The 54354-nt window shown below is 31.6% G+C and carries 69 protein-coding genes and 2 tRNA genes (2 of these 71 running past the window's edge); 18 read left to right on the forward strand and 53 right to left on the reverse strand.

Translation table 11 applies throughout. From position 1 onward, the window contains the following. From secY to rpsJ, 21 genes are all read right to left on the reverse strand, one after another. Positions 1-805, reverse strand: the 5' portion of a protein-coding gene (secY, locus tag CAMP5121_RS04635; RefSeq protein ID WP_039667833.1) for a preprotein translocase subunit SecY. The gene continues 458 nt to the left of window position 1, outside the view; 805 of the gene's 1263 nt are visible here — the first part of the coding sequence; it begins with the start codon at positions 803-805; the stop codon falls past the left edge of the window. After that, positions 805-1197 carry a 50S ribosomal protein L15 gene (gene rplO, locus CAMP5121_RS04640; RefSeq protein ID WP_039617163.1) on the reverse strand — a complete coding sequence of 131 codons (393 nt, stop codon included), beginning with the start codon at positions 1195-1197 and terminating at the stop codon, positions 805-807. Before rplO ends, secY begins: the two co-directional genes overlap by 1 nt. A gap of 3 nt (positions 1198-1200) precedes the next feature. Further along, complete coding sequence (gene rpsE, locus CAMP5121_RS04645) at positions 1201-1644, reverse strand: 30S ribosomal protein S5 (protein ID WP_039617161.1); 444 nt, start codon at positions 1642-1644, stop codon at positions 1201-1203. 16 nt (positions 1645-1660) lie between these two features. Continuing rightward, entirely contained in the window at positions 1661-2017 is a 357-nt protein-coding gene (gene rplR / locus CAMP5121_RS04650) for a 50S ribosomal protein L18 (RefSeq protein ID WP_039617157.1), read from the reverse strand. Between the two features lie 9 nt (positions 2018-2026). Continuing rightward, on the reverse strand, positions 2027-2563 hold the full coding sequence (gene rplF, locus CAMP5121_RS04655) for a 50S ribosomal protein L6 (RefSeq protein WP_039617154.1): 537 nt from the start codon (positions 2561-2563) through the stop codon (positions 2027-2029). A 78-nt stretch (positions 2564-2641) separates the two neighbouring features. Further along, positions 2642-3037, reverse strand: a complete 396-nt coding sequence (gene rpsH, locus CAMP5121_RS04660) for a 30S ribosomal protein S8 (protein ID WP_039617152.1) — start codon at positions 3035-3037, stop codon at positions 2642-2644. 12 nt (positions 3038-3049) lie between these two features. Then, the gene (locus CAMP5121_RS04665; RefSeq protein ID WP_012660824.1) at positions 3050-3235 is read right to left on the reverse strand and encodes a type Z 30S ribosomal protein S14; all 186 of its coding nucleotides are present in this window, start codon (positions 3233-3235) and stop codon (positions 3050-3052) included. 1 nt (position 3236) lies between these two features. Continuing rightward, positions 3237-3782, reverse strand: coding sequence for a 50S ribosomal protein L5 (rplE, locus tag CAMP5121_RS04670; RefSeq protein ID WP_012660823.1), 546 nt, complete (start codon positions 3780-3782; stop codon positions 3237-3239). A 1-nt stretch (position 3783) separates the two neighbouring features. Next, positions 3784-4011 carry a 50S ribosomal protein L24 gene (rplX, locus tag CAMP5121_RS04675; RefSeq protein WP_012660822.1) on the reverse strand — a complete coding sequence of 76 codons (228 nt, stop codon included), beginning with the start codon at positions 4009-4011 and terminating at the stop codon, positions 3784-3786. Continuing rightward, positions 4011-4379 carry a 50S ribosomal protein L14 gene (rplN, locus tag CAMP5121_RS04680; protein WP_012660821.1) on the reverse strand — a complete coding sequence of 123 codons (369 nt, stop codon included), beginning with the start codon at positions 4377-4379 and terminating at the stop codon, positions 4011-4013. The genes rplX and rplN overlap by 1 nt, the downstream gene beginning before the upstream one ends. Then, the gene (gene rpsQ / locus CAMP5121_RS04685; protein WP_039617148.1) at positions 4379-4630 is read right to left on the reverse strand and encodes a 30S ribosomal protein S17; all 252 of its coding nucleotides are present in this window, start codon (positions 4628-4630) and stop codon (positions 4379-4381) included. The genes rplN and rpsQ overlap by 1 nt, the downstream gene beginning before the upstream one ends. 9 nt (positions 4631-4639) lie before the next feature. Continuing rightward, positions 4640-4825 (reverse strand): 50S ribosomal protein L29, encoded by a 186-nt coding sequence (gene rpmC / locus CAMP5121_RS04690; RefSeq protein ID WP_337214926.1) that lies wholly within the window; start codon positions 4823-4825, stop codon positions 4640-4642. Beyond that, positions 4812-5237, reverse strand: coding sequence for a 50S ribosomal protein L16 (gene rplP / locus CAMP5121_RS04695; RefSeq protein ID WP_012660818.1), 426 nt, complete (start codon positions 5235-5237; stop codon positions 4812-4814). Before rplP ends, rpmC begins: the two co-directional genes overlap by 14 nt. Positions 5238-5239: 2 nt before the next feature. Next, on the reverse strand, positions 5240-5941 hold the full coding sequence (rpsC, locus tag CAMP5121_RS04700; RefSeq protein ID WP_039617145.1) for a 30S ribosomal protein S3: 702 nt from the start codon (positions 5939-5941) through the stop codon (positions 5240-5242). Between the two features lies 1 nt (position 5942). Beyond that, positions 5943-6317 carry a 50S ribosomal protein L22 gene (gene rplV / locus CAMP5121_RS04705; protein ID WP_039617143.1) on the reverse strand — a complete coding sequence of 125 codons (375 nt, stop codon included), beginning with the start codon at positions 6315-6317 and terminating at the stop codon, positions 5943-5945. Positions 6318-6326: 9 nt separating this feature from the next. After that, entirely contained in the window at positions 6327-6608 is a 282-nt protein-coding gene (gene rpsS / locus CAMP5121_RS04710; RefSeq protein WP_039617142.1) for a 30S ribosomal protein S19, read from the reverse strand. Between the two features lies 1 nt (position 6609). Further along, entirely contained in the window at positions 6610-7440 is an 831-nt protein-coding gene (rplB, locus tag CAMP5121_RS04715; protein ID WP_039617141.1) for a 50S ribosomal protein L2, read from the reverse strand. 1 nt (position 7441) lies between these two features. After that, entirely contained in the window at positions 7442-7723 is a 282-nt protein-coding gene (locus tag CAMP5121_RS04720; RefSeq protein WP_039617139.1) for a 50S ribosomal protein L23, read from the reverse strand. A 1-nt stretch (position 7724) separates the two neighbouring features. After that, the gene (rplD, locus tag CAMP5121_RS04725; protein ID WP_039617137.1) at positions 7725-8339 is read right to left on the reverse strand and encodes a 50S ribosomal protein L4; all 615 of its coding nucleotides are present in this window, start codon (positions 8337-8339) and stop codon (positions 7725-7727) included. Beyond that, positions 8336-8911: a 50S ribosomal protein L3 gene (gene rplC, locus CAMP5121_RS04730; RefSeq protein ID WP_012660811.1), complete on the reverse strand. Its 576-nt coding sequence runs from the start codon at positions 8909-8911 to the stop codon at positions 8336-8338. Before rplC ends, rplD begins: the two co-directional genes overlap by 4 nt. 9 nt (positions 8912-8920) lie before the next feature. Continuing rightward, positions 8921-9232, reverse strand: a complete 312-nt coding sequence (rpsJ, locus tag CAMP5121_RS04735; protein ID WP_012660810.1) for a 30S ribosomal protein S10 — start codon at positions 9230-9232, stop codon at positions 8921-8923. A gap of 226 nt (positions 9233-9458) precedes the next feature. On the opposite strand from rpsJ, the gene CAMP5121_RS04740 reads away from it, so the two are divergent. After that, positions 9459-9534: transfer RNA gene (locus tag CAMP5121_RS04740), tRNA-Ala, on the forward strand. Between the two features lie 18 nt (positions 9535-9552). Beyond that, a complete protein-coding gene (locus CAMP5121_RS04745) occupies positions 9553-10614 on the forward strand; it encodes an ATP-binding protein (RefSeq protein ID WP_337214927.1) in 1062 nt (353 codons plus the stop codon). Here the strand turns inward: CAMP5121_RS04745 and CAMP5121_RS04750 are convergent. Genes CAMP5121_RS04750 through coaE form a run of 3 tightly spaced genes read right to left on the reverse strand, consistent with a single transcriptional unit; the run spans position 10611 to position 12632 of the window. Then, the gene (locus tag CAMP5121_RS04750) at positions 10611-11318 is read right to left on the reverse strand and encodes a glucosaminidase domain-containing protein (protein ID WP_337214928.1); all 708 of its coding nucleotides are present in this window, start codon (positions 11316-11318) and stop codon (positions 10611-10613) included. The genes CAMP5121_RS04745 and CAMP5121_RS04750 overlap by 4 nt on opposite strands. Beyond that, positions 11293-12042, reverse strand: a complete 750-nt coding sequence (dapF, locus tag CAMP5121_RS04755; protein WP_263663716.1) for a diaminopimelate epimerase — start codon at positions 12040-12042, stop codon at positions 11293-11295. The genes CAMP5121_RS04750 and dapF overlap by 26 nt, the downstream gene beginning before the upstream one ends. Next, positions 12039-12632 carry a dephospho-CoA kinase gene (gene coaE / locus CAMP5121_RS04760; RefSeq protein WP_337214929.1) on the reverse strand — a complete coding sequence of 198 codons (594 nt, stop codon included), beginning with the start codon at positions 12630-12632 and terminating at the stop codon, positions 12039-12041. Before coaE ends, dapF begins: the two co-directional genes overlap by 4 nt. Before the next feature lie 58 nt (positions 12633-12690). Here coaE and purM point away from each other — a divergent pair, with 58 nt between their 5' ends. Further along, positions 12691-13680 carry a phosphoribosylformylglycinamidine cyclo-ligase gene (purM, locus tag CAMP5121_RS04765; protein WP_070255708.1) on the forward strand — a complete coding sequence of 330 codons (990 nt, stop codon included), beginning with the start codon at positions 12691-12693 and terminating at the stop codon, positions 13678-13680. A gap of 25 nt (positions 13681-13705) precedes the next feature. On the opposite strand, the gene dcuC is transcribed toward purM, so the two are convergent. From dcuC to CAMP5121_RS04800, 7 genes are all read right to left on the reverse strand, one after another. After that, positions 13706-15079, reverse strand: a complete 1374-nt coding sequence (dcuC, locus tag CAMP5121_RS04770) for a C4-dicarboxylate transporter DcuC (protein ID WP_263663713.1) — start codon at positions 15077-15079, stop codon at positions 13706-13708. A 59-nt stretch (positions 15080-15138) separates the two neighbouring features. Beyond that, on the reverse strand, positions 15139-15792 hold the full coding sequence (gene sodB, locus CAMP5121_RS04775; protein ID WP_263663712.1) for a superoxide dismutase [Fe]: 654 nt from the start codon (positions 15790-15792) through the stop codon (positions 15139-15141). Between the two features lie 67 nt (positions 15793-15859). Beyond that, a complete protein-coding gene (gene nrdG, locus CAMP5121_RS04780; protein ID WP_337214930.1) occupies positions 15860-16369 on the reverse strand; it encodes an anaerobic ribonucleoside-triphosphate reductase activating protein in 510 nt (169 codons plus the stop codon). After that, positions 16341-18620: an anaerobic ribonucleoside triphosphate reductase gene (locus CAMP5121_RS04785; protein ID WP_337214931.1), complete on the reverse strand. Its 2280-nt coding sequence runs from the start codon at positions 18618-18620 to the stop codon at positions 16341-16343. The genes nrdG and CAMP5121_RS04785 overlap by 29 nt, the downstream gene beginning before the upstream one ends. Before the next feature lie 131 nt (positions 18621-18751). After that, entirely contained in the window at positions 18752-19366 is a 615-nt protein-coding gene (locus CAMP5121_RS04790) for a BspA family leucine-rich repeat surface protein (RefSeq protein WP_337214932.1), read from the reverse strand. A 210-nt stretch (positions 19367-19576) separates the two neighbouring features. Next, positions 19577-19651: transfer RNA gene (locus CAMP5121_RS04795), tRNA-Glu, on the reverse strand. A gap of 69 nt (positions 19652-19720) precedes the next feature. Beyond that, complete coding sequence (locus CAMP5121_RS04800) at positions 19721-20479, reverse strand: exodeoxyribonuclease III (RefSeq protein WP_337214933.1); 759 nt, start codon at positions 20477-20479, stop codon at positions 19721-19723. A 98-nt stretch (positions 20480-20577) separates the two neighbouring features. Between CAMP5121_RS04800 and CAMP5121_RS04805 the strand changes: the two genes are divergently transcribed. The 4 genes from CAMP5121_RS04805 to pyrC are packed head-to-tail and all read left to right on the forward strand — an operon-like array spanning position 20578 to position 23697. Then, the gene (locus CAMP5121_RS04805; protein WP_337214934.1) at positions 20578-22110 is read left to right on the forward strand and encodes a phosphoethanolamine transferase; all 1533 of its coding nucleotides are present in this window, start codon (positions 20578-20580) and stop codon (positions 22108-22110) included. After that, positions 22110-22481, forward strand: a complete 372-nt coding sequence (locus CAMP5121_RS04810) for a diacylglycerol kinase (RefSeq protein WP_337214935.1) — start codon at positions 22110-22112, stop codon at positions 22479-22481. Before CAMP5121_RS04805 ends, CAMP5121_RS04810 begins: the two co-directional genes overlap by 1 nt. Further along, positions 22466-22696 carry a helix-turn-helix domain-containing protein gene (locus CAMP5121_RS04815; RefSeq protein ID WP_337214936.1) on the forward strand — a complete coding sequence of 77 codons (231 nt, stop codon included), beginning with the start codon at positions 22466-22468 and terminating at the stop codon, positions 22694-22696. Before CAMP5121_RS04810 ends, CAMP5121_RS04815 begins: the two co-directional genes overlap by 16 nt. 8 nt (positions 22697-22704) lie before the next feature. Then, entirely contained in the window at positions 22705-23697 is a 993-nt protein-coding gene (pyrC, locus tag CAMP5121_RS04820) for a dihydroorotase (RefSeq protein WP_337214937.1), read from the forward strand. Positions 23698-23706: 9 nt separating this feature from the next. Here the strand turns inward: pyrC and CAMP5121_RS04825 are convergent, their stop codons facing one another. Continuing rightward, a complete protein-coding gene (locus tag CAMP5121_RS04825; protein ID WP_337214938.1) occupies positions 23707-24405 on the reverse strand; it encodes a class I SAM-dependent methyltransferase in 699 nt (232 codons plus the stop codon). 60 nt (positions 24406-24465) lie between these two features. Here CAMP5121_RS04825 and CAMP5121_RS04830 point away from each other — a divergent pair, with 60 nt between their 5' ends. Genes CAMP5121_RS04830 through CAMP5121_RS04840 form a run of 3 tightly spaced genes read left to right on the forward strand, consistent with a single transcriptional unit; the run spans position 24466 to position 26850 of the window. Next, positions 24466-25302, forward strand: coding sequence for a metal ABC transporter solute-binding protein, Zn/Mn family (locus CAMP5121_RS04830; RefSeq protein WP_337214939.1), 837 nt, complete (start codon positions 24466-24468; stop codon positions 25300-25302). Further along, the gene (locus CAMP5121_RS04835) at positions 25299-26048 is read left to right on the forward strand and encodes a metal ABC transporter ATP-binding protein (protein WP_039625060.1); all 750 of its coding nucleotides are present in this window, start codon (positions 25299-25301) and stop codon (positions 26046-26048) included. Before CAMP5121_RS04830 ends, CAMP5121_RS04835 begins: the two co-directional genes overlap by 4 nt. Next, entirely contained in the window at positions 26041-26850 is an 810-nt protein-coding gene (locus CAMP5121_RS04840) for a metal ABC transporter permease (protein ID WP_337214940.1), read from the forward strand. The genes CAMP5121_RS04835 and CAMP5121_RS04840 overlap by 8 nt, the downstream gene beginning before the upstream one ends. Before the next feature lie 9 nt (positions 26851-26859). Here CAMP5121_RS04840 and CAMP5121_RS04845 read toward each other — a convergent pair whose 3' ends face one another. From CAMP5121_RS04845 to purB, 10 genes are all read right to left on the reverse strand, one after another. Next, complete coding sequence (locus CAMP5121_RS04845) at positions 26860-27768, reverse strand: DNA ligase (protein WP_337214941.1); 909 nt, start codon at positions 27766-27768, stop codon at positions 26860-26862. Further along, positions 27746-28099 (reverse strand): 50S ribosomal protein L20, encoded by a 354-nt coding sequence (gene rplT, locus CAMP5121_RS04850; RefSeq protein WP_039617097.1) that lies wholly within the window; start codon positions 28097-28099, stop codon positions 27746-27748. Before rplT ends, CAMP5121_RS04845 begins: the two co-directional genes overlap by 23 nt. Before the next feature lie 98 nt (positions 28100-28197). Beyond that, a complete protein-coding gene (rpmI, locus tag CAMP5121_RS04855; RefSeq protein WP_039617094.1) occupies positions 28198-28389 on the reverse strand; it encodes a 50S ribosomal protein L35 in 192 nt (63 codons plus the stop codon). Positions 28390-28465: 76 nt separating this feature from the next. Further along, positions 28466-29560 carry a DNA adenine methylase gene (locus CAMP5121_RS04860; protein WP_337214942.1) on the reverse strand — a complete coding sequence of 365 codons (1095 nt, stop codon included), beginning with the start codon at positions 29558-29560 and terminating at the stop codon, positions 28466-28468. Positions 29561-29594: 34 nt separating this feature from the next. Then, entirely contained in the window at positions 29595-30116 is a 522-nt protein-coding gene (gene infC / locus CAMP5121_RS04865; RefSeq protein WP_039617082.1) for a translation initiation factor IF-3, read from the reverse strand. Next, on the reverse strand, positions 30113-31924 hold the full coding sequence (gene thrS / locus CAMP5121_RS04870) for a threonine--tRNA ligase (RefSeq protein ID WP_263679283.1): 1812 nt from the start codon (positions 31922-31924) through the stop codon (positions 30113-30115). The genes infC and thrS overlap by 4 nt, the downstream gene beginning before the upstream one ends. A gap of 106 nt (positions 31925-32030) precedes the next feature. Then, positions 32031-32837 carry an undecaprenyl-diphosphate phosphatase gene (locus tag CAMP5121_RS04875; RefSeq protein ID WP_263708654.1) on the reverse strand — a complete coding sequence of 269 codons (807 nt, stop codon included), beginning with the start codon at positions 32835-32837 and terminating at the stop codon, positions 32031-32033. Further along, a complete protein-coding gene (locus CAMP5121_RS04880; RefSeq protein WP_337214943.1) occupies positions 32834-34819 on the reverse strand; it encodes an OPT family oligopeptide transporter in 1986 nt (661 codons plus the stop codon). The genes CAMP5121_RS04875 and CAMP5121_RS04880 overlap by 4 nt, the downstream gene beginning before the upstream one ends. 15 nt (positions 34820-34834) lie before the next feature. After that, the gene (locus tag CAMP5121_RS04885; protein ID WP_337214944.1) at positions 34835-37210 is read right to left on the reverse strand and encodes a ribonucleoside-diphosphate reductase subunit alpha; all 2376 of its coding nucleotides are present in this window, start codon (positions 37208-37210) and stop codon (positions 34835-34837) included. Between the two features lie 17 nt (positions 37211-37227). Then, on the reverse strand, positions 37228-38556 hold the full coding sequence (purB, locus tag CAMP5121_RS04890; protein ID WP_337214945.1) for an adenylosuccinate lyase: 1329 nt from the start codon (positions 38554-38556) through the stop codon (positions 37228-37230). A gap of 79 nt (positions 38557-38635) precedes the next feature. Here purB and CAMP5121_RS04895 point away from each other — a divergent pair, with 79 nt between their 5' ends. After that, the gene (locus CAMP5121_RS04895) at positions 38636-39538 is read left to right on the forward strand and encodes an RluA family pseudouridine synthase (RefSeq protein WP_337214946.1); all 903 of its coding nucleotides are present in this window, start codon (positions 38636-38638) and stop codon (positions 39536-39538) included. Here the strand turns inward: CAMP5121_RS04895 and CAMP5121_RS04900 are convergent. The 4 genes from CAMP5121_RS04900 to CAMP5121_RS04915 are packed head-to-tail and all read right to left on the reverse strand — an operon-like array spanning position 39535 to position 42263. Then, positions 39535-40554, reverse strand: coding sequence for a radical SAM protein (locus CAMP5121_RS04900; protein ID WP_337214947.1), 1020 nt, complete (start codon positions 40552-40554; stop codon positions 39535-39537). The genes CAMP5121_RS04895 and CAMP5121_RS04900 overlap by 4 nt on opposite strands. Beyond that, positions 40544-40654: a hypothetical protein gene (locus CAMP5121_RS04905; RefSeq protein ID WP_257396463.1), complete on the reverse strand. Its 111-nt coding sequence runs from the start codon at positions 40652-40654 to the stop codon at positions 40544-40546. Before CAMP5121_RS04905 ends, CAMP5121_RS04900 begins: the two co-directional genes overlap by 11 nt. After that, positions 40651-41721, reverse strand: coding sequence for a 23S rRNA (adenine(2503)-C(2))-methyltransferase RlmN (gene rlmN / locus CAMP5121_RS04910; RefSeq protein ID WP_337214948.1), 1071 nt, complete (start codon positions 41719-41721; stop codon positions 40651-40653). The genes CAMP5121_RS04905 and rlmN overlap by 4 nt, the downstream gene beginning before the upstream one ends. 8 nt (positions 41722-41729) lie before the next feature. Then, positions 41730-42263, reverse strand: coding sequence for a purine-nucleoside phosphorylase (locus tag CAMP5121_RS04915; RefSeq protein ID WP_337214949.1), 534 nt, complete (start codon positions 42261-42263; stop codon positions 41730-41732). A 90-nt stretch (positions 42264-42353) separates the two neighbouring features. On the opposite strand from CAMP5121_RS04915, the gene rsmA reads away from it, so the two are divergent. The 6 genes from rsmA to prfA all read left to right on the forward strand — a co-directional run bounded on the left by rsmA (position 42354) and on the right by prfA (position 47495). Then, positions 42354-43181: a 16S rRNA (adenine(1518)-N(6)/adenine(1519)-N(6))-dimethyltransferase RsmA gene (rsmA, locus tag CAMP5121_RS04920; protein WP_337214950.1), complete on the forward strand. Its 828-nt coding sequence runs from the start codon at positions 42354-42356 to the stop codon at positions 43179-43181. Continuing rightward, on the forward strand, positions 43141-45099 hold the full coding sequence (locus tag CAMP5121_RS04925; RefSeq protein ID WP_442863284.1) for a ribonuclease J: 1959 nt from the start codon (positions 43141-43143) through the stop codon (positions 45097-45099). Before rsmA ends, CAMP5121_RS04925 begins: the two co-directional genes overlap by 41 nt. Before the next feature lie 9 nt (positions 45100-45108). Then, positions 45109-45870: a pseudouridine synthase gene (locus CAMP5121_RS04930; protein WP_263679295.1), complete on the forward strand. Its 762-nt coding sequence runs from the start codon at positions 45109-45111 to the stop codon at positions 45868-45870. A 63-nt stretch (positions 45871-45933) separates the two neighbouring features. Continuing rightward, entirely contained in the window at positions 45934-46074 is a 141-nt protein-coding gene (locus CAMP5121_RS04935; RefSeq protein WP_257396458.1) for a hypothetical protein, read from the forward strand. Between the two features lie 83 nt (positions 46075-46157). Further along, complete coding sequence (gene rpsT, locus CAMP5121_RS04940; protein WP_039617063.1) at positions 46158-46421, forward strand: 30S ribosomal protein S20; 264 nt, start codon at positions 46158-46160, stop codon at positions 46419-46421. Positions 46422-46427: 6 nt separating this feature from the next. Next, the gene (prfA, locus tag CAMP5121_RS04945; protein ID WP_263663683.1) at positions 46428-47495 is read left to right on the forward strand and encodes a peptide chain release factor 1; all 1068 of its coding nucleotides are present in this window, start codon (positions 46428-46430) and stop codon (positions 47493-47495) included. A gap of 9 nt (positions 47496-47504) precedes the next feature. On the opposite strand, the gene CAMP5121_RS04950 is transcribed toward prfA, so the two are convergent. The 3 genes from CAMP5121_RS04950 to CAMP5121_RS04960 form a co-directional block, all read right to left on the reverse strand. Further along, positions 47505-48083 (reverse strand): lytic transglycosylase domain-containing protein, encoded by a 579-nt coding sequence (locus CAMP5121_RS04950; protein WP_263679297.1) that lies wholly within the window; start codon positions 48081-48083, stop codon positions 47505-47507. Positions 48084-48151: 68 nt separating this feature from the next. Next, a complete protein-coding gene (recJ, locus tag CAMP5121_RS04955) occupies positions 48152-49723 on the reverse strand; it encodes a single-stranded-DNA-specific exonuclease RecJ (RefSeq protein ID WP_337214952.1) in 1572 nt (523 codons plus the stop codon). Continuing rightward, positions 49713-51350 (reverse strand): CTP synthase, encoded by a 1638-nt coding sequence (locus CAMP5121_RS04960; protein ID WP_087699096.1) that lies wholly within the window; start codon positions 51348-51350, stop codon positions 49713-49715. The genes recJ and CAMP5121_RS04960 overlap by 11 nt, the downstream gene beginning before the upstream one ends. A gap of 100 nt (positions 51351-51450) precedes the next feature. Here CAMP5121_RS04960 and thyX point away from each other — a divergent pair, with 100 nt between their 5' ends. Next, positions 51451-52083, forward strand: coding sequence for an FAD-dependent thymidylate synthase (gene thyX, locus CAMP5121_RS04965; RefSeq protein ID WP_039617054.1), 633 nt, complete (start codon positions 51451-51453; stop codon positions 52081-52083). 13 nt (positions 52084-52096) lie between these two features. On the opposite strand, the gene CAMP5121_RS04970 is transcribed toward thyX, so the two are convergent. The 4 genes in view from CAMP5121_RS04970 to CAMP5121_RS04985 are tightly spaced (at most 53 nt apart) and all read right to left on the reverse strand, a layout consistent with a single transcriptional unit that may run on beyond the window. Then, positions 52097-52306 carry an alkylphosphonate utilization protein gene (locus CAMP5121_RS04970; protein ID WP_039617052.1) on the reverse strand — a complete coding sequence of 70 codons (210 nt, stop codon included), beginning with the start codon at positions 52304-52306 and terminating at the stop codon, positions 52097-52099. Positions 52307-52315: 9 nt separating this feature from the next. Beyond that, complete coding sequence (locus CAMP5121_RS04975) at positions 52316-52960, reverse strand: outer membrane beta-barrel protein (RefSeq protein ID WP_337214953.1); 645 nt, start codon at positions 52958-52960, stop codon at positions 52316-52318. Positions 52961-53013: 53 nt separating this feature from the next. Next, positions 53014-53400, reverse strand: a complete 387-nt coding sequence (gene queF, locus CAMP5121_RS04980) for a preQ(1) synthase (protein WP_263702389.1) — start codon at positions 53398-53400, stop codon at positions 53014-53016. A 16-nt stretch (positions 53401-53416) separates the two neighbouring features. Further along, positions 53417-54354, reverse strand: partial view of an adenosine deaminase gene (locus CAMP5121_RS04985; RefSeq protein ID WP_263724985.1) — the 3' portion only. Its footprint extends 55 nt past the window's final position; the window shows 938 of its 993 coding nt (coding positions 56-993); its start codon lies off the right edge, out of view; its stop codon occupies positions 53417-53419.

The following is a 54354-nucleotide window of genomic DNA, read 5'->3' on the forward strand; positions in this document are numbered from 1 at the left end:
CACTTGCAAAAATAGGAGGAATAACACCACTTAAGTTGATCTTAATAGGTATATAGTTCATAATGCGTTTGTTTTGATTTTGCATGATTACTTTTCTTGAGTAAGAAATAGGAATTCTTCTTTCTCCAAGTTCTACTACTATAATAGCCCAAATAGTAAGTAAAATTACAACTAAAATGGCAATGATAGTCAAGAAATTCATCTCACCTGTATTTACCAAATTTACTGTTCCACTAATTGCACCTGGAATTGTAGAAACAATACCACCAAAGATAATTAAAGAAATACCATTTCCTATACCGCGTTGAGTGATTTGCTCACCTATCCACATCAAAAGCATGGTACCTGCAAGCATAGAAACAGCAGAAAGTGCGATAAAAGTATTCATATCAATCATAATGGCTGATTGACCTGCTTTTCCATGAAGACTTTGTAAGCCTATAGAAACGCCTATACTTTGTATCAAAGTGATAGCTATAGTAGCATAACGGATAATTTGCATATATTTTTGCATACCATCGCGTTCTTTTTTCATTTTTCCTATATTAGGAAAAGTTGCCGCTAAAAGCTCCATAATAATCGAAGCAGTAATATAAGGCATAATGCCTAGAGAGATGATGCTAAGTCTTTCAGCAGCACCCCCACTAAACATATTAAACAAGCCTAATGCATTAGATGCATTAGAATCAAAAAATTCCTTGATAACACTGACATTAACCCCCGGAACTGGAACATAAGCTAATATTCTATAAGCGAATAAAAAAGCCAATGTTATGAGAATTTTATTTGTCAATGTTTTATTCATTATTTTTGTCCGCTAAAAGTAATCTTCTCGTCTTTAATTTTACTAGCAAGATCTTTAGCGCTTGCTCCAATAAGCTTAACTTTATTTACATTTTTTGAAAGCTTATGAATGCTATTGATTGTTTCAAATGTAATTTCGCTAAGCTCTTTGATTGCTGTGATTTTTTCAACATTAATCACATAAGGTTTTTCAAATTTAGAAGTAAAGCCTACCTTTGGTAAACGTCTTTGAAGTGGTTGTTGACCCCCTTCAAAACCTCTTTTTTCATTATAACCTTTTCTAGCAGTTTGGCCTTTTCCACCTTTAGTAGAAGTTTTACCCATACCACTACCTTGACCACGGCCTATTCTTTTGGTTTTATGTGTTGAACCTGGTGCTTTTGTTAAATTCATTGATTATCCTTTAAGCATTGTAAGTGCTTTGATAGTAGCACGCACAACATTTGCTGAATTATTTGAACCTAAAGACTTAGTTAAAATGTCTTTAATACCTGCAAGTTCCACGATAGGACGTGTTGAACCACCTGCAATAACCCCTGTACCTTCGCTTGCTGGTTTAAGTAAAATTCTACTTGCGTTGTATTTTACTTCTACATCATGAGGGATAGTTGAACCTTTTGTTTTAACTTCAACAATGTTTTTAAAAGCATCATCAACTGCTTTTCTTATAGCATCTGGAACTTCTTTAGCTTTTCCATAGCCCACACCAACTAAACCTTTTCTATTTCCAACGATAACTAAAGCAGTAAATCTAAATCTTCTACCACCTTTAACAACCTTAGTAACCCTGCCGATATCGACGATTACTTCTTCAAATTCTTCTCTATTATATTTTTCCATCGATCTTCCTTTTGGGTTATAGTTTGATTCCGTTTTCTCTTAGTGCTTCAGCTAAAGCTGCAATCACACCATGGTATAAATAACCATTTCTATCAAACACTGCTTCTTCTATGTTTTTAGCTTTTAAAACTTTTGCAAATTCAGCTGCTATTTTTTTAGCGCCTTCTTTATTTGCTTTAACACCAATTTTTCTTCCATCTACTGCTGCTAAAGTTACTGCTTTAACATCATCGATAGCTTGGATATATAAAGTTCTGTTTGATTTGAAAACAGAAACTCTTGGAAGAGCTTGTGTTCCTGAAATTTTTGCTCTAATTCTTTTTTTTCTTTTAATTCTTAAAGATATTTTTCTTTTTAATACATTTGCTCTCATATTCTATCCTTACTTCTTAGATGTCTTACCAGCTTTGCGGATAATACGCTCATCTGAATATTTAACACCTTTTCCTTTGTAAGGCTCAGGTGGTCTAAATTCACGAATTTGAGCAGCAACTTGACCTACCACTTGTTTATCACTACCTTTGATAATAACATTGTTTTTATCAACAGTAATTTCTATGCCTTCTGGAATAGCATAGTTGATAGGATGAGAAAAACCTAAAGCAAGTTCAAGAACTTTACCTTTTAATGCAGCTTTATAACCAACACCGTTGATTTCTAAAGTTTTGCTAAAACCATCAGTTAAGCCGATGATGATGTTTTGAGCTAAAGCTCTATAAGTTCCCCAATAAGCTCTACTTTGTCTATCTTCACCTTTAGGAGAGAAAAGAATTTGTCCTTCTTTAATCTCAACATTAACATTTGCTTTTGTATCAAGCTCTTTTGCTAAATTTCCTTTTTTGAATTTTAGCAAGTTACCTTCTAATTTTACTTCTACTCCACTTGGAATAGCAACTGGTTGTTTACCTATACGAGACATTCATTTTTCCTTTTTACTTGTCTACGATATGACTACTTTATAAGAATGGATACCGAATACCATAAAAAGTAGAAACTCTTACCAAATAGTACATAAAACTTCGCCGCCAACGCCTGCTTTGTAAGCTTCGTCGTTAGCTAAAACACCTTTTGAAGTGCTTACTACGATAGTACCATAACCGTTTTTAAATCTTTTGATCTCATCTTTGCCTTTATAAACACGACGACCAGGTTTAGAAATACGCTTAACTTCGTTAATTACACTTTTACCTTTTTCATCGTATTTTAAAACTACATTGATGAATTTCTTTTTATCCTCTTCAATAACATTAAAGCTTTCAATATAGCCTTTAGCTTGGAAAATTCCAAGTAAAGCTTCGATAACTTTAGAATGCAAAAGTTGAGTAGTTTCTAATCTTCTCATCCCTGCATTTCTAATTCTTGTTAGTGAATCTGAAATTAAATCATTTATCATGGTTCTTTCCTCTTACCAACTTGCTTTTTTAAGACCAGGAATTAAACCTTCATTTGCCATTTTTCTTAAGCAAACTCTACAAATTCCAAAATCTCTATAAACTGAATGTGGTCTTCCACAAATTTGGCATCTAGTATACCCTCTAACGCTAAATTTAGGTTTGCGGGCAGCTTTTGCAATCATTGATTTTTTAGCCATATTACTTTCCTTTTGCAAATGGCACGCCAAATAATTCTAATAATTTTTGTGCCTCTTTATCTGATTTTGCTGTTGTAACGATAGAAATGTTCATACCATGAGTTCTTAAGATTTTATCATATTCAACTTCTGGGAACATTAACTGCTCATCTAAACCAAAGTTATAGTTTCCTCTTCCATCAAAACCATCTCTTGGAAGACCTCTAAAGTCTTTAACACGAGGAAGAGCTATAGTAATAAGCTTATCTAAGAAAGCATACATATTGTCTTTTCTTAATGTTACCATTACACCTACTGGGAAGCCTTCTCTCACTTTAAAACCAGCAACTGATTTTTTAGCTTTTGTGATAACTGCTTTTTGTCCAGCGATCAATGAAATAGTATCTGCAACATTTTGTAATACTTTTTGATCTTTTGCTAATTCCCCAGCACCTACGCTGATTACAACTTTTTCAATAAAAGGAATAAGCATAGGATTTTTGATATCAAATTCTTTTACTAAAGCAGGTTTGATATTTTGAGTATATTTTTCTTTTAATCTCATCATCTTATTCTCCTGCCTTTGCTACATTTGAAATATCCATTGGCATTTCTTTATTGATAAAACCGCCGTTTGGATTTTTATCACTTGGCTTAACAGCTTTTTTAGCGATTTTGCAACCCTCAACAATTACTTTATTTGTTTTAGGAAATACTGCTAAAACTTTACCTGTTTTGCCTTTGTCATCGCCTGCGATAACTTTTACCATATCATTCTTTTTAATTTTTAATTTCATTACAACACCTCCGGTGCTAGTGAAACAATTTTCATAAAGCCACCATATCTTACTTCACGACCTACTGGTCCAAAAATACGCGTTCCGATAGGCTCTCTTTTAGCATCAAGAATAACTGCCGCATTTTCATCAAAACGAATTAAAGAACCATTATCTCTATGAATTTCTTTTTTAGTTCTAACGATAACTGCTTTTACTACTTGACCTTTTTTAACTTTACCATTTGGTAGAGCTTTTTTTACAGATGCAACGATTACATCACCAACAGTAGCGTATCTTCTTTTACTACCACCTAAAACCTTAATACACATTAATTCTTTTGCACCGCTATTATCAGCAACTGCAAGCCTAGTAAAACTTTGAATCATTACTCAACTCCTGCTGATACTATAGTTTTTAAGCGAAATGATTTTCTCTTAGAAAGTGGTCTACATTCAATAGCAACTACAGTATTTCCCACTTTAAGTTCATTTCTTTCATCATGAATTAAATATTTTTTAAAGCGTTTTACGATTTTTCTGTATTTTGGGTGAACCACTTTTCTTTCAACCAAAATTGTTGCTGTTTTATCTCCAGCAATTTGAACAACAACGCCTTGAATTTCTCTTTTAAATGCCATTTTCTATCCTTATTTTAAAGCGCTAATTGCAGTATTGATTCTAGCGATGTCTTTTTTAACTTCGCTAATCTCTTTAGGATTAGTTAGCTGCATTGTTTTTAGCTTTTGTCTTAAAGTAAATAAAAGCACCTTTTTTTCTTTTAGCATTGTTGCAAGCTCACCTGCTGTTTTATCTTTAATCTCAATATATTTCATTTTGGCTCTCTCTTGTAACAAACTTAGTTTTAAATGGCAACTTGTGCATCGCTAAAGTTAAAGCTTGTCTTGCCATTTCTTCATTAACCCCTGCCATTTCATAAATGATACGACCTGGTTTAATGTTCATTACCCATTCCTCAACTGCACCTTTACCTTTACCCATACGAGTTTCTAAAGGTTTTTTAGTTAGAGGTTTATCTGGGAAAACTCTAATCCAAGTTTTACCTTGTCTTTTTACAAAACGAGTTAAAGCAATACGAGCTGCTTCGATTTGACGTGAATTAATACGGCCAGCTTCAGTTGCTTTTAGGGCAAAATCACCAAAAGTAAATTCAGTCCCTCTGTTGGCATAACCTCTGTTACGCCCTTTCATCATTTTACGATATTTTGTTCTTTTTGGCATTAACATGATTATTTACCTCTTCTTGCTCTTCTAGTTTTTTTAGCTGGAGCGTTTTCTTCGGTTTTTTCAGGTTGAACACCCTTTTGTAAAACTTCACCTTTGAAGATCCATACTTTAATACCTATGTTTCCATAAGTAGTATGTGCTTCTGCAAAACCATAATCGATTTTTGCTCTTAAAGTGTGAAGTGGAACACGACCTTCTAAGTACCATTCAGTTCTTGCCATTTCAGCACCACCTAAACGGCCTGAAACTGAAACTTTAATCCCTTTAGCACCTGCTTTTTGCGCTCCTTGAATTACTTTTTTCATTGCTCTTCTAAAAGCAATTCTTTTTTCAAGTTGAGTAGCAACACTTTCAGCTGCAAGCTGAGCTGAAGCACCTGCTTTTCTTTCTTCTTTGATATTGATATTAACTTCTTTTTTGATTAAATCTTGAAGTTCTTTTCTTAAAATATCAACATCACTACCTTTTTTACCAATAATAATCCCTGGTCTTGCAGCTACAACAGTTACTCTTAATTTTTTCGCTGTTCTTTCTACAAGAATTTGGCTAATTCCTGCATAATAAAGTTTTCTTTTTAAGAAAGTTCTGATTTTATAATCTTCACCAATATTTTCTGCTAAATTAGCTTTTGTAGGAAACCATCTTGATTCCCAATTTCTATTAATTCCTAGTCTTAAACCAATCGGATTTACTTTTTGTCCCATATTAGCTTTCCTTTTTCACTGATGCTTTTTTAGCTTTTGTAGTTTTTTCAGCACTTGCTTCTACTTTACTAACTTCTACCAAAATGTGTGAAGTTGGCTTTCTAATACGACTAGCACTTCCTCTAGCTCTTGGTCTAAATCTTTTTAAAACCGCACCAGCATCAACACGACAACTTGAAACAACAACTTCATTTGCTTCAAATCCGCCATTTGCTACAGCACTTGAAATAGCATTTGCTATAAATTTAGCACCTTTGTTTGGCATAAATTTCAAACTAGCTAATGCAAGCTCTGCATTCATACCTTGAACTTCTCTAGCAATCAATCTCGCTTTAGTTGGAGATAATCTTATGAATTTAATTAACGCTCTACTCATAAATCTCCCTTACTTACCTATTTTTTTCTGAACAGAGCCTTTGTGACCCTTGAATGTTCTAGTAGGTGCAAATTCACCTAATTTGTAACCGATATGATTTTCAGTAACATATACTGGGATAAAGCTTTTTCCATTATGAACATTAAAAGTTAAACCTATCATATCAGGTATAATAGTGCTGCGTCTAGACCAAGTTTTAATTGGCTTACCATCGTTAGCTTTTTTAGCAGCGATGACTTTTTTCATTACATGGTCATCAACAAAAGGACCTTTTTTTAGTGACCTAGCCATCTTACTTTCCTTTTCTTCTTGAAATTATTAGCTTATCGCTAGCTTTTTTACGGCGAGTTTTAGCACCTTTAGTTGGTTTACCCCATGGAGTAACTGGATGACGGCCTGAATTTTTCTTACCTTCACCCCCACCGTGCGGGTGATCAACTGGGTTCATCGCAGAACCTCTTGTTTGAGGACGAATACCTCTATGGCGATTTCTACCAGCTTTACCGATAGTCACATTTGACCATTCTTCATTACCAACTTCACCGATACTTGCCATACATTCAGCTAAAACTTGTCTCATTTCACCACTTGCAAGTCTTAAGATAACGTATTTTTCTTCTTTACCCATTAATTGAGCATAAGCACCTGCTGAACGGATCATTTGACCGCCTTTGCCTGGTTTTAACTCGATATTGTGTACGATAGTACCCACTGGGATATTTCTTAATTTCATTGCATTACCTGGTTTAATGTCAAGTCCGCTTTCAGCAGCACAAACAACATCGCCAACACTTAAACCTTTTGGTTGTAAGATGTATCTTTTTTCACCATCTCTATAAGAGATTAATGCAATACGACAATTTCTGTATGGATCGTACTCGATTGCTTCAACTTTACCTTCAATACCAAATTTTCTTCTTTTAAAATCTATAATTCTGTAAAGTTTTTTAGCACCTGCTTCTTTATGACGGCTTGTGATTCTACCATTATTGTTACGACCTGCATGAGCTGGAAGTTTTACAAGTAATGAACGCACACTAGCTTTTGCTGTGATATCATCAGAGCTTACACCTGTGATGTATCTTCTACTTGGAGTATATGGTTTATAAGTTTTAATTGCCATCTTATGCCTCCGAACTTTCTAAGCTCACACCCTCTGGTAGCTTAACATAGAATTTTTTAAAGCTATTTCTTTGACCTTCACGACCTCTAAAACGCTTTACTTTTCCATCCATTTTTAAAGAATTAATTCTTACTGGAGTTACACCAAAATATTCTCTTAAAACTTCTTTTAGACCATTTTTAGTCATTTTTGGAGAAGTTTGAATAACTACAACACCTTGCTCTTGAAGGTTTAAGCTTTTTTCAGTGTAAAGTATTGTTTTTATATCAGTAATATCTGCCATTTTAACCCTCTTTTACGATAGATTCAAGCGCTGCTTTTTCAATGATAACAGCATTAAATACAGATACTAAATAAGCATTTACTTCGCTAATATCAACTACATAGCAATTTGCTAAGTTTCTAAAAGCAAGAAGTGTTTTTTCATCTAGTAAATCTTTTACAATTAAAGCATCTTTTAAACCAAGCTTTTTAATAACTGCATTTGCATCTTTTGTTTTACCGCTTTCAATGCTTAAACTATCTACTGAGAATAATGCATTGTTTTGTGCTTTATCAGCCAATGCTCTTTCAAGCGCTAAGCGTTTTTGTTTTTTATTAACTTTTTGGAAATAGTTACGATTGTTTGTAGGACCAAATGCTACAGCACCACCAACCCAAACATTCGTTCTTGTTGAACCTGCTCTTGCACCACCACGACCTTTTTGTCTCCATGGTTTTTTACCACCACCGCTTACATCGCTTCTACCTTTAGTATGAGCTGTGTTTGCTCTAAGGCTAGCAAGATAAGATTTTACATATAAATAAAGGTTGTGAGGATTAACTTCTGCATATTTTGCTGGAAGATCGAGTTCACTAGCTTTTTCAAATTTATCATTTAAAACAGTTACTTTACTCATTTTGCAATCCTTATTTTACCCATAGCACCATTAAATCCTGGTACCGCACCTTTTACTACTAAGATGCCATTTTCTTCATCAAATGAAACTACTTCATTTTTAACAGTAACTTTTACATTACCATAATGACCTGCCATTTTCATACCTGGTTGAACACGACCTGGCCATTCGCGGTTACCGATTGATCCGTGACGTCTGTGGAATCTTGAACCGTGACTTGCAGGACCTCCGGCAAATCCGTGTCTTTTAACAACCCCACTATAACCTCTACCTTTAGAATTAAAGCTTACTTTTAAGATAGAAGCTTCTTTTAAAGGATTAAGATCAATATCGCCTGCTTCTGTGTTTGCTACTTCTAAAGAAGCAAATCTATTATATTCAGCTGAAAGATTGTATTTTTTTTGCTGACCTGCAATGCATTTATTATTTGCTTTGCCTTTTACATAAGCAACCAAAGCTTTTCCATTTTCTACTTCACATACTTTAGTTTGAACAAGTTTAAGTAAGGTTACAGGAATGCTTGGTGTGCTGATTGTTCTACTCATACCAATTTTTTCTACAATGTATTCCATATTCTATCCTTATTTACCCATAGCTCTTACTTCAACATTGACTTCTGGAGCCAAGTCAAGCTTAGTGAGTGAATCTACTGTATCTGGAGTAGCTGCTACAATATCAAGCATACGAGCATGAATTCTCATCTCAAATTGTTCGCGTGAATCTTTATTGATGTGTGGAGATTTCAAAACTGTGTATCTTTTGATTTTTGTAGGCATTGGCACTGGACCTCTGATGTCAGCACCTGTTCTTTTAACAGCTTCTACAATTGCTGCAACTGTGCGATCTAGAACTCTGTGGTCATAAGCTTTTAGCTTAAGCCTGATTCTTTCCATATTTTTTCCTTTGTAAAGAACTCGTTAGACCCATAAGAATCTAACCACCATATAAAATGATGTTGAGATTATATAAAAACATACTTTGCTATGTCAAGAAATTTATATATTTTTTTTAATTATTTTCCTTTTCAAAAGGATAAAAATTAAATTTTATAAAATTTATCAGATTTTTTATGCATTAAGAAAATCTAAGAAAAGATATAGTATGATTTCAAAATCTAAAGGGGCATTAGCTCAGCTGGGAGAGCACAACGCTGGCAGCGTTGGGGTCAGCGGTTCGAACCCGCTATGCTCCACCATTTAGTATAAAGAAATTTATGAAATCACTACAATTTTTTTACGATAATTACCCAAAATTTCAAAAATTTGATGAAAGAAAAATTCAAATCCAAACCCATAAAAACATCATTATAAAAGGTGGTTTTGCAAGTGGTAAGAAAAATTTGATCTTAAATTTTTTATCTTTGTATAAAGCAGAAAATATACTTTTTATTGATTGTGATGATTTAAAATTTCAAGCAAGTGCTTTAATAAATTTAAATTCATTTTTAACTTATAATCCGCAAATTAAATTTTTAGCACTTTGTAACTTTACTCATGATTTTGACTTTGCTAGTTTAAAACATCTTAATTTGCAAATCATAATAAGCGTTTGTGATAGTAATTTTTGCTTAGATCAGTTTGAAGAACTTCATTTAGATTATTTAGACTTTGAAGAATTTTTAAGCTTAAATAAAAAATATGCTGATACCAAAACCATGGTAAGTTATTTTTTACACACAGGGCGCAATGTGATTTTAAATCACAATTTTAACACAAACTCATCATACTTAAAAAGCTTTTATACCCCATTAGAACTTACTATACTCAAACAAATTGCCTTAGAACTTGGGAGTGAATTTAGCGTTAATGAGTTATTAAAAACTCTAAAAAACAGTATAAAAATTTCCAAAGATACCTTATATAAAAGCATAGAAAAACTAGAATCAAACTACACTTTGTATTTTGTAAAAAATCTTGAAAAGAATTTAAAAAAAGTATATTTTTGGGACTTTTCACTAAAAAATTCTCTAAGCATACAAAAAGACTTTAGTACTTTGTTTGAAAATTTAATTTTAAGTGAGTTGTTTAAATTTAAACAAGAAATTTTTTATACTAAGCATTTTGATTTTTACTTACCAAGTCTTAAAAATGCATTTTTATGCTCACCCTTTAAAGATAAAGATTTACTTAGCTTAAAAGTCAAAAAAATCCTTAGTAAAAATCAACTTGCACTTTCGACTATTTATATCATCACGCTTTCACAAAGAGATGAGTTTTTCGTTGAGGGGGTGCGCGTGATGATTTTACCTTTTGATGAGTGGGCCTTGGGTAATTAATCTAACTCATCAAGCTTATATTGCTCGATGATAGATAAAATAAGCTTAGTGTAATTACTTTTAATCTCTGAATATTTTTCTAAATGACTTGCCGCTTCTTTACCATCAAGTTTTTCATTTTGATTTATAGCATCCCACCGCCAAGCTCTAAATTCCTTATAAGCATCGTGGCGATTTAAATTAAGCAAGTACGAATCCACACTTTCTTGCAAGCTATCAAATATACGAATTTTGTGAGTTTTACCCTCGCCTCTTTCCTTTGGCACTAAACCTTTTTCACCCCAAGTCCATTCTCCAAATAAATTATTTGCCTCTTTAGCAAAACGACTTGTACCAGTTGCACTTTCAATAATAGCTTGAGCTATAGCTAAAGACTTTGGAACCTTTTGGACACGCATTTGGTATTCTTTGTGATCATATAAATTTTTAACACGGTATTTTTCCTTCAAAGACCATAGTTTTTGCACAGAATTAGTATTTAGCTTTCTAAAATTATTCTTTATAGCTTCTTTAAAGAAAAATTCTATAAATTCTTTTTCCTTTTCTATCTCTTTAAAAGAAATATCCAATAAAGCATTGATTTTTTTGATAAAAACCTCACGCTTTTCTTTTATACTTAAAGCATAATATTGCTCATCAAAACCTGCTATAAATTCAGCTTTTAAAAATAAAACACTACTAAGCAAAATTATAATCAGCTTCAAAACAGCACTTTACCTTTCCTCTAAAAAATATTTGATCTTCTTCTAATCTAAAATACAAACTTTCATTACTTTTTGGCTTTACCAAAATATCATCTTTTACCTCTTGATTTAAATACGCTAGATAAAAACAAGCCCCCATACCCGTACCACAAGCTAAAGTCTCATCTTCTACCCCGCGTTCATAAGTTCTAACTCTTATAAATTCATCATCTTCTACTTTAGCAAAGTTAACATTTGCATTGTATCTTTTACGCACTTCTTTGCATAAATTTACATCAAATTCGTTTAAATCATCAACAAAGGTTACTATATGCGGAACACCAGTATTACAGCCTTGCCAAATTCTACCTTTATACTCGAAAGCTTCTTTAATATCCTTTACCCCGCTAAGTTTGATTTCAACTATATCATCATCAACAAAAGATTTTATAAGTCCTGCACCGGTTAAGAAATTTAAATATTGAGATTTTTTCAAATAATGATGAGCAAAATGAGCTGCTGCGCGTGAGCCATTACCACACATACTTGCCTTGCTCCCATCACAATTATAAAATTCCCATTCAAAATCATATCTATCATGAGGCACAACTACTATAAGCCCATCAGCGCCTATGCCTTCATAACGATTACAAAGAATTTTAGCTAATTCGCTACGATCTTTTTTTTCACTATCTGCAAACACCACAAAATCATTCCCGCTAGCACAGTACTTGTAAAATTTCATTTTTCAACCTTTAAAGTGTGTTTTAAAAAATTTAGCACATTTTTCTCAAAATTTTCATAACTTGAGGTATTTTTTATCACAAAATCTGCTTTTTTTAGTTTTTCTTCTATATCAAGTTGTAAATTAATTCTTTTTAAGGCTTCGTTTTTATCTAAATTATCTCTTTGTATTAGTCTTTGAAGTAGAAGTTCTTTTGGCGTATAAATTAATATACTTTTTCCTAAATTTTGATAGTGATTATTTTCAAAAAATAAAGGCAGTTCTATAAAAAAAGCCTTGTTTTTTTTATCTAAAATTTGAGCTTTTTGTAAAATAACTTCTTTGATTTTAGGATGTAAAAAATCTTCTAGCTTTTTTTTAGCATTTAAGTCATTAAATACAATAGTTCCGAGTTTTTTTCTATCTATTTTTCCTGCTATGATTAAATCATCATTATCAAAAAGCTTAGCTATGGAATTTGCATTTTCATTTAAAAGCTCATGAGCTATCACATCTGCGCTTAAAGTATCAAAACCCAAATTTTGAACTATTTTTATAAAGCTTGACTTTCCACCTGCTATACTTGAAGTTACAAAATAAGCATTTTGCATAATTTAGCCTTAAAACATTTTTAGTTAAAATACCTTTTAAATTCTTAAAGGAAGATAAATGAATATAAGCTATGAAGATGCGGGCGTAAGTATAGACAATGGCAATGCTTTTGTAGAAGCAATCAAGCCTTTAGTAAAAGAAACTTTTAATGAAAATGTTTTAGGTGGCATAGGCTCTTTTTCGGGTGCTTTTGCTATGCCAAGTGGTTTTAAAAATCCTGTTATGTTAGCAGCAACTGATGGAGTGGGTACGAAGTTGCGCCTTGCTATTGATAGTCAAAAATTTGACACCATAGGTGAGGACTTAGTAGCAATGTGTGTGAATGATTTAATTTGCAATTTTGCTACACCTTTGTTTTTTTTAGACTATTATGCAACTGCAAAATTAGATGTAGAAGTAGCTAAAAAAGTCGTAGCAGGGATTGCTAATGGTTGTAAAAAAGCAAATTGTGCCTTAATAGGCGGAGAAACCGCTGAAATGCCTGGAATGTATCATAGCAATGATTTTGACTTAGCAGGTTTTTCAGTGGGTATGGCCGAAAAAGATGAAATCGATAGAAGAAATTTTGTAAAAAATGGAGATATTTTACTAGCCCTACCTAGTAGCGGGCTTCATTCTAATGGATATTCTTTAGCTAGAAAAGTACTATTTGAAGCACAAAAGCTTAAGTTTGATGATAAAATAGAGGGTAAAAATTTAATCGATATTTTACTTGAACCTACAAGAATTTATGTAAAAGACTTTTTAAAATTAAAACCTTTCATTAATGCACTAGCTCATATAACAGGTGGTGGATTGGTGGAAAATTTACCTAGAGTTTTCCCAAGAGGAATAGGTGCTATCATTAGAAAACATCATCTAAAAACTCCTGAAATTTTTTACCAAATAGGCCAAAGTGTAGAAGAGGCTGAAATGTATAGAAGCTTTAATATGGGTGTGGGTTTAGTTATGGTGGTAGATCCATCTAATGTAGGAAAAGTTTTAGAAAGCTCAGATGCTTATGTAATAGGCGAAGTTGTATTAAATGAAGGGGTTGTTTTAGAGTGATAGCTTAAAAGCCATCACTCTAAATTTATGCAAAATACCAAGCTATTAGGATATTTAAAGCCATTCCTACAAGCAACATAGGAGTAGATCTTTTAACAATGGCTATAGGATCTAATTTTGCAAAGCCTGCTAAGGCTAAAATTCCACCCGATATTGGCGAGGCAGCACGCCCCAAACAAGAAGCAATCTCAAGTGGCAAAGCTAGTGAGATAGGATTAATCCCTAGTTTTTGAGCAATATCTGGAGCAAGTCTTCCAAAAGCATTAAAAGCAGCAATCCCACTACCCATAATCACACTTGCAAAATACACAATAAAGCTTAAAACTATAATAGTAAGCAACACAGCAGAAGCTCCCATAGAAGAAACTGCTAAGGCTAAATGTTCTATACCTTTTAACGCTTTAATACCTTCTGCAAAAATAGAAGCTGCAATGATAATACAAACAACACTTACAAAAATTTCTGCCATAGCTTTTAGTATCACCATCAAATCATCTGCAAGTTTTTTTGCATCTTTATGTCTAACATACTCTAAAATAAAAACCAAACTTATACTTAAAAAATTGGCGCTCACCACATCTAGCTTCACTTTATATCCATATAAATTTGCAAAATAAGCACCAAATAAAAACACTATAGGAAGCCAAGGTAAGAAAATATAAAATAAAGGACAATTTGGGTTTTTTATTTCCATGTGTTCGATATTATCCACAACGCCTTTTGCTAAGTCTTTTTTATCCATATAACTATAATAAAACGGAATAAGCAAAGCTATCACAACAACATAAGCTATAACAGGATAAATTTGGTATTCAAAAAACATAGCAACAACATTTTCAATGCCTACCATATCTGCTAAATTTATAGAATTGCCATCTTTAGGACCATAATCAAGTGCAATTAATGATAAAACTGATACAGCAGTGATAGGACGAATTCCTATGGCGATTAAAACAGGATAAATCGAAGCAAGCAACAAAAGTAACAATCCTGTGTAACTTGAAATAACTATTTTTAAAGCCATACCCACTACAAAAGTTCCACTTAAAACTAGGTATTTATTTTTAATCTTGCCTAGTGGTTTATTTGCTACAAAAGCTAACTTTGCCGAAGCATTAATGTGCTTCATATAAGCTGCAAAACCTGCAACAGACATTATAATAAGCCCCACACCAGCTAAATTTGTCTTAAAAGTTTGAGTTACAAAACCAAAGACATCAAAAACAGGATTTCCCAAACTTTGTTTTAGCACAGACTCACCAGTTGCTAAAGAAATGATGATTAAGATAATAATACCCGAGAGAAAAAAAGTAAAGATAGGATTGTATTTTTTAAGAATAAAATAGGCTACTAAAAATACACAAAATAAAGTAGCCACGACAGAAAGAAAAACCTCCATAAAACCTCCTAATTTTTGTATTTAGTCTATTTTACGGGGTTTTTCTTAAAAAAACTTGATTATTTTACAGGGTGAAGTTCGTTTGCATAGAAGCTTACTGAGTTCATACCTTCTTTAATAGCCCATTCATAAGCTTTTGCTACAAATTCCCAGTTAATGTGCGCGTAGAATTTTTCTAAATACGCAGGGCGTGCATTGCGGTGATCTACATAGTAAGCATGCTCCCATACATCAACTACTAAAAGCGGAACTTTACCTTCAGTGATAGGTGTAGCAGCATTGCTTGTAGCTACTAGTTCTAATTTTTGATTTTGAGTGTTATAAACTAACCAAAACCAACCAGAACCAAATACCCCTGTAGCTCCTTTGATAAATTCTTCTTTTAAATTTTCCATAGAGCCAAAGTCTTTTTCAACTGCTGCTTTAAACTCATCACTCAAAGAACAGCCACAGCCGCAGCATGTTTTTGGCTTAATGCAATCAAAATAAAAGTCATGATTATACACTTGAGCAGCGTTGTTAAAAACTCCACCATTTGAGTTTTGTATGATATAAACTAAATCTTTTCCTGCAAATTCAGTATCTTTGATAAGATTGTTTAGGTTATTTACATAAGTTTGGTGGTGTTTGCCATGATGAAATGCAAAAGTTTCTGCACTTAAAAAGTCTCCAAAAGCGTCTGCTTCATAAGGTAGTTTTCTTAATTCAAACATATTGTTCTCCTTTTTTAAATTTATGGATATTCTAACATAGTTAAATTAAAAAAGACTAAATGAGTCTTTATTTTTCAAAAAGTATTACTTTGCCTTGCTCTAAGCTTTTTGCTACATCGATAATGCGTTGATTTTTACTACCTTTAAATTTTAAAGATAAGTCTTTTTGCTCTAAAATAAACTTCCCATCTACCAAAATATCAGCTAAGATAAGTAATTCTTTTTTTGATTTTTCTTGCAACAACTCTTCATAAGTAAAGCCTGTATATATAATAAGATCAAGCCCTAAAGCCTTAATGTGTTTTGCTAGAATGCTTAAATTTTTTGCTTGCATAAAAGGCTCTCCACCACTAAAAGTAACACCTTGAAGCAAAGGATTTTTACAAATCTCATTATACAAACTCGCTAAATCTTGCAAATATCCTTTGTTAAAATCGTGCGTTTGTGGGTTATGACAACCTTTGCAATGATGAGGGCAACCTTGAGTAAAAATCACATAACGCAAACCATAGCCATCGACTATGGATTCTTTTATAACACCAGCTAATCTAAGAAAAATCGTGTTTAATTCTTGCATGAACTTCAGCTTTTTTAGCGTCATTAAAACGATCAAGCGTTCCTACTAAATAGCCTGTGATTCTTCTTATGCGTTCAAATTTAATATCATCTTCTTTTCTATGGCACTTTGGACAAAACTCATCTATCACACCACTATAACCACACACTGGATCCCTATCTAGCGGGAAATTAATCGAGCCATAGCCTATATTGCTTTCTTTCATACATTTTATAATGCGTTCAAAACTTTCTAAATTCTTACTCACATCGCCATTTAATTCTACATAAGTAATATGCCCGCCATTATTTAGCTCATGATATGGGGCTTCTATTTGAATTTTTTCATATATGCTAATAGGAAAATCTACAGGAACATGAAAAGAATTGGTATAAAAATCTTTATCGGTTATGCCTTTTAAAATGCCGTATTTTTTTTGATCTAGTTTTAAAAATCTTCCACTTAAGCCTTCAGCCGGGGTAGCTATGAGTGAAAAATTAAGCTTATCTTTGAGTGCTTTTTCATCGACAAATTCACGCATAAAACGCACGATTTGTAAGCCAAGCTCCCTTGCTTCTTGGCTTTGTCCATGATGAGAACCTATCAAAGCTATTAAACTCTCACAAAGTCCTATATAACCTATAGCCAAAGTCCCATGTGCGATAACTTTTTCTACGCTATCATTTTCTTTTAAAGTATCTGAATCTATCCAAATTCCCTCGCCCATTAAAAATGGGAAATTTTTAACCTTTTTTAGACTTTGAATTTTATATCTATGAAGTAATTGCTCATACACAAGTTCTAATTTTTCTTTTAAAAGTGAATAAAAAAGCTCTAAATTTCCTTTGGCTTCTATGGCTAAACGCACAAGATTTATACTGGTAAAGCTTAAATTTCCCCTGCCACTTGTGATTTCTTTGCTCTCATCATAAACATTTGCCATAACCCTAGTTCTACAACCCATATAAGCTACTTCACTATTATAATCGCCCTTTTTATAGTATTTTGCGTTAAAACTTGCATCTAAAAAGCTAAAATTTGGAAAAAGTCTTTTAGAAGCACATTCTATAGCAAGTTTAAAAAGCTTGTAGTTTGGGTCTTTTTCATTATAATTAATTCCTTCTTTTACTTTAAAAATTTGCACAGGGAAAATTGGTGTTTCGCCATTTCCTAAGCCTTTCATCGTGGCTTTTAGTAAATTTTCTATTGCCATTTGCCCTTCAAAAGATGTATCGGTACCATAATTTAGCGTGCTAAAAGGTACTTGGGCTCCTGCTCTTGAGTTCATAGTATTAAGATTATGCACTAAAGCCTCCATAGCTTGAAAAGTCGCATCTTGGGTTTGCTTTAATGCTCTTTTATAAGCATAAGCATTTGCTTGTTTTAAAAAATTCTCATCACTATTTAAATCAAGCCTTAAAAGCTCTTTGAAGCATTCTTTTTCGCTAAAAGCTTGAAAATTAGCATTTTTAAAGCATTGCTCATCTAAACTTTGTTCTAGTTTTATTTCAAAAAAAGCAATTAGGAACTTTTTATACTCTTTTTGAAAAGTCTTTGCCACACCTTTTGCCATAGCAAAATCAAAATTGGGTATAGACTGGCCTCCATGCATTTCATTTTGATTAGCCTGCAAGGCAATGCAAGCTAAAGAAGCGTAAGATCTGATATCATTTGGCTCACGCAAGCTTCCATGTCCTGTGCTAAAGCCATTTTCAAAAAGCTTTAATAAGTCTATTTGACAGCAAGTTTGTGTTAGCATATAAAAGTCTTTATCGTGTATGTGTATATCGCCGTTTTTGTGTGCATTTGCGATATGTTTTGGCAAAATACACTCATCTACATAGTATTTTGCACCTTCTGAGCCATATTTTAACATCATACCCATAGCGCTATCTGAATTAATATTTGCATTTTCTCTTTTTAAGTCAGCTTCTTTAGAATCTTTAAAAGTTAAATCATCATATAAACTTAGCAAATCATAGCTACCATTGCGAATTTGTGCTCTTTTTTGGCGATATAAAATATAAGATTTTGCGGTATTGACTAAGGCATTTTTGATTAAAACTTCTTCAACTTTATCTTGAATTTGTTCTACTTGTATGTGTTTTTCATCCAGTAAAGCTACAACCTCATCGCAAAGTTTATCTAAAAAATCATTATTTAATTTTTCATCTGTGGAATTTATATTGGCTTTGAAAATAGCATTTTTGATTTTAAAAATATCAAATGCAACTTGGCTTTTATCTCTTTTTATAATAAATTTTATTCTCATGGAAATTTTCCTAAAAAATAATCTCTAAGCACTATAAAATAGCACTTTTAAAAGATAAGTTTAGTACAAAAACTTGATGAAAAACTTAAAGAAATAAAAGAAAAATTCACACAAAAAATGTGTGAATTTGATTATTTTAACTCCACACCTTTTACAGCATAAAGTTTATCAATACCACGATTTCCAAACATTTTATCAGTATTACAATCTCTTTGGATATTCCACTCATCTAGCTCGTGGTGAAAATTTTTACAATTATGGAAAAGATAGGCCATGGTAATTACATTTTGTACATCCCAGCTTGCCACATTATGCTCATACGCATGGCAGTTTTCAAAACAATGTGCCATTCTGATTACATTAGAGGTTTTCCAGTGCAATAAAGAATGATTAAATTTAACACAATTAAAAAACATATAAGACATATCTTTTAAATTTTGTGTATTCCACTTTGATAAGTCTTTGTTGAAATTTTTGCAGTTAAAAAACATACTTGCCATATTTTTGACATTTGAAACATCCCAGCGTGATAAGTCTGCATTAAAACTTTCACAACAATAAAACATATAAGACATATCTTTGGCCTTAGATACATCCCAACGCTCAATACCCAAAAAATCTTTTCTAGTAGAACAATAAAAAACGAATGAAAAATCTTCTATCAAAGAAACATCAATATCTCTTAGAGAAATTCTTTCATTGTGCACCAAATTCATCAACTCGTTTTTGTTTTTAACTTTATACATTTTGCCCCTCCTTTTTGTATATTTTAAAAAACAAGTGTGAAGTCAATATAAATTTAATGAAATTAAACAAAAGGTTTAGAATATTAATAATTATTAATTTAAAATTAACTTAATATAAATATATATTTACAAAATAATAAATAATTATAAATAAATAGATGAATTTTGATAAAAAATGAAAAAAATAATACTGTGGAGAAAAATATAGAGTGGTGACCCATACGAGACTCGAACTCGTGTTACCGCCGTGAAAGGGCGATGTCCTAACCGCTAGACGAATGGGCCAATTTGCAGTTTGAAGACAAAATTATAGCAATTTTTACTTAATAATTATTTAAGACATCAAAAAATGCCTTAAATATCTATTTCTATCCCTACAGGAGCATGGTCTGAACCAAAAATATCATCTCTTATAAAGGAATTTTTAAGCTTATCCTTTAAGCCATTAGAAATGAAAAAATAATCAATCCTCCAGCCTACATTTCTTTCTCTTGCTTTCATTCTATAACTCCACCACGAATACTTTTCTTTAATATCACCATTTATATGCCTAAAAGTATCTATAAAGCCTAATTTTAATAAATCATCTATCCAAGCACGCTCAATCGGTAAAAAGCCTGAAGTTTTTTCATTAGCTTTTGGATGAGTTAAATCTATCTCACGGTGAGCAGTATTTACATCTCCACATATTATGATTTCTTTACCTTCTTTTAAAAGCTTATCTAAATACACTAAAAAATCATTATAAAATTTCATTTTAAAGTTTAAACGCTCTTCATCTTTTTGACCATTTGGAAAGTAAATATTAAACAAAACTACATTTTTGAAACTATGTTCTAAAACCCTACCCTCATCATCATCAAAAAATTCACATTTTTTGACTTCACTATCAAAATTACACAAACTCATTACACCTGAATACCCTGCTCTTTTAGCACTATTTGAATACATATGTTTAAAAGGATACTCATAAATTCTTTTTGGAAATTTATCCTCGTGTGCTTTGATTTCTTGAAAACCTATAAAATCGATTTCTTCTTTTTCAATCCAATCAAGTGCGTTTTTATCACAAATTGCCCTTAGGCCATTTACATTCCATGATAATAATTTCATAAAATACCTTTACCAATCTTCTTTTGTTGCTATTTTATATGTGATTTATTAATTTTATTCAAATAGACTAAGTTTTTATTTTATTCCAAAGGAAAAAAATGCACCTAAAACTTTCATGGACAAAATTTACCCTGCTTAATACGATTTTTATCATGGCGTTTAATTTCCCGTTGTTTGAGTTTGTATATGAAAAGATAGATCAAAACACTATGCTTTTTAGTGTGTTTTTTGGAATTTATTTTTTCTTGGTTTTGGGCGTTTTATCTTTGGTATATTTTCCCTATATCACCAAAATTTTAAGCATATTTTTACTTAGTACTTGTGCTATTTGTAGTTATTTTGTTAGCAATTATGGGGTTTTAATCGATGATCATATGATACAAAATGTCGTTGAAACAGACAATAGGGAATTTTTTTCTTATTTTAATTTTTCCTTTGCTTTGTATATTTTAGTCTTTGTGATTTTTCCTAGTTTGCTTGTGATTTTTACTAAGATTGATTATCAAAGATATTTTTTCAAAAAAAGTGTATTATTTTTGACTTCTTTGGTATTTTGCTTTGCTTTAGTAGCTCTTAGTTCAAAAACACTTTTGCCTTTTTTAAGATCACACAATATCGTTAGAATGTACAATCTACCTTTTTATCCAATATACTCAAGCATAGAATTTACAAAGAAAAAACTAGCAGGTAAAAAAGAACTAACTATCATTTCAAATGATGCAAGTTTAAAAGATACCAATACAACTAAGCTTATGATTTTAGTCATAGGTGAAACTGCTAGAGCGAGTAATTATTCTTTAGGTGGATACAGCACAAATGATACTAATTTTTATACCAAAAATGAACCAAATTTAGTATATTTTAGCGATGTAAGCTCATGTGGAACGGCTACTGCAAGAAGTTTACCTTGTATGTTTTCAAGACACAAAAGAGTAAATTTTGAAGATGGATTATACGAAGAAAATGTTTTAGATATCTTGCAAAAGGTTGGAGTACAAAGTGTTTGGTTTGGTAATAACTCAGGGGGCTGTAAAGGAAATTGCGATCGTATAAAACACAAACTCATTGCAAAAGATTATGATGAGAGCTTACTTGAACTTGTAAAGCAAGAACTTGAAAATATAAATTCAAATAAAATCATCGTTGTACATTTACAAGGCTCACATGGGCCAACTTATTATAAACGCTATCCAAATGCATTTAAAAAATTTATGCCAACATGTGATACAAACGAGCTAAATACCTGCTCACACGAACAAATCATCAACACCTATGATAATACTTTACTTTATACAGACTTTATTATAAAAAGCCTTATAGATATGCTTAAGCAAAATCCTACCAAAGAAGCTTCTTTGCTTTATTTATCAGATCATGGGGAGAGTTTGGGTGAAAATGGAATTTATCTTCATGGTATGCCTTATTTAATAGCACCAAAAGATCAAAAGCATATACCGATGATATTTTGGAGTAAAGATAGGAAATTAAGCCAAGATTTACAAAGCAAAAAAGACTATAAACTTTCTCAAGATAATCTTTTTTCAAGTTTGCTAGGGTATTTTGGTGTAAATAGCAAAGAATATGAGGCAAATTATGATATATTTAGCAAAAATTTAAAGGAAAATCCTTAATGAAGCCAAAATATTCTTTATTTAAAAATGCAAGCTATGCCTTTAGCGGAATTAAATTTTTACTCCAAGATGAAATGGCTTTTAGGATAGAATTTGCCATTATTTTACCTTTGATTTTTGCAAGCTTATTTTTGCCTGTGAGTTTTTTAGAGCATTTTGTGCTTGTATTTGTTTTGGTACTAATTTTAATCATAGAAGCGCTAAATTCTGCTATAGAAGCTTGCGTGGATCTTTGTACGAGCGAATTTCACAACTTAGCTAAAAAAGCAAAAGATTGTGCGAGCGCTGGTGTGTTTTTTAGCGTGGTTTTAGCTATAATTACCTGGAGTTTTATTCTTTTTGATTTGGTTAGAGAATGGATGATAAAGTAAAAATACTATGTGCAAAAATATTTGGTAAAAAACGCTTTGAAATTTTAGAATTTTTAGCCCTTCATGCTGATGATGATGGTTTTGTCTTTGCAAGCATAGAAGAGCTTTCTAAACAACTAAACATCAGCAAACCTACCATCATTTCTACTTTTAAATTTTTAGAAGAAAAAGCTTTGCTTGAAAAGCTCAAAAACGGCTTATATAAACTCAAATAGGAGATAAAATGACACTTAAAAACCCTTTGGATATGCATTTACATTTACGCGATGAAAGCATGCTTGAACTTGTAGCTCCATTTAGCGCAAAAGACTTTAAAGCAGGGGTTATCATGCCAAATTTAATCACCCCGCTTACCGAAACAAATGCATTAAAATCTTATAAAGAACGCATTTTAAAAGCGTGTAAAAATGAAGATTTTACGCCTTTGATGACTTTATTTTTTAAAGACTATGATGAGAAATTTTTAGAAAAAGCTAAAGATGAGCTTTTTGCTATCAAGCTTTATCCTGCAGGTATCACTACCAACTCAGATAATGGAATTTCAAGCTTTGATATAGAAAAGTTAAAACCTACACTAAATGCTATGAGTGAGCTTGGACTGCCTTTGCTAGTGCATGGAGAAACAAATGATTTTGTAATGGATAGAGAAGCAAATTTTGCTAAAATCTATGAAAAATTAGCTAAAAACTTTCCAAAATTAAAAATTGTAATGGAGCATATCACCACTAAGGTTTTGTGTGATTTGTTAAAAGATTATGAAAATTTATACGCAACTATCACTTTACACCATTTGATAATAACGCTTGATGATGTAGTGGGTGGTAAGATGGATCCACATTTATTTTGCAAACCTATTGCAAAACGCTATGAAGACAAAGACGCTTTATGTGAGCTTGCTTTTAGTGGTTATGAAAAGGCTATGTTTGGAAGCGATAGCGCACCTCATCCATTACACACTAAAGAATGCTGTGGGTGCGCAGCTGGAGTATTTAGTGCGCCAGTGATTTTACCTGTATTGGTTGAACTTTTTGAAAAACACTCAAATGAAGCAAATTTACAAAAATTTATTTCAGATAATGCTTGTAAAATTCATAATCTTAAATTTGAAAAAGATAAAATCATCACTTTAGAAAAACAAGAATGGCAAGTAGCGCAAAAATACGGCGATGTAGTGCCATTTATGGCAGGAAAAACTTTAAATTTCAAGGTTATTTAGTCTTGAAATTTAATTAATAATCAGAAGTTTTATCTTAGCTTCTATAAGCTCTTCTACCTCATCTTTTACAAAGCTTTCTAACTCTTGTTTGTTTGCATTAACACCATTCATACTCAAATGCCACAAAGCATTTTCTATCGCACTTTCTTTATCTCTTTTTACCACTCTAGTTTCGTTAAAAATTTCAACCTCGTAAGGGATATTTTGCGCATTTAAAAAACTTTGTAAGTCGCTTTCATAAAAACCTTTAAAATGCGTGTTAAAACGCTCAAATATAGGATCTAAAAAGCTACTTTTACGCCTACTTGCCCAGCCTAAATACACCTTTTTAGAAGCTAAGTTTAAAAAAGCTTTATAGTCTTTTTCATTTTGCAAAGCAGGAGACATACTTAAAAAGGCTAAATCAAAATTTGTGTTATTGTTTTTATAAAAGTTTTCAAAGTCTAAATTTAAAGTTTTTATATTTGATATGGCATGAGTTTTTGCATCTTCTTGTAAAATTTCAAGCATAGCACTAGAGCTGTCTATACCTAAAACACTTTTTGCTTTTTGTGCTAAATGCAAAGTCCAAACACCGCTCCCACAGCCTATATCTACCACGCTTTTATCTTGTAAAGATCCAAGTTTTGCAAAAGTAGCTTTTTGAATTTCGTTTAAACTAGGATTATACCTTGCATAGCTTTTTGCTTTTTTATTCCATAAATTCATCTTCACTCCTTATTTTTTCTAATATAGTATAATATTTTTTTGTTTTTAGAAAGGAAAATTATGCGTGTATTGTTTTTGTGTTTGATTTCATTTTTAAGTATATATGCCAAAGATTTGGTAAGTGTTAGTATAGCCCCACAAGCTTACTTTGTAAAGCAAATTGCCAAAGATACTTTGGATATTAATATAGTCATACCACCTAATGCAAATGAGCATACTTTCGAATTTAAACCAAGTGGTATTTTAAAACTTGAAAAAAGCGATATTTACTTTACAGCCAATTTAGAATTTGAAAAAATTTGGATTTTAAAACTTAAAGATAATCTCAAAAATACCAAAATCATCTCTACTCAAAATGGCATTGATTTTATACCTTTGCAAGAGCATGCACATAAAGGACACCATCATCATGGAGATGACCCTCACACATGGCTTGATCCACTTTTAGCAAAAACTCATGCTAAAAATATCACCTTAGCACTTATAGAACAATACCCACAAAATAAAGCATTTTATGAGCAAAATTTAGAAAATTTCTTAAAAGAAATGGATACATTAAATTTACAAATACAAGCTTTATTTAAAAATGTAAAAAACAAGCATTTTCTAGTCTATCATCCATCTTGGGGGTATTTTGCAAAAAGATATCATCTAAGCCAAATTCCTGTAGAAATAGAAGGCAAAGAACCTAAGCCAAAAGACTTGGCCAAGCTTGCAAAACTCATACAAAAAGAGCAAATAAAAGCCATTTTTGTACCAAAAGGAGCTAATAACAATACCATTAAAGCTATGGCGAGTAATTATAATCTTAAAATCATAGAACTTGATCATTTGCCAAGTGATTATAAAAATGAACTTTTAAAAGATGCAAAAAATATAGCAAGCGTTTTACAATGATAAAAATCAATATTAAAAATTTAAACTTTTCATATAATCAAGATGAGGTTTTAAAAAATATCAACCTAAACTATGAAAGCAAAGACTTTTTAGCCATAGTAGGACCAAATGGTGGGGGTAAATCTACACTTTTAAAACTCATACTAGGCTTGCTAAATAGTCATAAAAACATAAACTTTGAGGGATTGAGCTTAAAAGATATAGGTTATGTCCCACAAAATACTTTAGCTAATCCAAACTTTCCAGTGCGCGTGCTAGAAGTGGTGATGATGGGAAGGGTGGATAAAAAATTCTTTGGTTTTTATACCAAAAAAGATCAAGAACAAGCCTTGCTAGCTTTAGAAAAAGTAGGTATGAGAAATTTTTGGGATAAAAAAATCAACGAACTAAGCGGAGGTCAAAGACAAAGAGTTTATATAGCAAGAGCCCTAGCAAGCGAATGCAAACTTTTAATCCTTGATGAACCCACTGCAAGCATAGATACCAAAGGCTCGGTGCAGATTTTTGAGCTTTTGAAAAAATTACACGAAAGTGGGGTTGGTGTGATAGTAATATGCCATGATTTAAATGTAAGCTTAGCTTATGCAAATAAAATCGCATATTTAAACAAAGAATTATTCTTACATGAAAACACCCCTGAAAAAAAGGCACATTTACTAGCGCATTTAAGCCAAAATCACACGCATTTTTGTGATGTGGAGCTTAGCTTGGAGCAGTGTTGCTGTGAAGGAAAAAACCATGCTTGAACTTTTATCTAGCTCTTTTATACAAAATGCTTTTTTGGCTGCATTTTTAACTAGCATTGCTTGTGGAATTATGGGGACTTTGATCATGATCAACCGCTTAAGTTCTATGGCAGGAGGTATTACGCATGGGGCTTTTGGGGGTATAGGTATAGCATTTTATTTTGGTTTGCCAGTATTAGTTAGCACGAGTTTATTTACTCTTTTTTTAGCCTTGCTTGTAGCATTTTTAGTGCAAAAATATCCTTTTAGAAGTGACAATATAGTCGGGGTTATATGGGCTTTTGGAATGGCTGTTGGTATCATACTCATAGACTTAACTCCTGGGTATAATGGTGATTTAATGGGGTATTTGTTTGGTAGTATTTTGTCTGTACCTACACAAGATATAGTTTTATTTGCAGTGATTGATGTGATTTTTATCATTTTAGTATTGCTTTTTTATCGTCAATTTGAAATTCTAAGCTTTGATAAAGAATTTGCAAGCTTAAGAGGGGTTAAAACCAATCTTTTTCATTATCTTTTAATCGCAATGATGGCTTTTTGTATCGTTATAAGTATCAAAGTAGTAGGACTTATACTTGTGATAGCTTTGCTTAGCATACCTGCATTTATCGCCGAGAGCTTTTCTAAAAAGCTTGGGCAAATGATGATTATCTCTGCGCTTTTGAGTATAAGTTTTTGCGTGACAGGGCTTTTTGTGAGTTTTTATTATAATCTTGCAAGTGGAGCTTGTATTATAGCAAGTGCTTGTGTGATTTTTGTGCTTTATCTTTGTTTTAGAGTTTTTGCAAAGAAAAATTGAAATTTACTTTTACTTTAAAACGCTATTTTCATGCACTCTTAAAAAACTAGCAAATTTTGGCTTACCATTTTTGGTTAAGCCATTATATTTAAAAGTGATGATAGCACCAACTGGCGGAGGGTTTAAGCGATCGCTTTCTTTAAAACCTGAGCCTATTTTAAAACTTACTTTTTTACTCTCAATCACTGCTTCACAAAGCAAAGATCCCATTTTACCTTCAAATTTTCCTTTGCCTTCAAAATGCTTTTTTACAACGCATTCTGTATCATCAAAAGGTTTTAGTTTAAAAGCATTGCTTGATCTTTTCTTTTCATAAGGTGCGTTGTTTAATCTTATGATCACGCCCTCGCCTTTATGCGAAATGATATCTTGGTAAAATTGCTTTAAATGATTTTTATCTTTAATGCGAATTTGTGGGATGATTTTTATAAAATCATTTGGATTTTTAGCTAAATACTTTTTTAAAACTTCTAATCTTGCTTCTAAAGTACAAGGATCAAGTTTAAATTCCTCGCAAGCATTTGGCACATCAAAGACATTATAACTTACTTTTTGCCAAAGTTTTTCATCAGGATTTTCTTGGCGTATTAAAGATGAAATTTCTTCAAAAGAAGCTCTTTTTATCCAAAGTTCTCCATCTAACTCAAATTTAGGAAAGTTTTTTGTGAAAAATAAAGGAAGTTTTATAGCATTTCCTGCTCTTGTTTGCATAGACTTACCACTCCAAAGTCCTCTTACGCCATCGAGTTTTTCGCTCATGAGATAATGGCTTAAATTTATATCTTTAAATGCTTTTTCATCATAAACTTTAAAAAGTAAAATATCTTTTGCAAAAAGAGGATTTAAAAAGAGAGTAAAGAGAAAAACAAGGCTTATAAAAAGCCTTGCAGTAAGATTAAAGTGCTTTTTTAGCAGCATCTGCTATTTTAGCAAAAGCAGCTGCGTCATTCATCGCTAAATCAGCTAAGATTTTTCTATCAAGCTCAATGCCTGCTTTTTTAAGACCATTTATAAATCTTGAATAACTAATATCATTTAGTCTGCAAGCTGCATTGATACGTACTATCCAAAGACGACGGAAATCACGTTTTTTGCGGCGTCTATCACGATACGCATAAACCAAACTTCTTTCTAATTGTTCTTTAGCTTTTCTAAAGTGTTTGCGGCGACCACTATAAAAACCACGCGCAAGTTTTAAAACTTTTTTATGTCTGCGGCGTCTTACAACACCTGTTTTTACTCTTGCCATATTTATCCTTTCACAAATTGGCGTTCGTTAAACGAATCTTGCCCTTTAAAATAAGGGGAGTTTGAATGACTTTCGTCAAAAACTAAATTTAAGCGAGCTTAAATTCCTAACATTTTTTCAACCGCTTTAACATTGGTTGAGTGAACATACTTAGAAGTGCGAAGATCGCGCATTCTTTTAGCAGGTTTTTTAGTCAAAATGTGGCTTCTATAAGCAGCGCCTCTTTTGATTTTATTTTTACCTACTTTGAAGCGTTTAACAGCACTTTTAACGCTTTTCATTTTTGGCATGTGTATCCTTTGGATCAATTTTTTCATAAAAGAAAGCTATCATTTTACTACAACTATGCTTTAGAAAAATTAAATTCTAATTCTTCTTTTTTAATACATAAAGTTGTTCTTGTATATGCATAGAGCGCTTAGAAAGGTTTCTACTAGCTCTAAAGGCATTATATTTTTGCTCAAGCACAAAGCATTCTCCAAGACTTTGAAGTCTTTTTGTGAAATTTTCTTTTTTTACAAAACCCTCACAATTATAAGAAAGCAATACAATCTTGGCTTTTAAATCATTTATCAAATCAAACAAAGCATCTTCGGCTTTTTTTTCTTTGTTAAAAGCACTGCGGTTCCAGTCTTTTGGTATGCCAGAAACCTTTGAAATTTCCTTTGGCTTTTTATAATTAGCGATTAAATTTAACATAAAATAATTTGATCCATAAGGATGCTGATTATAAGGTGGATCTAAATACGCCACATCAAAGCTATCAAGCTCTTTAACTAAAATATTTGCATCTTTTTGAAAAACCTCATATTCACAAGTAAAATTTGAAAAAATAGGCATTTTTAAAGCTATATCGCCTTTTATACGACTAAGCGCATTTGCCCCATTTCCTCCAAATTTACCAATGCCATTTTTATCTTTATAAAAACCTTTAAAAACCCCACTTGTGTTTGCATGCACACTTGCTTCATAAATAAGTGGTGCGATGAAGTATTTTTGTATATTACTTGGCAGGCTTGAAATTTTTTCTCGCATAGAGTCTAAATACATCGCATTTTTAAGCGTGTAAAAAACTCTTTCATTCTTTTGGATATACTCATCATCATTTGGTGCATAAAGCTTGCTTATAAAGCCTTTTTTGAGTTTTAAATCAGAAGTTAAAAAAGCGTAATATTTTTGTAATTCTTGTAAAAATTGTGCATTTTGATTGCTTAAATAACACTCATTGATGATTTTAGAATAATCTTCCAAATCATTTGCCATAATAAAACTCGCATAAGGCCTCACAAAACGTGAAACTACCCCAGAGCCACTGAATACATCACAAAAACTAAATTTGTCTTTTTTAAGCTCATTTTGTGCGAATTTAAAGCCTTGATTTAAAAACTCAAGCAAGGATCTTTTATTGCCAAGATAAGTTATGATTTGTTCTTTTAAAAATTGTGGATTTTCTTCTAGCATAAGTTTAAAATACAAGCCTTAGAAAGGCTTGTGATTATTTTTTCTTTTTAGGAGTTACTAGCATATTTACATAGCGTCCTTCGAGTAAAGGCTCTTTGTCTCTATCTGCTATATCTTCAACCATTTGCCAAATTTTTTCAAGCAACGCCACCCCTGCTTCAGGAGAGCCCATCTCACGACCTTTTAAAAACACTCTAAATTTAACATGCTTGCCTTGCTCTAAAAACTCACTTGCATGTTTGACCTTATAATTAATGTCATTTTGAGCGATTTTCACAGAAAGTTTGATTTCTTTTATATCAATAACTTTTTGTTTTTTCTTTGCTTCTTTTTGTTTCTTTTCTTGTTGATAACGGAATTTTCCATAATCCATTATCTTACATACAGGTGGTTTGGCTTCGGGGGCTATCATCACCAAATCAAGCCCTAGTCTATTTGCTATATCTAGCGCTTCATCACTACTAATAATGCCATAAACCTTGCCATCATCACCTATACATCTGATCTCATCTGCTTGAATTTCTTCATTTAGCAATACTTCTTTTTCTTTACTCAAAAGCGTACCTCACTTAATTTCTCCTTTGTTAGGGTTATAAATTCATCTAAAGTCATTGTTTTTTGTTCTTTTGCTCTTCTATCTCTTAAAGCCACACTTTTGTTTGCTACTTCTTCATCACCTAAAACAAGTATCATAGGCACATGTGCTTTTTCAGCGGTGCGGATTTTTTTATTTAAGCTTTCATTTTTATTATACACTTCACTATCAATGCCAAGTTCTAAAAGTTTTCTTGCTATTTCTTTTGCATAATCATGATGATTTTGTGAAATAGGCACTATAGCTACTTGAGTTGGTGCTATAAAAAATGGCAACTCACCCGCACAATGCTCTACTAAAATTCCTATAAATCTTTCAAAAGAACCCAAAATAGCACGGTGAAGCATTACAGGTTGTTTTTTCTCATTATCTGCATCTGTGTATTCGAGTTTAAAACGGCTTGGTAAGTTAAAATCTACTTGTATAGTTCCACACTGCCATTTTCTTTTTAGCGCATCGGTAATTTTAATATCGATTTTTGGACCATAGAAAGCTCCACCACCCTCATCAATGCCATATTTTAAACCTTGTTCATCTAAAGCTTCTTTTAAAGCCTTTGTAGCTATGTCCCAAATTTCATCATCGCCTATTGCTTTTGCTGGGCGTGTTGAAATTTCCATTTCATAATCAAATTCAAAAGCCTTCATCAAAGTATCAACAAAGCTTAGAATTTCTAAAACTTGTTCTTTTATCTGACTTGGCATACAAAAAATATGCGCATCATCTTGAGTGAATTCTCTTACCCTAAAAAGCCCGTGTAAAACTCCACTTTTTTCATGGCGGTGCACCACACCGTATTCAAAAAATTTCAAAGGTAAATCGCGATAACTTCTAACATCACTTTGATAAATTTTAATATGTCCTACACAATTCATCGGCTTAATGCCATATTCTTGCTCATCAATTTGCGTAAAATACATATTTTCTTTATAGTTTGCATAATGCCCACTAATTTTCCACGCATCAGCTTTTAAAAGTTCAGGCCCACGCACAGGCTCATAGCCTCTTAATCTATGTGCTTTATATAGCAAATGCTCTAATTTACTTCTTAATTTTGCACCATTACTAAGCCATATAGGAAGCCCACCGCCTATTTCATCATCAAAGGCAAAAAGCTTCATTTCATTACCAAGTTTTCTATGATCTCTTTTTTTAGCTTCTTCAATGATTTTTAAGTATTCATTTAAACTTTCTTTATCTGCAAAAGCAGTACCATAAATTCTTGTGAGCATTTCTCTTTTTTCATCGCCACCCAAATACGCTCCCGCTACACGAGTAAGCTTGAAAAATCTTAAATATCTAGTATTTGGCACATGAGGTCCACGGCATAAATCTTCAAATTCGCCTTGCTTATAAATACTTACTTTTCCATCAGGAATTCTTAGTAAAACTTCTTGTTTTAAATCATCATTAGCAAATTTTTCTTTAACCTCGGTCTTTGAAAGTTCGTATTTTATGATGTCTAGCTTTGCTTCTGCTAGTTCTTTCATTTTCTTTTCGATTTTACTTAAGTCTTCTTCTGAAATCTTGCTATCAACTCTAAAATCATAATAAAACCCATCTTCTATCACAGGTCCTACGAAAAATTTAGCCTCTGGATATAAACTTTTAATCGCTTGAGCCATTAAATGCGCACAAGAGTGACGGATAACTTCTAAACTTTCTTTAGAATTATCAAAATAAATCGGAGTTAAATTTGTATCATTGTTAAAACTTTGAGTATCTACCAAAGTTTCATTATTTGCATATGCAATTATATCTTTTGTCATTTCTACCCTTAACACTCACTAACCTTGTGAGCTTAAATTAAAATATAAGACTAATTTTAGCTATGAAAAACTTAAACTTTTTTTAAATAAAGGATATTTTTATATTTCAAACACCCGTTCTTGATATATCTAAAGCACCACTCATAAAAAGGTATAAAAATACAAAACCCAAAACTATCCTATAAATTCCAAAAGGTATAAAGTTTATCTTGCTAATTAATTTTAAAAATATTTTAATTACCACAAAAGCCACTATAAAAGCTGTTACAAAACCTATAGCTAAAGGAATGAAATTATTCATATTACTTAAAACCTGTGGTTCTTTATAAATGCTATAAGCTGTTGCAATAATCATGGTAGGAATTGCAAGTAAAAATGAAAATTCAGAAGCCACTTTACGATCAAGCCCAAGCAATAAGCCACCTATAATACTTGCTCCACTTCTTGAAGTACCTGGTATGATAGCAAGAGCTTGGGTTAAACCTATCAAAAAAGCTTGTTTATAACTTACCTCATCTAAAGAGTGGATTGTATAGTCTTTTTTTCTATGTTTAAGCTCTATGATGATAAAAACAATCCCACCAATGATTAACATAGTAGCCACGGTATAGCCATTAAATATCTCTTTTAAAAACTTATATGCTATAAAACCCACTCCACCTGCAGGCAAAAAGCCCACAGCAAGTTTTAACCAAATATCAAGTTTTTGAGTTAGTTTATCTTTGAAAATAAAAATCACCGCTAGTATAGAACCAAGCTGAATAATGATGAAAAAACTTCTCCAGAAATCATCTATATTTAAACCCAAAATTTCAGCACCCAAGATCATATGCCCTGTAGATGAAACAGGTAAGAATTCTGTCAAACCTTCGATAATCCCTAAAATCAAAGCATAATAATAATCTAAATTCATTTTTTAAGTACTCTTCTTGCAAAAATTAGCATAATCGCTACAAAAACTATAAAACCTATAATCCCATCGTCTTTAAATGAAGTTGCAATAGCAAGTGGATCTTCAGCCCCACCTCTACTAATAGAAAGCACAGTTAAACCAGCTATTAGCACTCCAAATAAACTCTCACCTACTATCAAACCAGAGGCAAATAAGGTTCCTTTTTGCTCATGCTCTTGAATGAGTTCTTTTTTATGTGCATTTTTAGCATATCTTTGCTCTAAACGCTTTTTGATTAAATACGCTAATAATCCACCTATAAACAAAGGCATATTAACAGCAGGTGGTAAATATATACCTATACCCACAGCTAAAGGTGGCAAAGACATATTTTTCTTTCTTAATAAACGATCAATGATGATTATACCAACGCCCACAAAAACACCTGCTATAATATAACTCCAATCGATATTAGCGTTAAAAATGCCTTGTGCTATAGTACTCATCAAATTTGCTTGTGGTGCAGCAAGTGCATTTGCCTCATCCATTCCTTCTCTTGGCATTGCACCCACAAAACCATAAGCTTGATATAATAAATTTAACACAGGAGCGATAGCCAAAGCTCCAAACACACAACCTATAATCAAAGAAACTTGCTGTTTCCAAGGAGTTGCACCCACTAAATAGCCAGTTTTTAAATCTTGTAAATTATCGTTAGAAATAGCAGCAGTTGATAAAATAACACTAGTAGTAAATATAGCAAAAGCAATAGCAAATTTAGACATCAAAGGATCACTAAATAAATCTACTTGATAACCCAAAAGTAAAATAATCAAAGAAGAAATCATAATCCCAATAAGCCCTATACCCGAAATAGGAGAAGATGATGAACCCACTAAACCTGCCATATATCCACAAGCAGAAGCTACAAAAAAGCCTATAAAAATAGCCACTAAAGTTCCTACTAAGGCAAAAAGAATTTGATAGCCACTTGCTAAATTTGAATCAGCCACAAAAGCGTAAAATGAGACAAACAAACCTATACACATAAGTACAAATAAACCTAGCATAGCTTTTAAAGATAAATCCATATCTTTAGGATCTTGTGAAAGATTTAACGAGGTTTTTTTAAGCATATTTTTCATGCCATCATATACAGGTTTTGCAAGTTCTATTAAAGTCCATAATGCTGCTATGGCAATAGCTCCTGTGCCTATTAAACGTACTTTTTGAGCCCAAATTTGATTAGCTATATCAAGTGCACTTAAACTCGCGTCAAAACTTTCTTTAGCAGAAAAATATGGCACAAAAACCATCCAAGCAAGCACCATACCCGCAAGCAATGCAACACCTCCAGCTATACCTACTAAGTATCCAGCACCCAAAAGTGCCACTGAATAACCCATAGAAAAGCCAAAAGTCATTTTTTGCCAAATAAATGCAAAACTACTTCCACTTGAAAGTAGTTTAAAACCACTTGAAAAAAGACTTATCACAGAAGCAAAAGCCACGCCAAGTGTGATTTCTTTTAAGCCTACTTTTCCTTTTTTATCGGCTTGATCTTTATTAGCTACTTTTAAAATTTCAGCAGCAGCTCTTCCTTCAGGATAAGCTAATTTACTCTCTACCACCATAGCTCTACGCAAAGGTATGGTAAAAAGCACGCCCAATCCACCCCCACAAAGACAGAGCATAAAAGTAAGCCAAAGTGGAAATTCAAACCAATATCCACACATAAAAAGACCTGGTATAACAAAAATCACAGCCGAAAGCGTACCTGCGGCTGAAACTTGAGTTTGAACCATATTATTTTCTAAAATATTAGAGTCTTTAAAGATTTTTAAAACGGCCATTGCAATCACAACAGCAGGAATAGAAGTAGAAAAAGTAAGACCAACTTTAAGCCCCAAATATACATTTGAGGCAGTAAAAATAATCGTTAAAATACTTCCTAGTATTATACCCCTAAGCGTAAGCTCCGGTAGTGAGTTTTTTGTATGCATTTTGTTTCTCCATTTTTATTGACAACCTTCACATTCTATAGTTCTATCAACCACATCATCATTTACTTTTTGACTATCAGGGCTTTCGCTTCTTAGATAATAAGTTGATTTAACACCTAATTCCCAAGCAAGTTGATAAATTTCATTTAAATATCCACCGCTTGCCTTATCTAAAGAAACAAAGATATTTAATGATTGACCTTGATCAATCCATTTACCACGAATCGCTGCTGCTTTTACTAAGATTTTTTGATCAAGCTCATAAGCAGGAGTATAATACTGCCAAGTATTAGCACTTAGATTTGGCACCACGGTTGGTATCATACCGCTTAAGTTTTGCTCAAACCATTTTCTTTTATATACAGGCTCGATTGTTTGAGTAGTACCCACTAAAATAGAAATAGAAGAAGTTGGCGCTATAGCCATTAAATAACCATTTCTTATACCATCTCTTTTTAGTTTTTCTCTTAATTTTTCCCAATCACACTCACTTTGATCAAATAAACCTTCGCTTGCAGTAAGCTTTTTGGCATTTTCGTTTGCTACATCAATTGGTACTATACCTTTACTCCAGTTTGATCCTTCAAAGTCAGGGTAGCTTCCTTTTTCTAAGGCTAAATTTGAGCTAGCTAAAATAGCCTCATAGCTAATCATTTCCATAATGCGATCAATTTTTTCAAAATGTTCATTAGAACCCCAATAAATTTGAGCTTCAGCCACCATTTGCGCTTCACCCATCACACCAAGTCCTATAGCGCGTGATTTTAGGTTGGTATTTTTAACCTTTACATGGGGATAAAAATTTAAATCAATCACATTATCAAGCATTCTTATTGCCGTTGGCACTACTCTTTGGATGTCTTCTTTGGTATTGATTTTACTTAAATTTATACTTGCAAGATTACAAACTGCGGTTTTTCCTTCGTTTTTATATTTTTCTACTATATAGACTTTTTTACCATTAATACTATCTAAAGTAGAAACTTTTTTAGCAAGCTTTTTATATCCTCCATCTATTGTAAGCTCTTCATCCTCATCTAAATGAAGTTCTGTTTTATCATCAAATACGATTTTGATTTGATAATAATTTGGTTCTGTATTTTGAAAAATTTCTGTACATAAATTTGAACTTCTTATCATTCCTGCATGGGAATTTGGATTTGTTCTATTTGCACTATCTTTAAAACATAAAAACGGCAAGCCACTTTCAAAATAAGATAAAAGAATTTTTTTCCAAAGCTCTTTAGCATCAACAATTTCTTTGACTATGCTTTCATCTTTTTCAAATTCTTCATATTTTTTCTCAAATTCTTCACCGTATAAATCACACAAACTTGCTGTATCAGCAGGATCAAAAAGCGTCCATTTGTCATTTGCTCTTACTCTTTTCATGAACAAATCATTAATCCACAAAGCAGGGAAAAGCTCATGCGCTCTTCTTCTTTCTTCACCTGAGTTTTTACGCAAATCTAAAAAGTCATTAATATCCATATGCCAAGGTTCAATATATACAGCAATTGCGCCTTTTCTAGTACCAAGTTGATCAACAGCTACTGCTATATCATTGGTGATTTTTAAAAATGGTATGATCCCACCTGCTGCATTTTTATGCCCATCTATGCTTCCACCCATAGCACGCACCTTAGACCAATCCCAGCCTATACCACCACCAAATTTAGATAAAAGTGCCATTTCTTGATAAGAATCAAAAATCCCTTCTATATTATCAGGTGTGCTTCCTATATAACATGAACTTAATTGATGTCTTGTGGTTCTTGCATTTGAAAGGGTTGGGGTTGCAAGCATTACTTCAAAAGTTGAGATTAAATCATAAAATTTCTTAGCCCAAGTTTGAGAATCTAACTCATTTTGCGCTAAAAACATCGCAATAGCCATAAACATTTGCTGTGGTAACTCTATAGGCATGCCTTTAGAATCTTTAATCAAATATCTATCATACAAAGTTTTTATACCAAGATAAGTAAATTGCAAATCGCGTTCTGGCTTGATATAAGCATTAAGATCATCTAAATCATATTTTTCTTTTAAGCCGATTAAAATCCTACCTTCTTTTTCACCTTTTTCAAGGTATTCTCTTAAATGTTTATATCCATTATAACCACTTACTTTTTTATATAAATCATATAAAAACAATCTTGCAGCAACAAAGGTCCAATTAGGTCTATCAATATCTATTTTATCTACTGCTGTTTTTATAAGAGTTTGTTGGATTTCTTCTGTTGTTATACCATCACGAAATTGAATTTTTGCATCTACTTCAAGCTCACTTTGGCTAACATTTTCTAAATTTGCCACCGCGTCAGTGGTATATTTTTTAATCTTAGAAACATCTAACTCTTCAGTTCTTCCATTTCTTTTTAATACTTTCACTCACAACCCCTAGTTTATTATTTAAAAGTTCTTGCAAAAATTTTATCTACATTCTTTGTATAGTAGTTATAATCAAAGCAATTTCTAATATCTGCTTCACTTAAAGACTTTTTCAAATCCTCATCAGCTAATAAAGCTAGCAAAAACAAACTCTCGCCTTTTTCATTTAACGCAGGCTTGCCATTTTGTAAATCAGCCCAAACTTTCATAGCATTTCTTTGAACGATCTTGTAAGCTTCTTCTCTGCTTATACCTTTAAATGGAAGTTCAAGTAACACTCTTTGAGAGAATACAAGCCCTCCAGTTAAATTTAAATTTTTCATCATATTTTCTGGATACACCAAAAGCTTTTCTATCACACCGCATAATCTTGAAAGCATAAAATCAGTCGTGATAAAAGCATCAGGTAATACAAATCTTTCTACACTAGAATGCGATATATCTCTTTCATGCCACAATGCTACATTTTCTAAAGCAGGTGTTACATAAGCTCTTATCATCCTGCAAAGACCGGTAATATTTTCACTCAAGACAGGATTTCTTTTATGAGGCATAGCTGAGCTTCCTTTTTGTCCTTGAGAAAAATATTCTTCAGCTTCATATACTTCTGTTCTTTGAAAATGGCGGATAGCAACAGCGATTTGCTCACAACTTGAAGCTAAAATAGCTAAAGCCGAGATAACTTGTGCGTAACGATCTCTTTGTATAACTTGGTTTGAAACTGGTGCTGGCTTAAGATCCAAATTTTTACAAACTTCTTCTTCAAATTCAAGCGGAGCATGAGCAAAATTTCCCATAGCACCGCTGATTTTTCCATAGCTAATCACTTCTTTTGCATGAATAATTAAATCTTTTACATGAACTAGCGAATCATACCAAATAGCTAAAACCAAACCAAAAGTTATAGGCTCTCCATGAATTCCATGACTTCTTCCTACCATTAAGGTATTTTTATGCTCATATGCTCTTGTTTTAATCGCTGCCAAAACTTGATCTAAATCTTGCAAGATTAGTTCCAAACTATCTTTAATCTGCAAAGCAACTGCAGTATCAATACAATCTGAACTTGTCATTGCATAATGTACAAAACGACTTTCCTCGCCTAAGCTTTCACTTACACTAGTTAAAAAAGCGATAACATCATGTTTGGTAGTTTTTTCTATCTCATCTATTCTTGCTATATCAAATTTTGCATTTTTTATAATTTTTTCACAATCATCGTCTTTAATAAGACCAAGTTTATTCCATGCTTTCACAGCAGCTAATTCTACTTTTAACCATGCATCATATTTTGCTTGCATGTCCCATTTTTTAGCCATGATTTCTCTGCTATATCTTTCAACCATTTTCAAGACCTTTTTTTATATAATTTTTTATGAAAAAATAGCTTGAATTTTATTATAAATTACCTAAGAAAGTTATTAAATGGCATATATAAAAAAGAAACTAGCAAATAATGGAAAAAAGGCATTTAGACTACTTATGGATGAGTTAAAAATCTCTATGCATGAAGCACAAAAACTCATTGATAAAAAAAGACTATTTTGTAATGGAAATTTGGTAGAAGAAAAAAACAAATTGTTAGATGGTTTAGTAGAATTAATCGTATATGAAAATAACCCCAAAGGATTAGAAATAGTTTTTGAAAATGAAGATTTTGCCATCGTAGAAAAACCAAGCGGAGTGCTAACTCATCCTAATGGACGCAATTGCACTTATAGTCTTTGTGATGAAATTTGGCATTTATGGGGTGAAAAAGCTTGCGTGGTTCATAGACTAGATAAAGAAACAAGCGGACTTTTACTCATAGCAAAGCATAAAAATGCACAAATTGAGTTAAAAACCATGTTTGAAAAAAGATTAGTTCAAAAAAGCTATCTTGCACTAGCAAAAGGAAAAACTGAAAAAGAATTTATAGTAGATAAAAGCATGAATTTAGCTAAAGACTATGATGCAGTCAAAACTAGGATGCAAATTTGTGAAAATGGCAAAGAAGCTTTAACGCAATTTTACACTTTAGAATATTTTGAAAATTTAGATGTCAGTTTAATTTTAGCTAAACCTCTAACAGGTAGACAACACCAAATAAGACTACATTTGTTTCATGTGAAACATAAAATTTTAGGTGAACCTTTATATGGTTTAGAAAAAACACAAATAGAGCAAATATTAGATGGAAAAATGAGCGATATCGAAAGAGCTCAAATTACAGGTGCTAAAAGATTGCTTTTGCATTCTTTTAGCTTAGAATTTACATATAAAAATCAAAAATTTTTGATACAATCTCAAAAAGATATAAAAGATGAGTTTTTGAAAAATTTATCTTAATCTTTTTCTAATTTTAAAACCTTATCAGTTTGGATTGCAACTGCAATTTGCTTAGCTGGCTTACCATAATCCCTACAATAATCACAAGATTTATAAAAATCTTGAGAATAAAATTCAAAAAATCTTTCTTTAGAACCCTCTAAATTTAAAAAATCACCATTAAATTCTTCAAGTCCTTTTAGGCGAGATAAGGAACTTGATATAGGGCAAACAAAAATAGCTCCTTTAGGTGCTAATTGTTTATTTTCTAAGCCCTCAGATGTCATCAAACTTACACATGGCATTTGACAATTACGATAATTTTTGATTATATCTTCTTTACTTCTACCGCGTTTATAAATTTTTTCAGGATCACTCCAAGTAGAATTTTCGCCACTAGAGTCCATAGAAAATGGAATTTTATTTTCTTTTAATTTTCTTAAAATGTTTTCTTGCTTTAGTGGAATTTTTAAATTTGGTGATCTTTTATAATCTGAAATCGTAATTTTTCTAACCTTATTAGATTTTTTTAACTTTTTCATCAATTCATCTTTAAAATCAATGGTTGCATTAGTAACTAAAGAAAAAGTTAGTATTTTCTTTTGAGCATCTAAATAATCAATCAATTGTGGTAAATCCTTAAATAACAATGGTTCTCCACCTATGATTCTAACCCTTGCAATAGAATCTACCTTAGATAAAAGTAGTTCTAATGACTCTATAATACCCTCTAAAGTACAGGTATATTGATTTGATGGTGAAAAATACTGCATTAAATTATTACATGATTCACAACGCAAAGTACATCTTGTAGTTAAAACTAATTCCAAATAAGGAATATCCACCTTACCTTCTAAAACTCTCTTTTCAAAGTATTTTTTTAAATAAAATTTTTTCATCAAAGCAGCATAAGGAACTTTAAAAATTCTAGCAAATCCTCTTTTACCATTTAAATGAGAAAAATACCAAGAAATATTTGGCTTTATATATCTATTTTGAAATAATTGATTTTCCAACAATTGTTTTTTATCTATCATTATTTTTCCCTTCATTTTTTAATACATAAATAATTCCACCAAGTCCTATGATCACTACTATACTTATAAAAATAATCTGAGCTATATCTAAAAAAGTCATTGTTTACTCTGCCTTTCTTTAAGCTGTCCGCATGCAGCTGAAATATCAAGTCCTTTACTTTCCCTTATCGTACAAGTAACACCTTTTGCACTTAAATAATCTTGAAATTTAACCGCATTTTCAACACTTGGTCTTTTATATAAACTTCCTTCGTGTGGATTAAAAAGTATTAAATTTACTTTGGCTTTTATACCATTTAAGAGCTTGACTAATTCTTTTGCATGTTCTATTTTATCATTTATCCCATCAATTAAAAGGTATTCAAACATTACTCTTTTACGCTGATCTATAGGAAATTTTCTCACCGCTTCCATAATACTTGCTATATTATAAGCTTTATTAATAGGCATTAATTCACTTCTAAGTTCATCATTTACAGCATGAAGTGAAATAGCCAAAAGCACGCCTAAATTCATTTCTCCAAGCTCTTTGATCTGCTTTGCTAAACCACTTGTGCTTATAGTTTGTCTTCTAGGACTTATCGCTAAGGTATCATTATCGGCTAAAATTTTAACTGCCTTAGAAACATTTTTAAGATTATCCAAAGGCTCTCCCATGCCCATATAGACTATGTTAACCCTTCTTTCATAAGGTATATTATTATGTTTTTTAATCCATAAAATTTGTCCTACTATTTCTCCTGCGCTTAAATTTCTTTTCAAACCACCTTTAGCAGTAAGACAAAAACTACATCCACTTTTGCACCCTACTTGAGAGGAAACGCAAATGGTATATCTTGCATGTTTGATGATTTTTCCACTTTCATCTACAAGTTCTTCTTTCATAGGTAACAAAACAGCTTCGATTTTTTTACCGTCTAAAAGTTCAAAAAGATATTTTATACTCCCGTCTTTGCTTTTTTCATCTTTTACACATTTTAAAGGTGAAAAATGAAAATTTTCTTGTAAATACACCCTAAAGTCTTTTGGCAAAGATGACATTTGTAAAAAATCGTCTGCATATTTTTTATATACCCATTCAAAAATTTGCTTTGCTCTAAATTTTGGCTGGACTAAATTTTCTAATTCTTCTTTAGTAAAATCTAATATATTTTTTAATTCACTCAATTTTTTTCCTATATAAATTTTTTATCTAACAAAAAATCTTTTAATAATTCTTTTGCTTTTTGATGGTTTTTTAAAAAATCTTCATGTGCAAATTCATTACAAAAATTTGTCGCACATAAATAACAAATTCCTTCTATCCCTTGCATTTTTGCACAAGAAAGCACAGCGTATGCTTCCATATTTTCTATATGTACGCCTTTTTTAAAAAATTCTTGGGCGATATTTTCATCTTTGCAAATATAATTTGAAGAATTAATCATAGTTTCATGTGAAACATTTAATCTAATCTCATTTGCTATAGGTGTATAGAAACTATCAAATAAATCTGCGTATTCTAAATTTGCAGCATTAGAACTTTCATAAATGTCTAAAATTTTTCCTTCTTGGTAAATTCCACATGTGCCTATAAAAATTACCCTATCTACTTTTACTTGACTTAAAATTTTACCTAGAGAAAAAGCAGAATTAACCAAACCTATGCCTATACTTTGTGCAAATTTAAAATCCTCGTTTCCTCCTGCACACACTATAAGATTTTTCAAAAATTAACCTTTATAAAAAATAATTCAAATTTTATCTAATTAGCGCTTAAAATAATGCTATAATTAATATTTTTTAGATAGAATAAATTTATGATAAAAGCAAAAAAACATTTTGGGCAAAATTTTTTATGTGATAAAAGCGTGGTAGATAAAATCATCCAAGCCATACCCAAAGATACTAAAAATATAGTTGAGATTGGGCCTGGCTTAGGTGATTTAACGCAAGAACTTTTGAAAATCCCACAAACTCATATTAGAGCTTATGAGATTGATAAAGATTTGATTCCTATTTTAAATAAAAAATTTCAAAATGAGATTGAAGGTGGAAATTTTGAGCTTATTCATCAAAATGCAAGTGATGCTTTTGATCAAGGAAGTTTAAGCGATAAAGAGTACTTTTTGGTAGCAAATTTACCATATTATATTGCTACAAATTTGATTTTAAAAGCCCTAGAAGATCAAAATTGTCTTGGGCTTATAGTAATGGTGCAAAAAGAAGTAGCACAGAAATTTTGTGCAAATGAAAAAGAAAGTAATTTTTCGGCTTTAGGGGTGCTTTGTGCATTGATATGCCAAAGACAAATGCTTTTTGATATACAACCACAAAGCTTTAATCCTCCACCAAAAGTTACTTCAGCTGTAATGAAGTTAATAAAAACTACTCATTATCAGCAAAAATGTGAAAATATAGAAGCTTTTAAAGAATTTCTTAGAGCTTGTTTTCAAAATCCTAGAAAACAACTCTTATCTAATTTTAAAAATAAAAAAGAAAAAATTCTAAAAGCATTTGAAGCACTAAATCTCTCTTCTACCTCAAGAGCTCATGAAATTAGCGTTGATTCATACCTTAAAATTTATGACTATTTAAAGGATGACTATGAGCGAAGAAAACAAAACTCAAGAGCAAAACAAAACTAAAAGATTTAATAAATTTAGAAACAAAAGAAAAAAAGATTCACAAAATCAAGATCAAAATAGCGAAACTAAAAACGGAACAAAAATAGAAAATACTCAAACTGAAGCTAGCGAAGAAAAAAAGAAAAAGAAAAAAAATAGAAATTTACCTTCTAAATTAAGTGGTAATGAAGAATGGCAAATAGAACTTGCTAAAAGCATAGAAGCTAATAAAATCATGCACGAGCTAAGACTTCACCCTTTAAAACACAACAACTCAAGCGAACATAAAATTCGTATTACACCTTTGGGTGGACTTGGAGAAATCGGTGGAAATATCACTGTCTTTGAAACCAACAACGATGCGATTATCGTTGATATAGGTATGAGTTTTCCAGATGGAACCATGCATGGAGTAGATATTATCATACCTGATTTTGACTATGTAAGAAAAATTAAAAATAAAATTCGCGCTATCATCATCACTCATGCCCATGAAGATCACATTGGTGCTGTGCCGTATTTTTTCAAAGAATTTCAATTTCCTATCTACGCAACACCTTTAGCACTAGGTATGATTTCAAATAAATTTGAAGAACATGGTTTAAAAGCTGAACGTAAATGGTTTAGACCTATAACAAAAAGACAAATTTATGAAATAGGTGAATTTAACTTAGAATGGATTCACATAACCCACTCTATCATCGACGCTTGTGCTTTGGCTATTAAAACTAAAGCAGGAACCATCATACACACTGGTGATTTTAAAATAGATCAAACACCAATTGATGGCTATCCAACGGATTTAAGTCGTTTAGCTCAATATGGCGAAGAAGGCGTGCTTTGTCTTTTAAGTGATAGCACAAATTCATATAAAGAGGGTTATACAAAAAGTGAAAGCTCCGTAGGACCTACTTTTGATCAAATTTTTGCCAAAACTAAAGGCAGAGTAATCATGAGCACCTTTAGCTCTAATATCCACCGTGTATATCAAGCTATTAGTTATGGTTTAAAATACGGTAGAAAAGTGTGCGTTATAGGGCGTTCTATGGAAAGAAATCTCTATACCACTATGGAACTTGGCTATATCAAACTTGATAGAAAAATTTTCATTGACGCTGATGAAGTAAGCAAATACAAAGACAACGAAGTGCTAATTGTTACCACAGGAAGTCAAGGTGAGACCATGAGTGCTTTATATAGAATGGCTACAGATGAGCATAAATTTATCAAAATCAAACCTAGCGATCAAGTTATCATTTCAGCTAAAGCAATACCAGGCAATGAAGCAAATGTTTCTGCTGTGCTTGATTTTCTTTTAAAAGCAGGGGCCAAAGTAGCCTATCAAGAATTTAGCGAAATCCATGTAAGCGGACATGCTAGTATAGAAGAGCAAAAACTCATGCTAACTTTGGTAAAACCTAAATTTTTCTTACCAGTGCATGGAGAGTATAATCATATCAATAAACACAAAGAAACTGCTCTAAAATGTGGTATACCTGAAAGAAACATCTACTTAATGAGCGATGGAGATCAAGTAGAGCTTTGTCAAAAATACATCAAACGCGTTAAAACAGTTAAAACAGGAAAAGTCTTTGTAGATAATCAAATCAACAAACAAATCGCAGATGATGTGGTAATTGATAGACAAAAACTAGCAGATAGCGGTATAGTTGTCATCATCGCCCAGCTTGATAAAGCAAGTAAAACACTGATTAATAAACCAAGAGTATTTAGTTATGGCTTGGTAGCTGATAAACAAGACGGAGCATTCTCAAAAGAAATGAGTGATATTTTAAGTCAATTTTTCCCAAATGTAAAAGATGAAATTTTAGATAATCCAAAAGTTTTAGAAGCTCAAATTAGACAAGTACTAAGAAAACATATTTTTAGAAAAATCAAAAAATATCCAACCATAGTACCAACTATTTTTGTGATGTAAAGAAAAATTATGAGAATTAATAAATTCATCTCACATAATAGCAAATACTCTCGCCGTGAGGCTGATGAGCTAATCAAGCAAGGCTTAGTAAAAATCAATAAAAAAACAGCCTTACTAAGTGATAGTGTAAATGCTGAAGATAAAGTTTTTATCAATGGTAAAAAACTCCATAAAAAAACACAATTTTCAGTCATCATTTATCATAAACAAAAAGGTGAAATAGTTAGTAAAAAAGATGATAGAGGTAGAAAAACCATCTATCATACCCTGCCAAAACAATTTAGCACTTGGCTTAGCGTGGGAAGGCTTGACTTTGCAAGCGAGGGATTGCTTTTGTTAACTGATTCACCTGTGATAGCAGATGCGCTTATGCATAGTGATTTAGAAAGAGAATATTACCTAAAAGTAAAAGGTAATATAGATAAAAATGTCATCGAAGCAATGCAAAATGGCTTAGAAATTCAAAATGAAAAAAAAGGAGCTCATGCTAAAACCAAAATAACCTCAATGAGTTTTGCTCCATTTTTAGGCTTTGAAATTTTTGGCTCAAGTGGTGGCTATACAAAGCTAAAAGTAATCATTAATGAAGGTAAAAATAGAGAACTAAGACGCTTTTTTGGGCATTTTGATTTAGAAGTGATGGATCTTAAAAGAGTAGCTTTTGGAGCATTAGATCTTGGTATGTTAAAAGCAGGAAAATATCGTTATTTGGAAAATGGCGAGTACGAAAAACTGCGCGATTTTTTAAAGACAAATAATATAAAATATTAAATTCACATTATTTCCACAAAGAATTTTTATAATTTTTCAAAATATTTAAAAAAGGAAAAATTAATGAAAATTCTAACTACTCTTTTTAGTGTAATTATGGTTTTTATTGCAGTCACACATGAAGAAACTCTTGCGGAAAAATTAGAAAATCAATGTCAAGATCAAAAATCTTGCATAGTAAAAGCCATGAATATGATTAATTGATACTTTAAAATTACTTAAATTAATTAAATTTTAATTTTAATCTTGTATAATTAGCAATTTAATTTATATAAAAAAGGAAAATTATGGCAAACCATAAATCTGCTGAAAAAAGAGCAAGACAAACTATCAAAAGAACTGAAAGAAATAGATTTTATAGAACAAGATTAAAAAACATTACAAAAGCGGTTCGCGAAGCAGCAGCAAACAATGACAAAGAAGCTGCACAAAATGCACTAAAAGTAGCTAATAAAAGCATTCACGCTATGGTAAGCCGTGGATTTTTGAAAAAACAAACTGCATCACGCCGTGTGAGTAGATTAGCATTATTGGTAAATAAATTAGCATAATTTTTAATGTTAGCTGATAAACTCAAACCTTTTTTAACACGCTTTGATGAGCTAAATACTCTTCTTAGCGATGTTAATATCTCTAATGATATTTCTAAAATGACAGCTCTATCTAAAGAGCAAAAGAATTTAGAACCCATAGTAGAAAAAGCAAAAGAATACCTTAAAACTTTAGATGAAATCGAAGAAAATAAAATTCTTTTATCTGATGCAGAACTAGGGGAGCTTGCAAAAGAAGAGCTTAAAAACCTCGAAGTCTTAAAGCCACAACTTGAAGAAGAATTAAAAATTCTTTTATTGCCTAAAGATCCAAACGATGATAAAAATATATTTTTAGAAATTCGTGCTGGAACAGGAGGAGATGAAGCTTCTTTATTTGTTGGAGACTTAGTAAAAGCCTACATACGCTATGCTGAAAATCGTGATTACAAATACGAAATCGTAAGTTCTAGCGAGGGTAGTGTAGGGGGATTTAAAGAAATTATCATTCTCATCAAAGGAAATGGAGCTTATTCAAGGCTAAAATACGAAGGTGGAACGCACAGAGTTCAAAGAGTACCTGAAACAGAATCTCAAGGTAGAGTTCATACTTCAGCTATTACAGTGGCTATTATGCCAGAAGTTGATGATGTTGAAATTCAAATCAATCCAAATGATTTAAAAATCGATGTAATGCGTAGTAGCGGTCATGGTGGACAAAGTGTTAATACCACAGATAGTGCTGTAAGAATTACTCATATTCCAACAGGTATAGTTGTGGTAAATCAAGATGGCAAAAGCCAGCATAAAAACAAAGAAAGTGCTATGAAAGTCTTAAAAGCAAGACTTTTTGAAATGCAAGAACAAGAACGCTTAGCAAAAGAAAGCCAGGCAAGAAAATCTCAAGTTGGAAGCGGTGATAGAAGCGAACGCATACGCACTTATAATTTCCCTCAAAATAGAATTAGCGATCATAGAATAAATCTTACTTTATATAGACTTGATGCGATTTTGGAAGGTGGTCTTTTTGATGAGATCATCGAGCCATTAATCGCTTATTACCAAGCAGAAGCTTTAAAACAAGAAAATTTATAATTTCTTGTTTTAATTATTACTTGCTAATAAAATTCTATATTGTTTTTTATCCACATTTATCAAAAGAGAAGCAAGTTTAAAAGCTCTGAATTTTTCCATTATAAAAAGATCTTTACTATCTTTTAAAACTATAGCAACTAAATTTTTCATCACTTTATCAAGCCAAATATTTTTATATTTATCATTTGCTGAATGATACCTTCCAATAGCATTCCAACTAAAGCCATGTTTTTGTATAATCTCATGAAGTAATCTCGCTGCTATGTCAATATTTACACTAGCTTTTACAATCTCACTCTCACTAATCCCATAGCGTTTTAAATGAATGCTATTGATTTGCATTAAGCCATAATCTCTTGTTTGATTTTTATTTTTGCTAGTGATATTATGCTTATAAGCTGCATTTTCTGTTAAAGCTATGGCTTTGAGTAAAGCCGTCGGTATATTGTACTTTCTAGCTGCAGTTTTAAAGTCTTTATCGTACTTATAAAAATCTTCAGGTATATAAGTATCGCCTATAAAAATTTTTGTATCAAAAGCAAAAGTAAAATTAAAAAATACTACTAATAATAAAAAATTTTTTAACATTTTACTCCTTTATATTACTTATACTATAGCAAATTTATAAATAAAAACTATGTAGCTAAGTTAATGAATTATCTAAGAATTTCTTTTATAGTAAGTTGTGGGGTGATTAATCCTCTAAAATTATTTTTAGAAACACTAGCTATAAGATCAATGCTTTCTCCAAGCTCTGGCTCATAGTCAAAATTAAAAAATAAAGCTTCTAGAGTTTTATTTCCTTGAGTTAAAATAAGCTTCATATGATTTTCATCTTTGCCTAGCTTTCTTTTATTTTTTACAAAAAGCTTATCAAATTTAAAATATGGCCTTGGATTTTTATGCCCAAAAGGCTCAAAAAATTCTAATATCTCTAAAAGTTCAAAATCAACTTCATTTGGATCAATACTACCTAAAACCTCATCAGCATTATAAAAGTCATCTTTAGGGATATTTTGACAAATTTCATAAAGCCTGCTTTTAAAAACACCAAATTTTTCAAGCTCTACTAAAACCCCAGCTGCACCTTTATGTCCGCCATAGCTTAAAACAAATTCTTTAGCTTGTTCTATAACATTTAAAATATCTATCCTACCCACACTTCTAACGCTAGCTTTAGCCTTTTGCTCACATTCTGAAAAAACAAAGGCAGGTTTGTTAAAATGCTTTGCCAAACGACTTGCAACTATGCCCAAAACACCCTCGTGCCAATTTTGGCCATTGACAATAATCACAGGATCATTTTCATCAACTTGTTCTAAACACTGCTTAAAAAGCTCGCGTTCTTCATCTTTACGGCTATTATTATAAGTAATGATTTGTTCTAAATAACCCATAACCTCATCAATATTTTTAGAATGTAAAAATTTATAAGAAATAATCGCATCATCCATTCTACCTGCACTATTAATCAAAGGTGCGATTAAAAAGCTGATATTATCAAGTTCAAATTTATCCTTACCAAAATACTGCTTAATCGCTTTAAATGCCACTCGTTTTGAATCATTAATACACTCTATACCTTTTCTAACTAAGGCTCTATTTAAATCTCTAAGCTCCATCATATCTGCGATAATTGCGATAGATAAAAGCTCTATAAATTTACACATATTATAATTAATCTTACACACTTCTTTTATCGCAGCGACTAAATACCAAGCCACTTGAGCCCCACAAATTTCAATATCAGGAAAATCACAATCTTGTTGTTTAGGATTAATGATCGCATAAGCTTTTGGTAAAGTAGCTGGAGGCATATGATGATCGGTAATGATTAAATCAATTCCTTTTTGTAAACAAAGCTCTGCTGCATCAAATGCTGCTATGCCATTATCTACAGTGATGATTAAATTTACCCCATCAAGTTCATTGATGATTTCTTCATTTAGACCATATCCATCTTTAAAACGATTTGGAATTTTTACCACATAGTCATATCCAATATCATCAAAAAATTCAGATAAAATCACACAAGAAATTACCCCATCTACATCATAATCCCCAACAATAGCAAGCTTTTGATTTTTTTCAATCGCTTCTTTAATACGCAAAGCACCCTTATAGACATCTTTTAAACAAGATGGCATAGGTAAATCACAAAGCTTTACATGCGTATCGTTGATAAAACGCTGATGTAAAATTTCTTTTATTTTGGCTTTATTTAGCATGATTTGTTAAAGATGCCTTGATAAAAGAAAAAATAGCCGGATTAACCCTAACTAAGCGTGAAGTAAATTCAGGGTGAAACTGCACTGCTAAGAAAAATGGATGATCTTTAAGCTCCACAGCCTCAACCAAACCTTCATTCTCCCCACTTATAATAAGCCCATTTTTCTCAAACATTTCTTTGTATTTTGGATTTGCTTCATAGCGGTGGCGGTGGCGTTCTTTTACGCTTTTTTGATTATCATAAACCTTACTTAAAAGTGTATTTGGCTTAATATGACACTCATAAGCCCCAAGACGCATAGTTCCACCAAGTGGAGTTTTACTTGTTCTAATTTGCTTTTCCCCACTTGCGTCAATAAATTCATCAATCAAAAAGATGATAGGATTTTTACAATTTGGATTAAACTCATGAGAATTTGCATCTTCAAGTTTTAAAACATTACGTGCAAATTCCACTAAAGAAAGCTGCATACCCAAACAAATTCCTAAAAATGGAATTTTATTTTCTCTTGCATATTGTATGGCTTTGATTTTTCCTTCTACCCCACGATAACCAAAACCACCTGCCACTAAAATCCCACTTACGTCTTTAAAACTTTCTTCGATATTTGCATTTTCTAATTTTTCACTATCGATCCATTTTAAATTTACTCTCGCATCAAGTGCTGCGCCTGCATGGATAATGGCTTCTGTTAAACTTTTATAGCTTTCTTTTAAATCTACATATTTTCCTACAAAAGCAATGCTAAGTTCATTACTTGGAGCGATGACTCTTTTTACTAAAGAATCCCATTCATTCATATTTGGCTTTAAATTTTGAAGATCTAATAAACTTGCAATAGAATTTAAAATATCTTGTTTTAAGAAATTTAGTGGAATTTGATAAATACTAGCTGCATCCACACTTTCTATAACACAATTTTTTTCAACCCCACATGAAATTGCGATTTTGTCTTTTAACTCTCTATCTAAAGATTTTTCACTTCTACAAATAATCATATCAGGGCTTATACCTATACGGCGTAATTCTCCAACACTATGTTGAGTTGGTTTTGTTTTAAGTTCTCCTGCTGCTTTGATAAATGGCACTAAAGTTAAGTGAATATTAATAGCATTATATTTACCCACTTCAAGCTTTAAAGCTCTAATAGCTTCTAAAAATGGTAAGCCTTCTATATCTCCTACTGTGCCACCTATTTCAACGATTAAAATATCTTTATCAACTCCGGCTTTTTTAATGCGATCTTTTATCTCATCAACTATATGAGGGATTACTTGTATGGTTTTTCCTAAGTAATCTCCTCTTCTTTCTTTTTCTATAACACTTTGATAAACTCTACCTGTTGTGAAGTTATTATCTTGAGATAAGCTCTCATTTAAAAATCTCTCATAATGTCCTAAGTCTAAATCTGTCTCAGCTCCATCATCTGTAACAAATACTTCTCCATGCTCTAAAGGACTCATAGTACCAGGATCTACGTTGATATAAGGATCTGCTTTTAAAATACTTACTTTTAAACCTGAATTTTTTAAAATCGTAGCTATAGAAGCTGCTGCTATACCTTTTCCTAATGAGCTTAAAACACCACCGGTTACAAAAATATACTTAGTTTGTTTTAATTTCATAAAATAACCTTAATTTCTTTTTTTGAAATTATAACGAATAAAAAATTTTATTTTTATAAACATTTGTGTAAAATTCAATTATTTTTGAAGGAATTTTTCGATGAAAATCACATTATTAAACCATACTCCACTTTCTGTATGCTCTCATGCGACAAGAACATGTTGGCAAAGTTTTGACAAAGGCGATTGTGGTGGCGAAAAAGATAAAGAATTAATAGATCGTGTGGGAAATAAATTCAAACATGCTTCAACCTTAGAGCATTTAAACTATACTTTTTATATACAAGGTATTTCAAGAGCATGCTTACAAGAAGTTGCAAGACACCGCCATACTAGTCCTAGTGTAAAAAGCACAAGATATACTTTAAAAGAACTAAGAAATGAAAGTGAATTTAAAGAAAATGACTTTGAAAATGCTAAAAGATACTTGGTATTAACTGGAAATGAAGTAGTAGATAATGCAAGTATTAAAGCTTTAGAAAATTTGCGTTTGATTTTGCAAAATAGCATTAGTTTAGACATAGCAAAATACTGCTTACCAGAAAGCTATAAAACAGAATTAACTTTAACGATTAATGCAAGAAGTTTGCAAAATTTTATTACTCTAAGAAGCTCAAAATCAGCTCTTTGGGAGATAAGACAACTCGCAAATGCTTTATTTGAAAATTTGCCTGAGGAACATCAATTTATTTTCAAACATTGTGTTTATCAAGAAGAAAATTCCCAAGATTGATTGGGAATTTTTACTATATTTTTTTAAGAAATTCAGTTTTTAAAACAATCACACCAAATTTATCTACTTTAGCTTCAATTTCGGTGTCTTTGTTTGTAAGTTTAATATTTTTTATAGTCGTGCCACGCTTTAAAGTAGTGCTTGCACCTTTAACCTTTAAATCTTTCACAACACTTACACTATCACCTGCATTAAGCTCAGTTCCATTTGCATCTTTTGGCATGAATTCTCCTTAAAATTTATAAGTATATCCTAGATATAAACCATAATTTGTTTGTTTAGGATCGTAAAAGTTTGATGAATTAGCAGTACTAAAATTTCTTGTATTATAATGACTTTGTTCAGCTTTAAAACCAAACTCAATTTCGTTTGCTTGATTTAACTCATATAAAGCACCGATTTTTGCCCCATACGTATAACCATCAAAGTCTTGAGATAAAGATAAAAAGCTTGTTTTTAAAGTCATATCCGTTCTTGCATAACCACCATATACACCTAAAACTGCTCTTGTTTTTTCAAAAATTTTTGGAGTAAAATCATAACCAAATAAAAATTTATGTGTGGTAAATTCTCCATCAATTTTTAATCTTGTAGTATTGATTGCATCACTAAATTCACTTGAGTAATTATAAGCACCATAAAGTCTATGATTTTCACTAAAACGATAACCAACTCTTAAACCAAAAACAGGAACATCACCTTCTAAATCACCGTTATATTTAATATTTTTTGTTTTACTATGATCAAGATCAGATTTTACCTTAGTATGAAACCATCCCGCATCAATACCTAAAAGTAAACCTGAATTTTCATCTGCTAAAGCTAAATTTGAAACCAAAGCAACACTTGCAATTAGACTAAATAATTTTAATTTCATATTTTCCTCCTTTAAAATAAGACTTAATATATCCTTTTATTTTTAATAAAAATTTAATTTTGTGGCACTACTAAATCAGATCTGCATTCAATCACAGTATGCACATTACCACGAGGGTTAAAATCACCTACTACTTTTATCCATTTTGGATCAAGTTTTTCTTTTAAAGTATTGTAAATTTCATTAATACTTGCTTCATGTGAAACATTTCTATACATAAAAGTATTGATATAAAGTTTGATTGCTTTAAGTTCTACTACTAATTTATTTGGAATGTATTCTAAGTAAATCGTAGCAAAATCAGGATATCCACTACGTGGACAACAACACATAAATTCAGGCAAAGTAATTTTAATCACATAATCATTTTTAGCATCATTTGGCCAAACTTCCATATTTTCTACATTAAATTCTTTAATTTCTTTTTCACCATATCTCATTTTTTATCCTTATAAATTAATTTTGTTCTTTTATTAAATTTTTAATTTTTTCTTTCTCTGTTTTTTGTAAAAAAGAAGCATTTACAGCATTAATACAAAGTTTTTTAACCTCATCTTTACTAAGCTTAAAAGTTTCATCTAAGGCTATAAAATTTTCTAAGATATATCCACCAAAATACGCTGGATCATCTGAATTTACACAAACACAAAGATTTTGTCTTAAAAGTTTTAAAATATTATGTTCTTGCATATTTTGAAAAACTTTTAATTTTATATTTGATAAAGGACACATTGTTAGTGGAATTTGACTTTTTGCTAATTGTTTTACAAGCTCTAAATCTTCTTCACACCTTATTCCATGATCTATTCTACTTACACCAAGCTCTAAAGCTTGTTTGATATACTCACTACTTCCTTCTTCACCCGCATGCATAACTAACAAAAAACCTTCTTCTTTAGCTTTTTGAAATAAATTTTTAAATTTAAAAGGAGGATTATTGATTTCGGAACTATCAAGTCCTATGGCTTTGATTTTATCTTTATATAAACAAAGCTCATCTAAAGTTTTTAAACCCTCATCCTCACTTAAATGCCTTAAAATACAAGCGATTAAAAAACTTGAAATTCCAAATTCTTCTTTTGCTTTTTGTAAAGCTTGCCAAATTCCTTCTATAACATCTTTTAAAGGTATATTTCTAGTAGTATGAGTTTGAGGATCAAAGAAAATTTCAGTATGAACTATATTTTGTTCTTTACACTTTTTCATATAAGCAAAGGTTAAATCATAAAAATCTTGCTTGGTTTGTAAAACATTTGCACCTTGATAATATATATCTAAAAAATCTTGTAAATTTGAAAAATCATAAGCTTTTTTTATCTCATCTTCGCTTTTATATTTTAAAACGATGTTATTTCTTTTAGCTAATTCAAACATCATTTTAGGCTCTAATGAGC

The sequence above is a fragment of the Campylobacter sp. 2352 PW genome, assembly GCF_024723575.1.
Taxonomy (GTDB): Bacteria; Campylobacterota; Campylobacteria; order Campylobacterales; family Campylobacteraceae; genus Campylobacter_D.

What these genes read in the sequence shown, in the direction of transcription:
- rplO (WP_039617163.1), bottom strand. Translation starts at nt 1,197, where the DNA reads ATGAATTTAACAAAAGCACCAGGTTCAACACATAAAACCAAAAGAATA.
- rpsE (WP_039617161.1), bottom strand. Translation starts at nt 1,644, where the DNA reads ATGGAAAAATATAATAGAGAAGAATTTGAAGAAGTAATCGTCGATATC.
- rplR (WP_039617157.1), bottom strand. Translation starts at nt 2,017, where the DNA reads ATGAGAGCAAATGTATTAAAAAGAAAAATATCTTTAAGAATTAAAAGA.
- rplF (WP_039617154.1), bottom strand. Translation starts at nt 2,563, where the DNA reads ATGTCTCGTATAGGTAAACAACCAGTTGCTATTCCAAGTGGAGTAGAA.
- rpsH (WP_039617152.1), bottom strand. Translation starts at nt 3,037, where the DNA reads ATGATAAATGATTTAATTTCAGATTCACTAACAAGAATTAGAAATGCA.
- CAMP5121_RS04665 (WP_012660824.1), bottom strand. Translation starts at nt 3,235, where the DNA reads ATGGCTAAAAAATCAATGATTGCAAAAGCTGCCCGCAAACCTAAATTT.
- rplE (WP_012660823.1), bottom strand. Translation starts at nt 3,782, where the DNA reads ATGATGAGATTAAAAGAAAAATATACTCAAAATATCAAACCTGCTTTA.
- rplX (WP_012660822.1), bottom strand. Translation starts at nt 4,011, where the DNA reads ATGAAATTAAAAATTAAAAAGAATGATATGGTAAAAGTTATCGCAGGC.
- rplN (WP_012660821.1), bottom strand. Translation starts at nt 4,379, where the DNA reads ATGATTCAAAGTTTTACTAGGCTTGCAGTTGCTGATAATAGCGGTGCA.
- rpsQ (WP_039617148.1), bottom strand. Translation starts at nt 4,630, where the DNA reads ATGGCATTTAAAAGAGAAATTCAAGGCGTTGTTGTTCAAATTGCTGGA.
- rpmC (WP_337214926.1), bottom strand. Translation starts at nt 4,825, where the DNA reads ATGAAATATATTGAGATTAAAGATAAAACAGCAGGTGAGCTTGCAACA.
- rplP (WP_012660818.1), bottom strand. Translation starts at nt 5,237, where the DNA reads ATGTTAATGCCAAAAAGAACAAAATATCGTAAAATGATGAAAGGGCGT.
- rpsC (WP_039617145.1), bottom strand. Translation starts at nt 5,941, where the DNA reads ATGGGACAAAAAGTAAATCCGATTGGTTTAAGACTAGGAATTAATAGA.
- rplV (WP_039617143.1), bottom strand. Translation starts at nt 6,317, where the DNA reads ATGAGTAGAGCGTTAATTAAATTCATAAGATTATCTCCAACTAAAGCG.
- rpsS (WP_039617142.1), bottom strand. Translation starts at nt 6,608, where the DNA reads ATGGCTAGGTCACTAAAAAAAGGTCCTTTTGTTGATGACCATGTAATG.
- rplB (WP_039617141.1), bottom strand. Translation starts at nt 7,440, where the DNA reads ATGGCAATTAAAACTTATAAACCATATACTCCAAGTAGAAGATACATC.
- CAMP5121_RS04720 (WP_039617139.1), bottom strand. Translation starts at nt 7,723, where the DNA reads ATGGCAGATATTACTGATATAAAAACAATACTTTACACTGAAAAAAGC.
- rplD (WP_039617137.1), bottom strand. Translation starts at nt 8,339, where the DNA reads ATGAGTAAAGTAACTGTTTTAAATGATAAATTTGAAAAAGCTAGTGAA.
- rplC (WP_012660811.1), bottom strand. Translation starts at nt 8,911, where the DNA reads ATGGAATACATTGTAGAAAAAATTGGTATGAGTAGAACAATCAGCACA.
- rpsJ (WP_012660810.1), bottom strand. Translation starts at nt 9,232, where the DNA reads ATGGAAAGAATCAGGCTTAAGCTAAAAGCTTATGACCACAGAGTTCTA.
- CAMP5121_RS04745 (WP_337214927.1), top strand. Translation starts at nt 9,553, where the DNA reads ATGAAATCACTACAATTTTTTTACGATAATTACCCAAAATTTCAAAAA.
- dapF (WP_263663716.1), bottom strand. Translation starts at nt 12,042, where the DNA reads ATGAAATTTTACAAGTACTGTGCTAGCGGGAATGATTTTGTGGTGTTT.
- coaE (WP_337214929.1), bottom strand. Translation starts at nt 12,632, where the DNA reads ATGCAAAATGCTTATTTTGTAACTTCAAGTATAGCAGGTGGAAAGTCA.
- purM (WP_070255708.1), top strand. Translation starts at nt 12,691, where the DNA reads ATGAATATAAGCTATGAAGATGCGGGCGTAAGTATAGACAATGGCAAT.
- dcuC (WP_263663713.1), bottom strand. Translation starts at nt 15,079, where the DNA reads ATGGAGGTTTTTCTTTCTGTCGTGGCTACTTTATTTTGTGTATTTTTA.
- sodB (WP_263663712.1), bottom strand. Translation starts at nt 15,792, where the DNA reads ATGTTTGAATTAAGAAAACTACCTTATGAAGCAGACGCTTTTGGAGAC.
- nrdG (WP_337214930.1), bottom strand. Translation starts at nt 16,369, where the DNA reads ATGCAAGAATTAAACACGATTTTTCTTAGATTAGCTGGTGTTATAAAA.
- CAMP5121_RS04785 (WP_337214931.1), bottom strand. Translation starts at nt 18,620, where the DNA reads ATGAGAATAAAATTTATTATAAAAAGAGATAAAAGCCAAGTTGCATTT.
- CAMP5121_RS04790 (WP_337214932.1), bottom strand. Translation starts at nt 19,366, where the DNA reads ATGTATAAAGTTAAAAACAAAAACGAGTTGATGAATTTGGTGCACAAT.
- CAMP5121_RS04800 (WP_337214933.1), bottom strand. Translation starts at nt 20,479, where the DNA reads ATGAAATTATTATCATGGAATGTAAATGGCCTAAGGGCAATTTGTGAT.
- CAMP5121_RS04805 (WP_337214934.1), top strand. Translation starts at nt 20,578, where the DNA reads ATGCACCTAAAACTTTCATGGACAAAATTTACCCTGCTTAATACGATT.
- CAMP5121_RS04810 (WP_337214935.1), top strand. Translation starts at nt 22,110, where the DNA reads ATGAAGCCAAAATATTCTTTATTTAAAAATGCAAGCTATGCCTTTAGC.
- CAMP5121_RS04815 (WP_337214936.1), top strand. Translation starts at nt 22,466, where the DNA reads ATGGATGATAAAGTAAAAATACTATGTGCAAAAATATTTGGTAAAAAA.
- pyrC (WP_337214937.1), top strand. Translation starts at nt 22,705, where the DNA reads ATGACACTTAAAAACCCTTTGGATATGCATTTACATTTACGCGATGAA.
- CAMP5121_RS04825 (WP_337214938.1), bottom strand. Translation starts at nt 24,405, where the DNA reads ATGAATTTATGGAATAAAAAAGCAAAAAGCTATGCAAGGTATAATCCT.
- CAMP5121_RS04830 (WP_337214939.1), top strand. Translation starts at nt 24,466, where the DNA reads ATGCGTGTATTGTTTTTGTGTTTGATTTCATTTTTAAGTATATATGCC.
- CAMP5121_RS04835 (WP_039625060.1), top strand. Translation starts at nt 25,299, where the DNA reads ATGATAAAAATCAATATTAAAAATTTAAACTTTTCATATAATCAAGAT.
- CAMP5121_RS04840 (WP_337214940.1), top strand. Translation starts at nt 26,041, where the DNA reads ATGCTTGAACTTTTATCTAGCTCTTTTATACAAAATGCTTTTTTGGCT.
- CAMP5121_RS04845 (WP_337214941.1), bottom strand. Translation starts at nt 27,768, where the DNA reads ATGCTGCTAAAAAAGCACTTTAATCTTACTGCAAGGCTTTTTATAAGC.
- rplT (WP_039617097.1), bottom strand. Translation starts at nt 28,099, where the DNA reads ATGGCAAGAGTAAAAACAGGTGTTGTAAGACGCCGCAGACATAAAAAA.
- rpmI (WP_039617094.1), bottom strand. Translation starts at nt 28,389, where the DNA reads ATGCCAAAAATGAAAAGCGTTAAAAGTGCTGTTAAACGCTTCAAAGTA.
- CAMP5121_RS04860 (WP_337214942.1), bottom strand. Translation starts at nt 29,560, where the DNA reads ATGCTAGAAGAAAATCCACAATTTTTAAAAGAACAAATCATAACTTAT.
- thrS (WP_263679283.1), bottom strand. Translation starts at nt 31,924, where the DNA reads ATGACAAAAGATATAATTGCATATGCAAATAATGAAACTTTGGTAGAT.
- CAMP5121_RS04875 (WP_263708654.1), bottom strand. Translation starts at nt 32,837, where the DNA reads ATGAATTTAGATTATTATTATGCTTTGATTTTAGGGATTATCGAAGGT.
- CAMP5121_RS04880 (WP_337214943.1), bottom strand. Translation starts at nt 34,819, where the DNA reads ATGCATACAAAAAACTCACTACCGGAGCTTACGCTTAGGGGTATAATA.
- purB (WP_337214945.1), bottom strand. Translation starts at nt 38,556, where the DNA reads ATGGTTGAAAGATATAGCAGAGAAATCATGGCTAAAAAATGGGACATG.
- CAMP5121_RS04895 (WP_337214946.1), top strand. Translation starts at nt 38,636, where the DNA reads ATGGCATATATAAAAAAGAAACTAGCAAATAATGGAAAAAAGGCATTT.
- CAMP5121_RS04900 (WP_337214947.1), bottom strand. Translation starts at nt 40,554, where the DNA reads ATGATAGATAAAAAACAATTGTTGGAAAATCAATTATTTCAAAATAGA.
- CAMP5121_RS04905 (WP_257396463.1), bottom strand. Translation starts at nt 40,654, where the DNA reads ATGACTTTTTTAGATATAGCTCAGATTATTTTTATAAGTATAGTAGTG.
- rsmA (WP_337214950.1), top strand. Translation starts at nt 42,354, where the DNA reads ATGATAAAAGCAAAAAAACATTTTGGGCAAAATTTTTTATGTGATAAA.
- CAMP5121_RS04925 (WP_442863284.1), top strand. Translation starts at nt 43,141, where the DNA reads ATGAGCGAAGAAAACAAAACTCAAGAGCAAAACAAAACTAAAAGATTT.
- CAMP5121_RS04930 (WP_263679295.1), top strand. Translation starts at nt 45,109, where the DNA reads ATGAGAATTAATAAATTCATCTCACATAATAGCAAATACTCTCGCCGT.
- CAMP5121_RS04935 (WP_257396458.1), top strand. Translation starts at nt 45,934, where the DNA reads ATGAAAATTCTAACTACTCTTTTTAGTGTAATTATGGTTTTTATTGCA.
- rpsT (WP_039617063.1), top strand. Translation starts at nt 46,158, where the DNA reads ATGGCAAACCATAAATCTGCTGAAAAAAGAGCAAGACAAACTATCAAA.
- prfA (WP_263663683.1), top strand. Translation starts at nt 46,428, where the DNA reads ATGTTAGCTGATAAACTCAAACCTTTTTTAACACGCTTTGATGAGCTA.
- CAMP5121_RS04950 (WP_263679297.1), bottom strand. Translation starts at nt 48,083, where the DNA reads ATGTTAAAAAATTTTTTATTATTAGTAGTATTTTTTAATTTTACTTTT.
- recJ (WP_337214952.1), bottom strand. Translation starts at nt 49,723, where the DNA reads ATGCTAAATAAAGCCAAAATAAAAGAAATTTTACATCAGCGTTTTATC.
- CAMP5121_RS04960 (WP_087699096.1), bottom strand. Translation starts at nt 51,350, where the DNA reads ATGAAATTAAAACAAACTAAGTATATTTTTGTAACCGGTGGTGTTTTA.
- thyX (WP_039617054.1), top strand. Translation starts at nt 51,451, where the DNA reads ATGAAAATCACATTATTAAACCATACTCCACTTTCTGTATGCTCTCAT.
- CAMP5121_RS04970 (WP_039617052.1), bottom strand. Translation starts at nt 52,306, where the DNA reads ATGCCAAAAGATGCAAATGGAACTGAGCTTAATGCAGGTGATAGTGTA.
- CAMP5121_RS04975 (WP_337214953.1), bottom strand. Translation starts at nt 52,960, where the DNA reads ATGAAATTAAAATTATTTAGTCTAATTGCAAGTGTTGCTTTGGTTTCA.
- queF (WP_263702389.1), bottom strand. Translation starts at nt 53,400, where the DNA reads ATGAGATATGGTGAAAAAGAAATTAAAGAATTTAATGTAGAAAATATG.